General features: G+C 34.4%; 58 protein-coding genes, 1 pseudogene and 1 other annotated feature (2 of these 60 cut by a window edge). Of the genes and pseudogenes, 46 read left to right on the top strand and 13 right to left on the bottom strand.

Annotation, left to right across the window (positions count from 1 at the left end; translation table 11 throughout):
* Positions 1 to 128, bottom strand: the start of a protein-coding gene (locus KFD70_RS15465) for an alpha/beta fold hydrolase (RefSeq protein ID WP_336453568.1). 637 nt of this gene lie to the left of the window's left edge; only the first 128 of its 765 coding nucleotides appear in the window; the start codon lies at positions 126 to 128; the stop codon falls past the left edge of the window.
* 303 nt (positions 129 to 431) lie between these two features.
* On the opposite strand from KFD70_RS15465, the gene KFD70_RS15460 reads away from it, so the two are divergent.
* From KFD70_RS15460 to KFD70_RS15450, 3 genes are all read left to right on the top strand, one after another.
* Entirely contained in the window at positions 432 to 2,189 is a 1,758-nt protein-coding gene (locus KFD70_RS15460) for an ABC transporter ATP-binding protein (RefSeq protein WP_336453567.1), read from the top strand.
* A 255-nt stretch (positions 2,190 to 2,444) separates the two neighbouring features.
* Positions 2,445 to 3,122 (top strand): envelope stress response regulator transcription factor HitR, encoded by a 678-nt coding sequence (gene hitR / locus KFD70_RS15455; RefSeq protein WP_336453566.1) that lies wholly within the window; start codon positions 2,445 to 2,447, stop codon positions 3,120 to 3,122.
* On the top strand, positions 3,104 to 4,177 hold the full coding sequence (locus tag KFD70_RS15450; RefSeq protein ID WP_336453620.1) for a sensor histidine kinase: 1,074 nt from the start codon (positions 3,104 to 3,106) through the stop codon (positions 4,175 to 4,177). Before hitR ends, KFD70_RS15450 begins: the two co-directional genes overlap by 19 nt.
* 66 nt (positions 4,178 to 4,243) lie before the next feature.
* Here the strand turns inward: KFD70_RS15450 and KFD70_RS15445 are convergent, their stop codons facing one another.
* Positions 4,244 to 4,807, bottom strand: coding sequence for a hypothetical protein (locus KFD70_RS15445; protein WP_336453565.1), 564 nt, complete (start codon positions 4,805 to 4,807; stop codon positions 4,244 to 4,246).
* Between the two features lie 212 nt (positions 4,808 to 5,019).
* Here KFD70_RS15445 and KFD70_RS15440 point away from each other — a divergent pair, with 212 nt between their 5' ends.
* The 5 genes from KFD70_RS15440 (at position 5,020) to KFD70_RS15420 (ending at position 9,050) form a co-directional block, all read left to right on the top strand.
* Positions 5,020 to 5,739, top strand: coding sequence for a 3-ketoacyl-ACP reductase (locus tag KFD70_RS15440; RefSeq protein WP_336453564.1), 720 nt, complete (start codon positions 5,020 to 5,022; stop codon positions 5,737 to 5,739).
* A gap of 121 nt (positions 5,740 to 5,860) precedes the next feature.
* Positions 5,861 to 6,532, top strand: coding sequence for an O-methyltransferase (locus KFD70_RS15435; protein ID WP_336453563.1), 672 nt, complete (start codon positions 5,861 to 5,863; stop codon positions 6,530 to 6,532).
* A gap of 161 nt (positions 6,533 to 6,693) precedes the next feature.
* Complete coding sequence (locus KFD70_RS15430; protein ID WP_336453562.1) at positions 6,694 to 7,566, top strand: aminoglycoside 6-adenylyltransferase; 873 nt, start codon at positions 6,694 to 6,696, stop codon at positions 7,564 to 7,566.
* 121 nt (positions 7,567 to 7,687) lie between these two features.
* Positions 7,688 to 8,533 (top strand): peptidoglycan-N-acetylglucosamine deacetylase, encoded by an 846-nt coding sequence (locus KFD70_RS15425; RefSeq protein ID WP_336453561.1) that lies wholly within the window; start codon positions 7,688 to 7,690, stop codon positions 8,531 to 8,533.
* A 175-nt stretch (positions 8,534 to 8,708) separates the two neighbouring features.
* Entirely contained in the window at positions 8,709 to 9,050 is a 342-nt protein-coding gene (locus KFD70_RS15420) for an SdpI family protein (protein WP_336453560.1), read from the top strand.
* A 162-nt stretch (positions 9,051 to 9,212) separates the two neighbouring features.
* On the opposite strand, the gene KFD70_RS15415 is transcribed toward KFD70_RS15420, so the two are convergent.
* Positions 9,213 to 9,818: an NUDIX hydrolase gene (locus KFD70_RS15415; protein ID WP_336453559.1), complete on the bottom strand. Its 606-nt coding sequence runs from the start codon at positions 9,816 to 9,818 to the stop codon at positions 9,213 to 9,215.
* Between the two features lie 85 nt (positions 9,819 to 9,903).
* On the opposite strand from KFD70_RS15415, the gene KFD70_RS15410 reads away from it, so the two are divergent.
* The 13 genes from KFD70_RS15410 to KFD70_RS15350 all read left to right on the top strand — a co-directional run bounded on the left by KFD70_RS15410 (position 9,904) and on the right by KFD70_RS15350 (position 26,894).
* Positions 9,904 to 10,542 carry a pyridoxamine 5'-phosphate oxidase family protein gene (locus KFD70_RS15410; protein WP_336453558.1) on the top strand — a complete coding sequence of 213 codons (639 nt, stop codon included), beginning with the start codon at positions 9,904 to 9,906 and terminating at the stop codon, positions 10,540 to 10,542.
* A gap of 325 nt (positions 10,543 to 10,867) precedes the next feature.
* Positions 10,868 to 11,101 (top strand) — a binding site (T-box leader).
* A gap of 506 nt (positions 11,102 to 11,607) precedes the next feature.
* Positions 11,608 to 12,903 (top strand): homoserine dehydrogenase, encoded by a 1,296-nt coding sequence (locus KFD70_RS15405; RefSeq protein WP_336453557.1) that lies wholly within the window; start codon positions 11,608 to 11,610, stop codon positions 12,901 to 12,903.
* Positions 12,896 to 13,954, top strand: a complete 1,059-nt coding sequence (gene thrC / locus KFD70_RS15400; RefSeq protein ID WP_336453556.1) for a threonine synthase — start codon at positions 12,896 to 12,898, stop codon at positions 13,952 to 13,954. The genes KFD70_RS15405 and thrC overlap by 8 nt, the downstream gene beginning before the upstream one ends.
* Positions 13,951 to 14,856, top strand: a complete 906-nt coding sequence (thrB, locus tag KFD70_RS15395; protein ID WP_336453555.1) for a homoserine kinase — start codon at positions 13,951 to 13,953, stop codon at positions 14,854 to 14,856. The genes thrC and thrB overlap by 4 nt, the downstream gene beginning before the upstream one ends.
* A 166-nt stretch (positions 14,857 to 15,022) precedes the next feature.
* A complete protein-coding gene (locus KFD70_RS15390; protein WP_336453554.1) occupies positions 15,023 to 17,332 on the top strand; it encodes a glycoside hydrolase in 2,310 nt (769 codons plus the stop codon).
* A 278-nt stretch (positions 17,333 to 17,610) separates the two neighbouring features.
* On the top strand, positions 17,611 to 18,609 hold the full coding sequence (locus KFD70_RS15385) for an LCP family protein (RefSeq protein WP_336453553.1): 999 nt from the start codon (positions 17,611 to 17,613) through the stop codon (positions 18,607 to 18,609).
* A gap of 171 nt (positions 18,610 to 18,780) precedes the next feature.
* The gene (locus KFD70_RS15380) at positions 18,781 to 19,602 is read left to right on the top strand and encodes a peptidoglycan-N-acetylglucosamine deacetylase (RefSeq protein ID WP_336453552.1); all 822 of its coding nucleotides are present in this window, start codon (positions 18,781 to 18,783) and stop codon (positions 19,600 to 19,602) included.
* A gap of 17 nt (positions 19,603 to 19,619) precedes the next feature.
* Positions 19,620 to 20,276, top strand: coding sequence for a YkyA family protein (locus KFD70_RS15375; RefSeq protein ID WP_336453551.1), 657 nt, complete (start codon positions 19,620 to 19,622; stop codon positions 20,274 to 20,276).
* A 262-nt stretch (positions 20,277 to 20,538) separates the two neighbouring features.
* Positions 20,539 to 21,216 carry an MgtC/SapB family protein gene (locus tag KFD70_RS15370; RefSeq protein ID WP_336453550.1) on the top strand — a complete coding sequence of 226 codons (678 nt, stop codon included), beginning with the start codon at positions 20,539 to 20,541 and terminating at the stop codon, positions 21,214 to 21,216.
* A 182-nt stretch (positions 21,217 to 21,398) separates the two neighbouring features.
* Positions 21,399 to 22,772 carry a sigma-54 interaction domain-containing protein gene (locus tag KFD70_RS15365; RefSeq protein ID WP_336453549.1) on the top strand — a complete coding sequence of 458 codons (1,374 nt, stop codon included), beginning with the start codon at positions 21,399 to 21,401 and terminating at the stop codon, positions 22,770 to 22,772.
* Between the two features lie 325 nt (positions 22,773 to 23,097).
* Complete coding sequence (speB, locus tag KFD70_RS15360) at positions 23,098 to 24,054, top strand: agmatinase (RefSeq protein WP_336453548.1); 957 nt, start codon at positions 23,098 to 23,100, stop codon at positions 24,052 to 24,054.
* Between the two features lie 23 nt (positions 24,055 to 24,077).
* Positions 24,078 to 25,502, top strand: a complete 1,425-nt coding sequence (locus KFD70_RS15355) for a sodium:solute symporter family protein (RefSeq protein WP_336453547.1) — start codon at positions 24,078 to 24,080, stop codon at positions 25,500 to 25,502.
* Between the two features lie 66 nt (positions 25,503 to 25,568).
* Complete coding sequence (locus KFD70_RS15350; protein WP_336453546.1) at positions 25,569 to 26,894, top strand: aspartate aminotransferase family protein; 1,326 nt, start codon at positions 25,569 to 25,571, stop codon at positions 26,892 to 26,894.
* Between the two features lie 78 nt (positions 26,895 to 26,972).
* Here the strand turns inward: KFD70_RS15350 and KFD70_RS15345 are convergent, their stop codons facing one another.
* A complete protein-coding gene (locus KFD70_RS15345; protein ID WP_336453545.1) occupies positions 26,973 to 27,962 on the bottom strand; it encodes a Gfo/Idh/MocA family protein in 990 nt (329 codons plus the stop codon).
* 152 nt (positions 27,963 to 28,114) lie between these two features.
* Between KFD70_RS15345 and KFD70_RS15340 the strand changes: the two genes are divergently transcribed.
* From KFD70_RS15340 to KFD70_RS15325, 4 genes are all read left to right on the top strand, one after another.
* Positions 28,115 to 28,651: a GNAT family N-acetyltransferase gene (locus tag KFD70_RS15340; RefSeq protein ID WP_336453544.1), complete on the top strand. Its 537-nt coding sequence runs from the start codon at positions 28,115 to 28,117 to the stop codon at positions 28,649 to 28,651.
* Between the two features lie 433 nt (positions 28,652 to 29,084).
* Positions 29,085 to 29,552 (top strand): DUF2975 domain-containing protein, encoded by a 468-nt coding sequence (locus KFD70_RS15335; RefSeq protein ID WP_336453543.1) that lies wholly within the window; start codon positions 29,085 to 29,087, stop codon positions 29,550 to 29,552.
* A gap of 10 nt (positions 29,553 to 29,562) precedes the next feature.
* Complete coding sequence (locus KFD70_RS15330) at positions 29,563 to 29,784, top strand: helix-turn-helix domain-containing protein (protein WP_336453542.1); 222 nt, start codon at positions 29,563 to 29,565, stop codon at positions 29,782 to 29,784.
* A 209-nt stretch (positions 29,785 to 29,993) separates the two neighbouring features.
* Positions 29,994 to 30,470 carry a DinB family protein gene (locus tag KFD70_RS15325; RefSeq protein WP_336453541.1) on the top strand — a complete coding sequence of 159 codons (477 nt, stop codon included), beginning with the start codon at positions 29,994 to 29,996 and terminating at the stop codon, positions 30,468 to 30,470.
* A 130-nt stretch (positions 30,471 to 30,600) separates the two neighbouring features.
* Here KFD70_RS15325 and KFD70_RS15320 read toward each other — a convergent pair whose 3' ends face one another.
* On the bottom strand, positions 30,601 to 31,047 hold the full coding sequence (locus KFD70_RS15320; RefSeq protein ID WP_336453540.1) for a GNAT family N-acetyltransferase: 447 nt from the start codon (positions 31,045 to 31,047) through the stop codon (positions 30,601 to 30,603).
* A 634-nt stretch (positions 31,048 to 31,681) separates the two neighbouring features.
* Here KFD70_RS15320 and KFD70_RS15315 point away from each other — a divergent pair.
* The 8 genes from KFD70_RS15315 to KFD70_RS15280 all read left to right on the top strand — a co-directional run bounded on the left by KFD70_RS15315 (position 31,682) and on the right by KFD70_RS15280 (position 40,740).
* Entirely contained in the window at positions 31,682 to 33,517 is a 1,836-nt protein-coding gene (locus KFD70_RS15315; protein WP_336453539.1) for an IucA/IucC family protein, read from the top strand.
* A gap of 66 nt (positions 33,518 to 33,583) precedes the next feature.
* The gene (locus KFD70_RS15310) at positions 33,584 to 35,431 is read left to right on the top strand and encodes an IucA/IucC family protein (protein WP_336453538.1); all 1,848 of its coding nucleotides are present in this window, start codon (positions 33,584 to 33,586) and stop codon (positions 35,429 to 35,431) included.
* Complete coding sequence (locus tag KFD70_RS15305) at positions 35,418 to 36,656, top strand: AMP-binding protein (RefSeq protein WP_336453537.1); 1,239 nt, start codon at positions 35,418 to 35,420, stop codon at positions 36,654 to 36,656. The genes KFD70_RS15310 and KFD70_RS15305 overlap by 14 nt, the downstream gene beginning before the upstream one ends.
* The gene (gene asbD / locus KFD70_RS15300) at positions 36,653 to 36,925 is read left to right on the top strand and encodes a petrobactin biosynthesis protein AsbD (RefSeq protein WP_336453536.1); all 273 of its coding nucleotides are present in this window, start codon (positions 36,653 to 36,655) and stop codon (positions 36,923 to 36,925) included. The genes KFD70_RS15305 and asbD overlap by 4 nt, the downstream gene beginning before the upstream one ends.
* A 23-nt stretch (positions 36,926 to 36,948) precedes the next feature.
* Positions 36,949 to 37,929, top strand: a complete 981-nt coding sequence (locus tag KFD70_RS15295) for a DUF6005 family protein (RefSeq protein WP_336453535.1) — start codon at positions 36,949 to 36,951, stop codon at positions 37,927 to 37,929.
* Positions 37,930 to 37,968: 39 nt separating this feature from the next.
* Entirely contained in the window at positions 37,969 to 38,811 is an 843-nt protein-coding gene (locus KFD70_RS15290; protein WP_336453534.1) for a sugar phosphate isomerase/epimerase family protein, read from the top strand.
* Between the two features lie 227 nt (positions 38,812 to 39,038).
* Positions 39,039 to 39,245 (top strand): alpha/beta-type small acid-soluble spore protein, encoded by a 207-nt coding sequence (locus tag KFD70_RS15285; protein ID WP_174102517.1) that lies wholly within the window; start codon positions 39,039 to 39,041, stop codon positions 39,243 to 39,245.
* A 241-nt stretch (positions 39,246 to 39,486) separates the two neighbouring features.
* Entirely contained in the window at positions 39,487 to 40,740 is a 1,254-nt protein-coding gene (locus KFD70_RS15280; RefSeq protein WP_336453533.1) for an MFS transporter, read from the top strand.
* Positions 40,741 to 40,820: 80 nt separating this feature from the next.
* On the opposite strand, the gene KFD70_RS15275 is transcribed toward KFD70_RS15280, so the two are convergent.
* Together KFD70_RS15275 and KFD70_RS15270 are read right to left on the bottom strand one after the other, a co-directional pair.
* Complete coding sequence (locus KFD70_RS15275) at positions 40,821 to 41,672, bottom strand: MBL fold metallo-hydrolase (protein WP_336453532.1); 852 nt, start codon at positions 41,670 to 41,672, stop codon at positions 40,821 to 40,823.
* A 98-nt stretch (positions 41,673 to 41,770) separates the two neighbouring features.
* Complete coding sequence (locus KFD70_RS15270; protein ID WP_336453531.1) at positions 41,771 to 42,382, bottom strand: LysE/ArgO family amino acid transporter; 612 nt, start codon at positions 42,380 to 42,382, stop codon at positions 41,771 to 41,773.
* 121 nt (positions 42,383 to 42,503) lie between these two features.
* Here KFD70_RS15270 and KFD70_RS15265 point away from each other — a divergent pair, with 121 nt between their 5' ends.
* The 5 genes from KFD70_RS15265 (at position 42,504) to KFD70_RS15245 (ending at position 46,197) form a co-directional block, all read left to right on the top strand.
* Positions 42,504 to 43,955: an aminotransferase-like domain-containing protein gene (locus KFD70_RS15265; protein ID WP_336453530.1), complete on the top strand. Its 1,452-nt coding sequence runs from the start codon at positions 42,504 to 42,506 to the stop codon at positions 43,953 to 43,955.
* 67 nt (positions 43,956 to 44,022) lie between these two features.
* The gene (locus tag KFD70_RS15260) at positions 44,023 to 44,190 is read left to right on the top strand and encodes a DUF3933 family protein (protein ID WP_336453529.1); all 168 of its coding nucleotides are present in this window, start codon (positions 44,023 to 44,025) and stop codon (positions 44,188 to 44,190) included.
* 201 nt (positions 44,191 to 44,391) lie between these two features.
* Entirely contained in the window at positions 44,392 to 44,892 is a 501-nt protein-coding gene (locus KFD70_RS15255; protein WP_336453528.1) for a sigma-70 family RNA polymerase sigma factor, read from the top strand.
* Positions 44,882 to 45,904, top strand: a complete 1,023-nt coding sequence (locus tag KFD70_RS15250; RefSeq protein WP_336453527.1) for an anti-sigma factor — start codon at positions 44,882 to 44,884, stop codon at positions 45,902 to 45,904. Before KFD70_RS15255 ends, KFD70_RS15250 begins: the two co-directional genes overlap by 11 nt.
* The gene (locus KFD70_RS15245) at positions 45,886 to 46,197 is read left to right on the top strand and encodes a hypothetical protein (RefSeq protein ID WP_336453526.1); all 312 of its coding nucleotides are present in this window, start codon (positions 45,886 to 45,888) and stop codon (positions 46,195 to 46,197) included. Before KFD70_RS15250 ends, KFD70_RS15245 begins: the two co-directional genes overlap by 19 nt.
* 299 nt (positions 46,198 to 46,496) lie before the next feature.
* Here KFD70_RS15245 and KFD70_RS15240 read toward each other — a convergent pair whose 3' ends face one another.
* Both KFD70_RS15240 and KFD70_RS15235 read right to left on the bottom strand, forming a co-directional pair.
* Positions 46,497 to 47,462 carry a patatin-like phospholipase family protein gene (locus tag KFD70_RS15240; protein WP_336453525.1) on the bottom strand — a complete coding sequence of 322 codons (966 nt, stop codon included), beginning with the start codon at positions 47,460 to 47,462 and terminating at the stop codon, positions 46,497 to 46,499.
* 88 nt (positions 47,463 to 47,550) lie between these two features.
* Positions 47,551 to 47,685, bottom strand: a complete 135-nt coding sequence (locus tag KFD70_RS15235; protein WP_336453524.1) for a YjcZ family sporulation protein — start codon at positions 47,683 to 47,685, stop codon at positions 47,551 to 47,553.
* A gap of 236 nt (positions 47,686 to 47,921) precedes the next feature.
* Between KFD70_RS15235 and KFD70_RS15230 the strand changes: the two genes are divergently transcribed.
* The 4 genes from KFD70_RS15230 to KFD70_RS15215 all read left to right on the top strand — a co-directional run bounded on the left by KFD70_RS15230 (position 47,922) and on the right by KFD70_RS15215 (position 50,857).
* Entirely contained in the window at positions 47,922 to 48,674 is a 753-nt protein-coding gene (locus KFD70_RS15230) for a YwqG family protein (protein WP_336453523.1), read from the top strand.
* A gap of 209 nt (positions 48,675 to 48,883) precedes the next feature.
* A complete protein-coding gene (locus tag KFD70_RS15225) occupies positions 48,884 to 50,044 on the top strand; it encodes a transglutaminase domain-containing protein (protein ID WP_336453522.1) in 1,161 nt (386 codons plus the stop codon).
* A gap of 127 nt (positions 50,045 to 50,171) precedes the next feature.
* The gene (locus tag KFD70_RS15220) at positions 50,172 to 50,375 is read left to right on the top strand and encodes a DUF4083 domain-containing protein (RefSeq protein ID WP_336453521.1); all 204 of its coding nucleotides are present in this window, start codon (positions 50,172 to 50,174) and stop codon (positions 50,373 to 50,375) included.
* A gap of 20 nt (positions 50,376 to 50,395) precedes the next feature.
* Complete coding sequence (locus KFD70_RS15215) at positions 50,396 to 50,857, top strand: NUDIX hydrolase (protein ID WP_336453520.1); 462 nt, start codon at positions 50,396 to 50,398, stop codon at positions 50,855 to 50,857.
* A 269-nt stretch (positions 50,858 to 51,126) separates the two neighbouring features.
* Here the strand turns inward: KFD70_RS15215 and nadE are convergent, their stop codons facing one another.
* Positions 51,127 to 51,945, bottom strand: a complete 819-nt coding sequence (gene nadE / locus KFD70_RS15210) for an NAD(+) synthase (RefSeq protein ID WP_336453519.1) — start codon at positions 51,943 to 51,945, stop codon at positions 51,127 to 51,129.
* A 270-nt stretch (positions 51,946 to 52,215) separates the two neighbouring features.
* Between nadE and KFD70_RS15205 the strand changes: the two genes are divergently transcribed.
* Together KFD70_RS15205 and KFD70_RS15200 are read left to right on the top strand one after the other, a co-directional pair.
* Positions 52,216 to 54,096, top strand: a complete 1,881-nt coding sequence (locus tag KFD70_RS15205) for an FtsX-like permease family protein (RefSeq protein WP_336453518.1) — start codon at positions 52,216 to 52,218, stop codon at positions 54,094 to 54,096.
* Between the two features lie 205 nt (positions 54,097 to 54,301).
* A complete protein-coding gene (locus KFD70_RS15200; RefSeq protein ID WP_336453517.1) occupies positions 54,302 to 55,252 on the top strand; it encodes a S8 family peptidase in 951 nt (316 codons plus the stop codon).
* A 40-nt stretch (positions 55,253 to 55,292) separates the two neighbouring features.
* Here KFD70_RS15200 and KFD70_RS15195 read toward each other — a convergent pair.
* From KFD70_RS15195 to KFD70_RS15185, 3 genes and pseudogenes are all read right to left on the bottom strand, one after another.
* Positions 55,293 to 55,493 (bottom strand): annotated as a pseudogene (locus KFD70_RS15195) (ArsR/SmtB family transcription factor); the annotation flags it as partial.
* Between the two features lie 118 nt (positions 55,494 to 55,611).
* Positions 55,612 to 55,836: a hypothetical protein gene (locus KFD70_RS15190; RefSeq protein ID WP_336453516.1), complete on the bottom strand. Its 225-nt coding sequence runs from the start codon at positions 55,834 to 55,836 to the stop codon at positions 55,612 to 55,614.
* 84 nt (positions 55,837 to 55,920) lie between these two features.
* On the bottom strand, positions 55,921 to 56,268 hold the full coding sequence (locus KFD70_RS15185; protein WP_336453515.1) for a DUF4257 domain-containing protein: 348 nt from the start codon (positions 56,266 to 56,268) through the stop codon (positions 55,921 to 55,923).
* Positions 56,269 to 56,467: 199 nt separating this feature from the next.
* Here KFD70_RS15185 and KFD70_RS15180 point away from each other — a divergent pair, with 199 nt between their 5' ends.
* Together KFD70_RS15180 and rsgA are read left to right on the top strand one after the other, a co-directional pair.
* Positions 56,468 to 56,995 (top strand): DinB family protein, encoded by a 528-nt coding sequence (locus KFD70_RS15180; protein ID WP_336453514.1) that lies wholly within the window; start codon positions 56,468 to 56,470, stop codon positions 56,993 to 56,995.
* Positions 56,996 to 57,178: 183 nt separating this feature from the next.
* On the top strand, positions 57,179 to 57,671 hold the 5' portion of the coding sequence (gene rsgA, locus KFD70_RS15175; protein WP_336453513.1) for a ribosome small subunit-dependent GTPase A. Its footprint extends 557 nt past the window's final position; the window shows 493 of its 1,050 coding nt (coding positions 1-493); its start codon is at positions 57,179 to 57,181; its stop codon lies beyond the right edge, outside the window.

The raw sequence follows: 57,671 nt of genomic DNA, 5'->3' as shown, positions 1-57,671 counted from the left end.
AAGTCATACGTTATTATATTGTAGGAAGAAGAAAAACGTTTATATTCCTTTTTAAAGGCACGACGATTTCCAACTAATCCATGAATGAATATAATGGTTTTTTTTTCGGGATTCTTGTTTGTTTGCAAAGGGATACTCCTCTCAATCAATGAAGATTAGTAAGGTTTATGTGATATTCCTACAATAGTAGGTTGTAAAAATACAGTTTATATATATTTGAATCATTATTGTATGATTCCTTTTTTTGAAACGTAAGAATGCTCATTTGTATAAGTACCAGGTAATAATATCAGATAATTATGCCTGTTGTAAAGATGAGATTTGATGTGTTTTATTACCAAATAAGTGGACCGTTTACATTCAGTTTACATTCATACCGTATTCTAGTTTTAGAAATAACCGCTTGGTTTGAAATAAGGAGATGACCAGAAATGGAACAAAATACAGAGAAGAAAAAGGGAAGTTGGAGGAAGTTTTTACGGCTTATTCAAGATACAAATCCTCCGAACAGTATTCTTATATTTGCATTAGTAATGAGTTTGTTGTCAACAGGGGCAAGTTTGTTTATTCCAATACTTACAAAAGGATTAGTTGATAATTTTTCGATTTCCTCAATCAGTACAATGCAAATTGTTGGCTTAGTTACATTTTTTGTTGTTCAAACAATCGCGTCAGGATTATCCATTTATTTACTCAATTATATTGGGCAAAAAATTGTAGCAGGAATTAGAGAACGACTATGGAAAAAAGTTTTGATTTTACCGGTTTCTTACTATGATCAAAACAAAACGGGTGACACAATTAGTCGCATGACAAACGATACAGGTGTTGTAAGAACGTTAATATCAGAGCACCTGTCTAGCTTATTAACGGGTGGTATTTCTATTGTTGGATCGTTAATTGTATTATTTGTTTTAGATTGGAAAATGACAGTTCTACTATTAACTGTTATTCCGTTATCTGTATTGATTTTAGTGCCCCTTGGAAGAATGATGTATAAAATTTCTAAAACGTTGCAAGATGAGACAGCTTCTTTTACGAGTGTGTTAAACCAAGTGTTATCAGAAATACGCTTGGTGAAATCTTCAAATACAGAATCTAGAGAATATGAAAATGGTAACAAAGGAATTCAGAAGTTATTACAATTTGGTTTGAAAGAAGGAAAAGTTCAGGCTCTCATTACGCCAGTTATGTCATTTGTTTTAATGGCGCTACTTGTTATTATTGTAGGATACGGCGGAATGCGTGTTTCTAGTGGTGCATTAACAACTGGGGAACTTGTGGCATTTATTCTATATTTAGTGCAAATTGTTATGCCAATGAGTCAACTTTCTATGTTTTTTACACAATTCCAAAAGGCAATTGGTGCAACAGAACGTATTCATACTATTTTAGAATATGAAGTTGAAAATCATATAGATGGTATTCAGGTAACGAATGCAAAGCAATCTATTTTGATTGAAAATGTAGATTTTGAGTATAACGAAGAAGAAAAGGTACTACAAAATATTCATTTTACAATTGAATCAGGAAAAGTAACTGCCATAGTAGGACCTAGTGGTAGTGGGAAAACAACCTTATTTTCTTTATTAGAACGCTTTTATGAACCAAAGAGTGGTGTAATAAAGTTAGGAAAAGACCCTATTTCAACATACTCATTACAATCATGGCGACGTCAAATTGGATATGTATCACAAGATAGCCCGTTAATTGATGGAACAATCCGAGATAATATTTGTTATGGGGTAGAAGGGGAAGTAAGTGAAGAAGAAATAAAACGAGTGGCAGCGATGGCTTATGTTGATGCATTTATTGATGATTTACCGAAAGGATACGATACAGAAGTTGGCGAACGTGGTGTGAAATTATCTGGGGGCCAAAGACAACGCATTGCAATTGCTCGTGCGTTGCTCCGAAATCCTCAAATTTTAATGTTAGATGAAGCGACGTCCAGTCTTGATAGTAAATCGGAATCTGTTGTTCAAAAAGCGTTAAATAACCTAATGAAAGGCAGAACAACTTTAGTGATTGCACACCGACTTTCTACTGTTGTAGATGCAGACAAAATTATCTTTATTGAAAAAGGAAAAATTACAGGAAGTGGCTCTCACGATGAATTGTTACGTTCTCATGATATGTACCGAGAATTTGCAACGCAGCAATTGAAAATTAAAGAGGGAGCGCTATAAAGTGAAACTTTAATCAGTGGGGGTTTTCTTCATACCCAACTGATTATCAGACCTCACCAATCAGGCTTTTACGGGCAGTGGATCCCCCACCTATCTCCCTCGTTTCTCTCTGAATCTTGAGGTGGAGTTCTTACTGCCCGCAAATAGCGGGATAAAACGATTGTAGTATTGGATTTTGAAGCAGTAGAGATTTTTTTTAACTTCACTGCTTATTCATCATTATAACTGGCATGATGAAAGAGGAGAGGTGATGATTTGATGCCGAGAATTTTAGTAGTAGATGATGATCCACACATTAGAGAGTTAGTTTCTGTGTTTTTGGAGCGAGAAGGTTTTCAAACATACGAGGCGATTGATGGGATGGATGCTCTCCGGAAAATAGAAGAAGTGAAAATGGATATGGTTATACTCGATATCATGATGCCAAATATGGATGGCTGGGAACTATGCTATGAATTAAGAAAATATTACGACATCCCTCTTCTAATGCTTACAGCAAAAGGAGAAACTTCGCAAAAGGTGAAAGGGTTCCAGTTGGGGACGGATGATTATCTCGTAAAACCTTTTGATCCATTAGAATTAGTTGTACGAGTAAAAGCGTTACTGAAGCGATATCAGATCACTGTGTCACAGTCTATTCAAGTCGGAAATGTGTTGTTAAATCATAAAACATTTGAAGTTACCATCGGAGAAAAAGCGATAACATTACCTTTAAAAGAATTCGAGCTATTGTTTATGATAGGCTCAAAAGTAGGTAGAACATGTTCAAGGGAACAATTGATTGAAGAAGTGTGGGGTTATGATTTTGAAGGGAATGAACGGACATTAGATGTTCATATTAATCGTTTACGTGAGAAGTTTCAGGAAGAACAATCAGGTTTTACAATAAAGACAATTCGAGGGCTAGGTTATCGATTAGAGGTAAGGAAATGAGCAGGCGAAAGTTTTGGAAGGTAACGGGGAGTATTGTAGGAGTGTTTTCCACTCTCATTGCTATGTGGTCAATTGCATTTTTTGTATCGTCGAATGTGTTACGTGTTCTTAAAATCGAAGTATCACCTTTTGTCACGTTTCTTATTAGTGATATACTTGGATTTTTATTTGTTGTTCTTATTAGTATGTTAATTGGTATTTTGATGAGACCAAAGCGAGAAGCAATGGTTTGGTCCATTATTGAGCCGATACAGAAAATTACAAAAGGTGATTTTTCCGTAAAAATAAGGAATGAAGAGCAGTATGATGGAGAAATAGGTGTTCTTGTGAAAAGTATTAATGAAATGGCGGATGAATTGAATGTAATGGAAAGAATGAGACAAGAATTTGTATCTAATGTTTCGCATGAAATTCAATCACCGTTAACATCGATTAAAGGGTTTGCGCGCGCACTCCAAGATGATTACTTACCAGATGAAAAGAGAAAACATTATCTTACTATTATTGAAACAGAGACAACAAGACTATCTAAGCTTAGCCATAATTTGCTTAAATTAACATTGTTAGAATCTGAAGAGTATGTACCAGAGCGAGTAACATATCGATTAGATCAACAATTAAAACAAATTGTGCTAAATTGTGAGCCATTGTGGAGTGAAAAGGAAATTGAGCTAGAATTATCTTTAGAGAAAATGTATATCACTGCAGATGAAGAAAGTATGAGCCAAGTATGGATAAACTTACTTCACAATAGTATAAAATTTACTCCAAATGGCGGAGCAATTACAATTCAATTAATACAAAATGACGAACAGGCTGAAGTTCATATTCGTGATACAGGAATTGGAATTTCAGAAGAACAAAGAGAGCATATTTTTGAACGCTTTTATAAAGCTGATTCATCACGAAATCGTGCGTATGGAGGCAGTGGTTTAGGATTGGCAATTGTGAAGAAAGTGATTGATCTTCATCGGGGGAAAATACAGGTAGCAAGTGTGGTTGGAAATGGAACTGAGTTTATCATCTCAATCCCTGATAGTAAATTTATAAATTAAACAATGATGGTTAAATCTAGGGAAAACAATCTTTTATAAATAGGGCATGTCCTATTTATAAAAGATTTATTCTTTAAAAGAACATTTCCCATATTCACACCTATGTTGATAAGCTAGTCCTTCGCTGTTGATGCGATATACATAATGGGATTCTTTATCTTTCTTAAAATCTACAAAGGCTTCTGCTCCATTTTTATCATCATCCACATCAATGAATTGAACATGACGTATGGAATAATCTTTATCTTTTTTTAGACCTCTTTTTGCTAAGTTTTTGTGAATACCTGTTGTTAATTGATCAAAGAGGCTCCAGTTTAGATTTTTGTTTTCAAATAGTTCAGTATGCCTTCCTAAAATCCCGTTTTCCTGTATTATTTTCTTGTTAGTATCATATTGATAAACATATGTAAAATAAGGTTCATCCGTAAATACTACATGTGCGTAAGATCCCATTATACTTTTTATATGTTCTTTTTTGTATCCTTTATTAGTTTGAAGATAATGATATGTATCATTTTCAATTTTTTTATAGTTTATAGGATTTCCGTACCAAGAGTATAATCCTAATATAACTATGATCAATCCAGCTAGTATAATTCCTCCTAATCGTTTTTTTCTCCTCATTTTCATCCCTCCTATTTATAAGTTGATTATATATTAAAAATAAGAAGGATACGTTATCTAAAACTGGTTACATATGTAATTTGTGAATCGTACATTGAACACAATAGTTACTTATAAGTAACCTACGCACATAAAAGTGCATAATTGCATTTTAAATTAGATGCAGATAGAATTCATGATAGGAAAAAGCAATTTAGAATCATTGAGGAGTGTTATATTTGGCAGAATTATTACAAGGGAAAAATGCATTAATTACAGGAGCGGGAAGAGGAATTGGTCGTGCTGTAGCGATTGCTTTAGCAAAAGAAGGCGTAAATGTTGGTCTTTTAGCGCGCTCTGAAGAGAACTTAAAAGCAGTTGCGAAAGAAGTGGAGGCAGAAGGTGTCAATGCTGTAATTGCTACTGCGGATGTATCTTCATATGAAGAAGTGACTACTGCTATTGAAACATTAAAAAGTGGATTAGGTTCTATTGATATTTTAATTAATAATGCGGGTATTTCTAAGTTTGGTAAATTTTTAGAACTAGATGTTGCTGATTGGGAAAAAATTATCCAGGTCAACTTAATGGGTGTATACTATGCAACTCGCGCAGCATTACCAAGTATGATTGAACAACAGTCTGGTGACATCATTAACATCTCATCTACGGCAGGACAAAAAGGTGCACCAGTAACAAGTGCATACAGTGCTTCTAAATTTGGTGTTCTTGGTTTAACAGAATCGTTAGCGATGGAAGTACGTAAACATAACATTCGTGTAACGGCTTTAACACCGAGTACAGTTGCGACGGATATGGCAGTAGATCTAGGATTAACAGATGGTAATCCAGATAGAGTTATGCAAGCAGAAGATATTGCAGAGTTTATCGTAGCCCAGCTGAAATTAAATAAACGTACATTTATTAAATCGGCTGGACTTTGGTCTACTAATCCGTAAAAATAAATAAAAAAGATTTGGCTTAGGGCCAAATCTTTTTTATTTATTTTTCAGTCTGAATTTTTCGTCTATAATGATATTGAAGGGTTATCTTACATAATTAGAAGGGAATGGTATTGGCATGAATCATATCGATAAATGGAAGGTTTTCGATGATTATATTACGGACTTGCTTGTGCCAACTGATCCTATTTTGAATGAGGTACTTCAAGCGAATGCTAAAGCTGATCTACCAGCACATGATGTTTCGATAGCTCAAGGAAAGTTCTTGCAATTGTTAGTGCAAATTCATGGAGTACAAAATATTTTAGAGATTGGAACATTAGGAGGGTATAGTACAATATGGCTTGCAAGAGCTTTACCAACAGGTGGTCGTCTTATTACGCTTGAGACAAGTGAAAAGCACGCTGAAATTGCTCGTGCTAATTTTGAAAAAGCTAAATTGAGTGATGTGGTTCATGTACGAACAGGGATGGCAGTAGACTCGTTACAACAAATAGCTAATGAAAACCATGAACCATTTGATTTTATTTTTATTGATGCAGATAAACAAAACAATCCTGCATATTTTGAATGGGCTCTTAAACTGTCAAAGCCTGGTAGCTTAATAATAGGGGATAATGTAGTGCGCGAAGGGGAAGTGATTAATGCTTCAAGTGATGACCCGCGCGTGCAAGGAATACGTCGTTTTTATGAGTTAATAGCTAATGAACCACGTGTTACTGCCACAGCAATTCAAACAGTAGGGAGTAAAGGATATGATGGATTTGTAATGGCGCTTGTAACAGAGTGATAAAATTTAAATGGGGCTATAGATCTAGTAGACTAGGAGGAGAAAAAATGAAGAAACTATTTGATATGTTATAACGTGTATGGAATACAGGAAATCCTTCTCGTGCTCCTCCGAAACGAATAGAGTACAGTGGAATAATAAAATTTGGAGGTTATAAAAATATGAGAAGCGAAAAAGAAATGATGGATTTAATATTAAATACAGCGAGAGAAGATGAACGGATTCGTGCAGTTATTATGAATGGCTCTCGTGTGAATCCAAATGTGAAGAAAGATTGTTTTCAAGATTACGATATTATATATGTGGTGAAAGGTATAAGGTTATTCACATCTGATCACAGCTGGATTAATAAATTTGGAGAAAGAATGATTGTACAAATGCCAGAAGAAAGCACTTTAATTCCACCCGAAGAGGATGGAAGATTTCCTTATTTGATGCAGTTTATAGACGGGAATCGAATCGATTTGACTTTAATTCCAGTAGAATTAGTAAAGGAACTTCTTGATAGAGATAGCTTAAGTGTACTTCTTCTGGATAAAGATAGCTGTATTGAACCGTTCCCACCAGCAAGTGATTCAGATTATCTTATAACTAGGCTAAGTGAAAAAGAATTTACAGATTGCTGTAATGAGTTTTGGTGGTGTAGTACCAATGTTGCTAAGGGGCTGTGGAGAGAAGAACTACCTTATGTAAAAGAGATGCTTGAAGGTCCTGTGCGAGATATGCTGGTGCAGATGCTAGAGTGGCATATTGGGATGAAGACAAATTTTACAGTAAGCGCTGGAAAGTTTGGGAAGTATTTTGAAAAATACCTTGAGCAGGACGTGTGGAAACAATATGTGGAGACTTTTTCAAATGCGGAGTATGAAAACATTTGGAAGTCTGTCTTTATAATGGGGAATTTATTTAGAGAAACTGCAATCGGGATTGCTAGCTATTTTAGTTACAAATATCCACAAACTGATGATGATAGAGTGACAAACTATTTAGAGCATGTGAAGTCTTTACCGAGAGATAGTCAAGAAATTTATTAAGTAGATAGAAGGGAAGTAAGATCGTTCCAAAGGTGGGACGGTCTTATTTCTGTTTGTGAATATGGACCTTTCTAACAAAATTCGAATGAACGACATATAAAATATAAGGGAGGTTTTTATCATGTACTATTTTTATCCATCCGAAATGTTTAGTCCTTTTCAGTGGAATCTAGAACGTAATATTCCTTTTTATACTCCGTATTCTTATATACCGTATTCAGATCCTTTTTATTATCAAAATTATCCTAGTTCGATTCATAATTTATCAAATGTTGATTTAGGTAACGAAGTGCAAAGTGAGGAGGAGGTTCGAGGCTCTTGGACTCCGTTTTCATGGGTTGAAAAATATGCTTATGCGTTTTCAGGACCATTTAATAAAGCTGAGGTTGCTCTTACATTTGATGATGGGCCAGATCTTGTATTTACCCCGCAAATATTAGATAAGCTAAAAAGTTATGGTGTGAAAGGTACTTTTTTTCTTCTAGGTGAAAATGCAGAAAGGTATCCTAATGTAGTAAAGCGAATTGCGAATGAGGGTCATATTATTGGGAATCATTCGTACAATCATCCCAATTTAGCTAAAGTGAGTGATGAAGAATACCGGAATCAAATTGTAAAAACAGAAGAGACATTGAAGAGGTTGGTGGGGTATGCGCCAAAGTTTATACGTCCACCTTATGGTGAAATACTTGAAAAACAGTTGGGATGGGCGACAGAGCAAAACTTTATGATTGTACAGTGGAGTGTAGATACAGTTGATTGGAAAGGTGTAAGTGCAGAGCAGATTACAAATACTGTATTAGGAAATGCGTTTCCGGGAAGTGTTATATTACAACACTCTACCCCAGGAGCGAACTTGCAAGGATCCGTAGACTCATTAGATCGAATTATTCCTCAACTGAAAGCAAAAGGATCACGATTTGTGACGCTTCCTAGCATGTTTCAAACGTCGAAACAGAGAAAGTAAATATAAAACAATGAGGTTGGGGAATGGACATAAAATACTGTATTCAGTTTGTACATCATTTAAACAAGAGTGGTGTATTTTTTTGTTATGGAAAATATAGGTTGTGATTAATTTTTATTGTATAATAAAGATGTGTATTGAAAAATAGGTGTGTGGATGTGAGAGGGAGGATAAGATGACATATGCACTTGTAAATATAGGGATGAGCATGTTAATCGGTATTATATTTATACTAACTGCACTCATATTGCAAAAAAATCCACCAACAGATATTAACGCAGTATACGGGTATCGAACAAAGCGTTCAATGAAAAATAAAGATCTATGGAATGCTGGAAATCGATATAGTGCTGAAGTTATGAAACAAAATGGTGTTTTTATGATTTTAGTAGGGAGCGCAATTGGATTGCTATTTAAATATACGCATACAACGATTGTGATCTTAAGTCTTATGATTATATTAATCATTCGTATGTTTGTAAAGGTAGAGAAGAAATTAAAGACACTAGAGGAATAATGAATTGTATTTGCCCCGCATTAACGGGCAGTAAGAATCCCACCTCAAAGTTCAGCAAAAGCAAAGAAGTTAGGGGGGAATCAACTGCTCGTACAAACCCGACTGGTGAGGGCTGATTAAAGTTTCACTTTACCAATCCTTGATGATGCAAACTTTAAAAAACTATTTTTTTAGCATAGCTTGTCCTTTTTCCACAACAAATTCATAATATTCGAGTTCATATGGATAGATATCTTCAAATGTTATTGTAATAGGTTTAGCGTTTTTGTTTACAACTGGAATACCTGTTGTAGAGGAAATTGCCCCTTTTAACAGTTGTAAGAAAGAAGCCGCATTTACTTTCATTACATCTTCAACTTCATCACCTGGTGCAAACGGAAGTGATTTTGTAACAGCGTGAAAATACATATGACACATTTCACGATCAATGAAGTGCGGGATTTCATGATTGATTTTAAAAATGCCTTTGTATTCTAAATCAGTAGCTTGAAAGGAGAGGCCTAATTCCTCTTCTACTTCACGAAGACCACCTATTCGTGCATCTTCACCATCCATAATATGTCCAGCAGATGTAATATCCCATTTTCCTGGGAAATCTTTCTTGTTTTTAGCTCGTAATTGGAAGTATAACAACATGTCTTCATTTTCTTTTTCCACAAACCAGCAATGGAATGTTTCGTGCCAATCACCGTCACGATGTACATCATCACGTAGTTTTTTTCCAATTTTGTTTCCTTCTGCATCAAATATCGTTAACCATTCTGTCATTTATATTCCCCTTTCTATATAGTTTAGTATACAATAATTGTATGTAATTTTGGGAAAATAAAGAAAAATCAAGGGGGTATATTGAATGGGACTGGAGGAAACAAAAATCAACTCTTTCATTTCAACGGAAGAAGAATTACGTCTTATTTTAGGGTATCCAAGTGAGCGTGCGGTGAAGAAAGTGATTCCATCTCTTGATCATCATTGTCGTGATTTTCTATCTAAATCTCCGTTTCTTGTAATGTCTACTTCAGATAAGTTTGGGTATTGTGATGCTTCGCCAAGAGGAGATGCACCTGGATTTGTACATGTTTTAAATGAAAATCAAATTGTAATTCCAGAAAGGCCGGGGAATCGCCGAGTAGATTCGATTCTTAATATTTTATCTAACCCAAAGGTGGGGCTTATCTTTCTTATTCCAGGGCTTGGAGAATCATTACGAATAAATGGGCGTGCAGCTATTACAAACGATGAAGAGATTTTAGAGAAGATGCAAGTAAATGGTCGCAGTCCGCTATTGGGAATTGTTGTGGAAGTAGAAGAATGTTTTATTCATTGTGCAAAAGCATTTATACGTTCTGAATTATGGAATCCAGATTCTTGGTTAGAAAAAAAAGCATTACCATCAGCGGCAAAAATACTTGTTGATCATGCCAAAGTGAATGTAAATGAAGAAGAAGTGGCACGATCGTTAGAAGAAAGTTATACGAAAAGGTTATATTAAAAAATTGTATTGTGTATGGTTTGAGGAAGTATATAAATATAATGAATATATAAAAACTAGAAAGATATTTGCTTCAATGGTAGCCAGTATGTAGTAAAGGTTAATAAAAAAGATTTATAAGTGTTTGTTATCTTAACTCCGCATTTTTTGATGAAGAGTTTATAGGTTTCTGTATGAGTGAAATTGTTATTTTAAGATATAAAATGTAACGTTAATCATGTTTTAGGATAAAAGCTATACGAAAAGTAAAAGGAATATTTCTTTGAAAATAGGCTTGCTTTTTTGAATTATCGTAATTATAATAATTTAACAAGTAGCCATGAACGAAAAAGTAATGATAAGGACACGAGATTATTTTTACGGTTTGCAGAGAGGGAGGCCATAGGCTGTGAGCTTCCTAACACAAAAAATAATCTTACCACCTTTGAACTCTGGTAGTGAACGAGTAATCTAGTAATTATTGGCGGTCTCAGCCGTTATCTGAACTTGAGCAATTCAAAATGGAAGTATATTTGGATTGGAACAAGGGTGGAACCACGAAAGCACATTCGTCCCTTTTATAGGGAGAGTGTGTTTTTTTTATAGAATAAATATTTAAAAATTAAAAAAAATAAAAACTTTTCTTGCTTTTTTGTAATATGTACGTATAATGAATTAACAAATAGAACCGAACGAAAAGTAATGATAAGGACACGAGGTCATTTTCACGGTTTGCAGAGAGGGAAGCCATAGGCTGCGAGCTTCCTAACACGAGAAATAATCTTACCACCTTTGAACTCTGGTAGTGAACGAGTAATCTAGTAATTATTGGCGGTCTCAGCCGTTATCTGAACTTGAGCAATTCAAAATAGAAGTATATTTGGATTGGAACAAGGGTGGAACCACGAAAGCACACTCGTCCCTTTTATAGGGATGAGTGTTTTTTTTTTTTTTTTTATGTATTGCTGAATTGAAAGGAGGTGCAGTTGGAGTGAAACAATTGGTCCGAACGAGAACCACCATTGACTGCGCAAATAGGAAGAAGTTAATCATCCAGTATTTTGAAAAATAGGAGGAGATTTAAAAATGAAGAATGTAGTACACGTTGGAGTATTAGGGCTTGGAACTGTAGGGAGCGGTGTCGTTCATATTTTGGAAGATCACAAGGAGAAAATTAGCCTTGATACAGGATATGAAGTGAAGGTAAAGGCCGTGGCAGTACGTGATGTGGAAAAAGAACGTGATGTTTCAATTGATGGAATCCTGATAACAAATGATGCAAATGAAATTTTAGAAGACTCTAATATTGATATCGTAGTAGAAGTGATGGGCGGAATTCTAGAAGCAAAACAGGCTATTGTAAGAGCGTTACGCAATAAAAAACATGTCGTAACTGCAAACAAAGATTTAATGGCTGTATATGGTAATGAATTATTAAAGTTAGCAAATGAAAATGGCTGTCAGTTGTATTATGAAGCAAGTGTAGCTGGAGGGATTCCAATTTTAAGAGGATTAGTAGATGGCTTAGCTTCTGATCATATTGAAAAAATTATGGGAATTGTAAATGGTACAACAAATTATATATTAACAAAAATGAGTCAAAATGGTTGGTCATATGAACAAGCGTTGCAAGAAGCACAAAAGCTAGGGTTTGCAGAATCAGATCCGTCAGCAGATGTAGATGGACTAGATGCTGCGCGAAAAGTGGCTATTCTTGCAAATTTAGGATTTTCGATGAATGTTTCTTTAGATGATGTACGTGTTCGAGGGATTCGAAATGTCGAAAAAGAAGATTTAGAAATGGCTAGGAAACTAGGTTATACTATGAAACTGGTTGGGAAAGCGGAGAAGCAAGGTTCGGCTATTAACTTAAGCGTAGCGCCTACTTTATTACCGAGCCATCATCCACTATCTAATGTGAACAACGAATTTAACGCTGTATATGTACACGGTCATGCTGTTGGGGAAGTTATGTTTTATGGGCCAGGGGCTGGAAAATTACCAACAGGATCTGCTGTAGTGAGTGATATTATTTCAATCGTTAAAAATATGAATCAAGTAATGAAAAGTCAAGATGTGCTAAAAAAGTCAGTGCCTTATAAATTAAAACGGGATGAAGAAGTTGTTTCGAAATACTTTTTACGTATCTTATTGCGAGATGAACCAGGAATGTTTCAAAAAATAACAGAATGTTTCGTTAATGGGTTGATTAGCTTAGAAGAAATTATACAATTGCCATTCAATCAAGAGCTGGCGGAAATTGTGATTGTGACGCATCAAACTTCAAAATATCAGTTTGAAAAAGTTTTAGCATCAATAGAGAGTGTAGCGAATGAAATAAAGAGTTATTACGCTATTGAGGAGGAGAAACAATATGTATAAAGGATTATTAAAGCAATATGCTTCTTATTTACCAGTGAATGATCATACACCAGATGTAAGCTTAATGGAAGGAAATACACCACTTATTCCACTTCTGAATATTTCTAAAGAATTAGGGATTCATTTATATGGGAAATATGAAGGTGCTAATCCAACAGGATCTTTTAAAGATAGAGGAATGGTAATGGCCGTAGCGAAAGCAAAAGAAGAAGGGTCACAAGCAATCATTTGTGCTTCAACAGGCAATACATCCGCATCGGCAGCGGCATATGCTGCTCGCCTTGGGATGAAGTGCATTATTGTTATACCAGAAGGGAAAATTGCTCATGGAAAGTTAGCACAAGCAATCGCATATGGAGCAGAGATTATTTCGATAGAAGGAAACTTTGATGATGCGCTTCGAGCTGTACGCCAAATTGCGGCAGAAGAGCCGATTACATTAGTAAACTCGGTGAATCCATATCGAATTGAAGGTCAAAAAACAGCTGCGTTTGAAATTTGTGATCAGTTGCAAAAAGCACCAGATGTTCTTGCTATTCCAGTTGGAAATGCTGGGAATATTACGGCGTATTGGAAAGGTTTCTGTGAGTATGAAAAAGAGAAGGGATTTAAAAAGCCAAAAATTCATGGTTTTGAAGCAGAAGGAGCAGCTGCAATTGTTAAAGGTCATGTCATTGATTCACCAGAAACAGTCGCAACTGCGATTCGCATTGGTAATCCAGCAAGCTGGTCCTACGCTGTAGAAGCAGCGGAACAATCAAATGGTGAGATTGATATGGTGACAGATGAAGAAATCTTACATGCTTATCGATTGTTAGCGAAAACAGAGGGAGTTTTTGCAGAACCAGGGTCAAATGCTTCTCTGGCGGGTGTAATCAAACATGTTCAAGCAGGGAAAATTCAAAAGGGAGAGACAGTTGTTGCTGTGTTAACAGGAAATGGTTTAAAAGACCCTGACATTGCTATTGCTTCTAATCATTTGGAAATTGCAAGTGTTTCAAATGATATGGAACAAATAAAAGAACATATTAAAGGAGTGATTGTTTCGTGATTCCATTTAAAGTTCGTGTTCCAGCTAGTACAGCAAATGTAGGGCCTGGTTTTGACTCTGTTGGAATAGCGTTATCATTATATTTGGAAGTAGCTGTGAAAGAAAAGTCAACTCATTGGTATGTTGCACATTCATTTGATTCTTCAATTCCCAGTGATGAAAGAAATTTAATTGTAAGTACGGCACTTAAAGTATGTCCTTCTTTATCTCCACATACAATAGAAGCTACTAGTAATATTCCGCTCGCGCGAGGGTTAGGAAGTAGTGCATCAGCCATTGTAGCGGGAATAGAACTTGCAAATCAACTTGGGGAATTACATTTAACAACAGACGAAAAAATTCACCTCGCTACGAATTTTGAGGGACACCCTGATAATGTAGCTGCTTCTATTTTAGGAGGTACTGTTATTGGGGCGATGGATGGGGGGCATGTATCTGTTGTTAGAATAGAGAGTAAAGAATTAGGGGTAATCTCTCTTATTCCTGATGAAGAATTAAATACAAATAAAAGTCGTTCTGTATTACCAGAGACATTTCACTTTCATGATGCAGTTCGTGCTAGCGCGGTAAGTAACGTATTAGTGGCAGCGTTATGCCAAAAGAAATGGGAAATTGTTGGTGAAATGATGGAAAGGGATCTGTTTCATGAACCATATCGTTCACAGCTTATTCCCTTATTACCAGAAATCCGCCAGTATGCAAAAAAAATTGGAGCATATGGAACTGCGCTTAGCGGTGCTGGACCAGCGGTTTTTATTCTGACCCCGTATGAAAAACGTCAGGAAATTGCGGTGCAATTAGCAAAAGTATTTCCGGCTATGCAAGCTTGTCAGTTAGAAATTGATCATGAAGGAACGGTTGTGAAAAGAGAGGAAAGCGCAGGTTTATCAGTAAGAAAATAAAGTACGAAAACAAAAGGGTACAGACTTAATCTAAAAAGATTAAGTCTGTACCCTTTTGCTATGCTCATTGGAATATTGGAGCTTTTTATAATGATTTCTTTATCATTTCGTATTGCCACATTCCTGTAACAAACCACCTGTATATTCAGTGGTGGAGGTGCAGAAGATGAAAAAAATGATGATACTATGTCTTCTTACAACAATGACAATTACGGCTTTGACTGGATGCGATTGGAAACAAAAAAATGTTTCACACGAATTCAAAACAAAAAAAGTAACATATAAAGATTTTACGTATGAGGTGAATCCAGAAACGTTTGCTTTAACAGTGGAGCATGATGGGGTGAAGGAACAAGTATCACAGCCTTTGCCGAAAATGAAAGTATCAAAATTGAAAAAGGATGGTACACACACATCGTGGGAATATCCAGATCAGAAGATGAAAGTGAATTTAGAAAAGAAAAAAGATCATGTAAATATTGAGATTAAATCTACGGGTGCAGAAAGCTTTACTTGGCCAAAAGTACAAGCTGAGAATTATACACTTCCTTTATGGGAAGGGAAATATATTCCGAGCAATGATGAGAATTGGAAGGGATTTTTAAAGGATGAAACATATTCATTTGCGGAGTCATTTTCAATGAAATTCTTTGCGTTAAATGGTTCGAAATATTCCACGGTATTTGTTGCAAACAATATGTTTAATAACGAAGTGAAATTCCATTCTGATCCGAAAATTGGATTTGATTTTACTCATGAATTTCCGAATATCAACAAAAATAAATCGTACGGTTTTCAAGTGTATGTGACGGATAATGATGCAGTAAATATTGCGAAATTATATAAGAAGAATATTGTAGAGAAAGGTGAATTTAAAACATTACAAGAGAAAGCAAAACAAAATAAAGAGGTTGAAAAATTATACGGCGCAGCGCATTTTTATTTTTGGAATCAAAATGCTTTAGCCCAAAGTAATGTAGATTGGCCAAAATTAAGACAACAAATCAATAGTCCTATATTTGGATGGATAAAAGAACTAATTCAAAAATATAGTAAAGAGCCTGGCGAATTACATGTATTTGATCAAATTCATAAGCAGGATTTTATTGATAAGTATCAAAAAAATGTTGTTTTGCGTTATATAAATGAAGTGTTAGGGATGAAGGAGTTTTATAAAGAAGATATTTTTCCAAAAATTGATGATGAAACAAATCGATTATTGAAAAAAGGCGTAGATCACTTAACTGAAACGGAATTATATAGCTTAAATAAACATTTATTAAAATCGGCACTTGGTGACGCAGTTGAGGATGTTGAGAAATGGGGGAGTGCAGATGGTACGGATGTTTTAAAAGAGATGAATGAAGCTGGTATTGATCATGCGTGGATTGGACTGCCAAATTGGAAGCAAGGATTCATTCAACCAGAATTTGTGAAGCAAGCTGAGAAAATGGGATACTTAGTTGGTCCATATGATTCTTATCATTCGATTCATGAAAAAGGCGATAAAAATTGGAATACAGCTTCTTTTAAAGACCCTTCACTATTTGAAGATGCAACAGTTGCAAAAAAAAATGGTGAGAAAATACAAGGGTTTTTAGGGAGAGGTCGTAAATTAAATCCGACATTATCCTTACCTAGTGTGAAAGAACGTGTCAATGGTATATTAAATAATGGTACCTCATTTAATTCATGGTTTATTGATTGTGATGCCACAGGGGAAATTTACGACGATTATTCTCCAAAACATATCACAACACAAGAAGAAGATTTAAAAGCACGTTTAGCACGGATGGATTATATTGCGAAAGAAAAAGGCATGGTCGTTGGTTCTGAAGGTGGAAATGATTTTGCGAGTCAAGTGATTGCTTTTGCACATGGTATTGAAACGCCTGTTATTAAATGGGCCGATGAGGATATGAGAAAGAATAAGACAAGCACATATTATGTTGGAGGTTACTGGTCACCCAATCAAAACGTTCCAGAAAAGTACGCAAAACAAGTACCAGTGAAAGAAGAATATAAGCAAGTATATTTAAATCCCATGTATTCACTACCTTTATATAAATTAGTGTACAATGACTCTGTCATTACAACTCATCATTGGGAATGGGGTAGCTTGAAGGTAAAAGATGAAGTCGGAAATCGTATGTTATATGAACTATTATATAACGTTCCGCCTTTATATCACTTAGATGAAGTCGAATGGAAGAAGCATAAAAATAAAATTACGCATCATTTAAAAATATGGGAAGCATTCCATAAAAAAGCAGTAAAAGAAGAGATGACGAACTTTGCATATCTTTCAAAAGACAAGCTTGTGCAAACAGCTTCCTATGGAAAGGACATAAAAGTAATTGTAAACTTCTCTGATCAAGATGTGAAAACAGAAGATACAAAAGTACCAGCAAAATCGGCTGTTATTTTTGATGAAGGTAAGAAAATGATTTATAAACCTGAAGTGAATGAAAAGTAAAATATAAATGTAGAAAAATTCCGCTCGTTATGTAATGAAAGTTCTAACTGGCGGTCTTTTTGGACAGGTGTTGAAAACGTAATTGTAAATTTTTTGAAAATGTTATTTGACATCTTGTTAAAATAAAACACGAGAGTATAATGTGAAATGAAATACATATTGATTTTACTTCTTTACAACGAAACCTTACAAAAATGTAAGGTGAATGAAATGAAATTCAATATGAAGATTGATAAACATGGAGTATACTAGGAAAAGAGAAAGAGAGGAGAATAAACATGGGCTCTGAACTAGAACAAAACACAAGAAGTAAAAAGAAACGTTCTAAAAGAAAATCTGTGAAATGGTTCATTTTGATTCCATTTTTACTGCTCATCTTTGGAGGAGTAGGATATGGTTCGTTGTTATATAATAAAGCAAAAGCGGTTGTAAGTGATGCATATGCACAAATCGAAAAATCGACTAAACGTGATAAAGAGGTTGAACCGTTAAAAGATAATATTTCGGTTTTAATTATGGGTGTTGATGGAAGTGATATTCGAAAAGGGCAATATGGAGAAGCTGTTCGTACGGATGCACTACTATTAGCGACAATTAATAAAGATGATAAATCAGTAAAATTAGTAAGTATTCCGCGTGATTCACGCGTGTATATTCCATCAAAAAAGAAACAGGATAAGATTACACATGCCCACGTATTCGGCGGAGTTGAAAGTACACGGAACACAGTAGAAAGATTTTTAAATGTTCCAGTGGACTACTATGTGAAATTTAACTTTGATTCTTTCGTGAAAATTGTAGATTCACTTGGTGGCATTGATATTGATGTACCAGTTACATTCACAGAACAAGATAGTAAAGACCAAGCAGGTATGATTCATTTAGAAAAAGGTTATCAACATCTAAATGGAGAGCAAGCTCTAGCGTTGGCGAGAACACGTAAGATTGATAGCGATGCAATGCGTGGTCAAAGACAACAGCTTGTTATTGAAGCGATTGCGAAAAAAGCAATGTCTGTTCAATCGATTAGTAAATTAGGTTCTCTGTTAGATGCAGTTGATCGCAATATGAAAACAAACTTAACATTTGATGATATGCTGTCCATTACAAGAAATATGGCCGGAACTGATTTGCAAATGGAGAAAATTCAAGTAGAAGGTACGGATAAACGTATGGGTGGGATTTATTACTACATTCCAAATGAAAAAAATGTGCAAGATATCTCTAAAAAGTTGAATGAACATCTAGGTATTACGCCAAAAGCGGTTCGAAACTAATTGTAAAAGGTTGGCGCCTAGCCAACCTTTTTTGATTCGTAATATATGTATTAAATAGATTAAAATACCATTGTAGTTATTTAAAAATGTTTACATATATAATAAAATAGATATATATGCTATGCATGGAAGACTTATATAAGAATAATAGAAAGAAAGGAATTTCATAGAATGGGGAATGTATTTAATGTAAAAAGCATAATAGTTACAATCGTGGCTATTATTGCAATCGCAGTTGGGTATTTTATGTTTCAATCCATTACGTCACCAGCTAGAGCAGTAGCAAATCAAGTGAATGCAGTACAACTTACAAGCGAGCAGCCACAAGTGGAGATGAATAAAACAGTACCAACTCAATTTAATGGTCAAGTGAGAAAAGTGGCGTATCTTACATTTGATGATGGGCCAGGGAAATATACGGCTGAACTGCTAGATATATTAAAACAAAATGATGCGAAAGCAACATTTTTCTTAATTGGTGCAAATGTAAAACAGTTTTCAGATTTAGTAAAACGTGAGAAAGCAGAAGGTCATTATGTAGGTATGCATAGTATGACACATGATTTTAAAAAATTGTATACAAGTGGCGAGTATGTGAATGAGATGAAAGAGGATCAAGGATTAATAGCAAATATTATTGGAGAATCTCCGAAATTAACACGTCCTCCATACGGTTCTATGCCTGGTTTAAATGAAGCGCTTCGTAATAAAGTAGTAGAAGGTGGCTTTAAAGTTTGGGATTGGACGATTGACTCTTTAGATTGGAAATACAATAAAATGCCTGTTGATGCTGCTTCAGCAAAAATTGTTCAAAATGTACTGACAGGTGCAACGAATCCTAAAGAAGTTATCTTAATGCATGATATTCATCCGCAATCTGTTGCAGCAGTACCAGCAATTATAAAAGGGTTAAAAGAAAAAGGTTATGAGTTTGAAGCGTATCATGAAGGGGATCACTTCCCATTGAATTTTTGGCATGATAAACGTATGTAACATAGGGGGAAAAGAAGTTGAATTATAAAAAAGTAGCATTAGTTGGAGCAATATCAGTAGGACTATTATCAGGCTGTTTTGGTGAAAAACCAGAAGAAAATTTATTTGTTGCATTTGAAAATGCAGCTAAACAAGAGAAGTCGTTGTTTGAAGATGCGAAAAAATTAGAGGTGTTGGAAAAACAGGGCCAAGAACTATATACTCAAATTATAACAGAAGGAAAAGAGCATAATGAGGCGGTTGCACAAAAACTAGATCAAGCAGTTTCAAATGTGGATGAGCGTGAAAAATTATTAAAAAATGAAAAAGAGGCATTAGAAAAAGCACAAAAAGAAACGAAATCAGTTCAAAGTAATGTAGAGAAAATTGAAGATAAAAAAATACAAAAACAAGCGAAAAAAGTAGAAGAAGCTTATAAAAATCGTTATGATGCTTTTCAAAAAATGAACGAAAGTTATGTGAAATCAATGGCGATTGAAAAAGAGCTTTATGCGAAATTAAAAGTAAAAGAAACAAAGTTAAAAGAAATTAGTGAGAAAGTGAAAGAAGTAAATAAATTAACAGAAGAAATGAAAAAAGAAAAAGAGAAGTTTAATGGATATACAAAGGAGTATAACGAAGGAAAACTAGCATTCTATAAAGAAGCAAAAATTAAGGTTAAGGAACAAAAATAAAGTACATTATATTTTCTAATATAAGTAATACGTCACTTTAAGCAAGTTTGGTTGTAAAAAAAGTGTTAGATTGAAAAGATTTAAGTAAAATAAGACTAAAAAAGTCGAAAAACATTTATTTCTATGTTTTTCGACTTTTTGACTTCTGGGATAGAAAAGACTGGAATTGAAGTGCTAAAAGAGTTATAGTTTAATATTTAAAGGAAAAAATGATGTTTAAGAACAGAAATGTTGAACATCATATAAGTAAGGAGAATGAAAAATGACATATGAATTTTTACTCAAATTAGGTTTGGCACTCTTTCTAGGTTTATTTATAGGAATAGATAGGCAGCTAAAGAATAAACCACTTGGTGTGAAAACAAGTATGGTCATTTCTGTAGCGAGTTGTTTAATTACAATGGTTTCAATTGAATCGGTGAATGTTTACTCTTCACCCGGACATACAAATATGGACCCGATGCGTTTAGCAGCTCAAATTGTGAGTGGCGTTGGTTTCCTTGGAGCGGGTGTAATTTTAAGAAGAAATAATGATGTGATTTCAGGATTAACAACGGCATCGATGGTTTGGGCAGCATCTGCTTTAGGGATTGCAATTGGGGCAGGTTTTTATATTCAAGCAACAGTTGCGATGATTTTAATTATATTGGCTATTAATGTACTGCCACATCTTGTTAAGATTGCTGGCCCTTATTCTCTAAGACAAAAGGATTTGGCAATTAAAATTATCGTAAAAGAGCATCGAGAATTAGATGGTATTTTTAAACAAATTAAAAACTTAAACATGCAAGTGAAGCGCGTGAAAATTAAAGACATTGACAGTGAATCTCAGCAATTAGAAATGGTTATATTGGCACCTGAAGATTTATATACAACTGAATTATATAGTTCATTAAAAGAAATTGATCATATTGTTTCGGTTGAAGTTGAAAGTAGATAAAGTACGCATTATAAAAAATCCTCCAGTTATGTAATTGAAATTGGAGGGTTTTTCTTGTTGTATGAAGTCATAGAAAAAATAATGAGAGGCATATTTTATGCTTTACATCTCTATACAAAATCAAATAAACTATTCATTAATAAATAGACGGAATTTTCTATGTTTATAGGATGGTGAAAGATTTGTTATATACAGAATTTATTTCTGAAACAGAAACGATATTGGAATCTTTAATGGATGATCTGATTATAACAGATGTAAATGGTACGATTTTAAAAGCGACACAATTTACTGCTGATAGATATGGAATTGAGTATGAAAGTTTAATTGGTGCTTCTATTTATGAATTGGAACGAACGGGTATCATTACGCCTATTGTAACGCCATTAATTATACAAAAAAAAGAGAAAATTACAGTTGTTCAGCTTACAAAGACAGGAAATAAATTGTTAGTAACAGGTATACCTTTATTTGACGAGGAAGGAGAAGTGTATCGGGTTGTAAGTTATTCTTATGATGTTTCGGATTTGATAGAAATTCAAAAATATTTAGATCATATGCAAGAGGAACTGGAGCGTGTGAAAGAGGAAGCTCAACTAGCATTGCGTGAAAAAATTACATCAGTAGGGTTAATTGCTGATGACCCTGCAATGTATAAAGCAATGGGGACAGTACATCAAGTTTCAGAAGTGGATGTAAATACAGTTCTGCTTGGAGAATCAGGAGTAGGAAAAACGGCTATTGCTCGTTATATTCATGATAAGAGCCCAAGAAAATATGGACCTTTTATTGAAGTAAATTGTGGTGCTATACCTGAGTCTTTATTTGAGGCTGAATTCTTTGGGTATGAAGCAGGATCTTTTACAGGAGCAAAAAAAAATGGGAAACTTGGATTTGCAGAACTAGCTCACGGGGGAACTTTGTTTCTTGATGAAGTAGGGGAGCTTTCACTTGACCAACAAGTAAAACTTCTTAAGTTAATTGAAGAAAGACAATTTTATCGAGTTGGTGGAACAAAGCTTAAAAAGGCGGATTTTCGTCTTATTGTCGCGACAAATCGTGATTTAGAAGAGTTGGTAGTGAATAAAGAATTTAGACAAGATTTATACTTTCGTTTAGTTGTTGTGCCAATTTTGATTCCTCCACTACGTGAGCGACCTAAAGATATTATGAATTTGATATATTTATTTTTGAATAAATTCTGTACCCAATATAAAAGAGAGAGGGAATTAGATCAAGCAGTTATACAAATTTTATTACAACAAAAGTGGAAAGGTAATATAAGAGAGTTAATGAATATAATAGAACGGCTCGTAATTACATCGCATTCCAAGTTAATTACCATTGAAAATATACCAGATTACTATAAATCTAATTCTAGTGATGAATTCGTTATAAACTCGTCTCAAACTCTTACGGAAATACTAGAAATGGTAGAGAAACAGGTGTTACTGGATGCTAAGAAAAAATATAAGACGACTGTGAAAATAGCAGAAAACCTAGCGATAAGTCAGCCTTCTGTAGTAAGAAAGCTGAAGAAGTATAGAATAAAGTGAAACTTTAATCAGTGGGGCTTACTGCCCGTTAATGCGGGGGAAATTGACGATATAAATTGTGAGAAGATGGATGAAGTATTTTCCTCCATCTTTTTCTTGTTTTTGAACTTGGCATGATAGTTGCATTAATAAACGATATAAAGGAGGAGGGAACATTGCCTTCTATATAAATACTTATTTTCAATGCTTTAAGATTTAGCAAAAGAAAAATAAGTAGGGGATAAATTGATAAGTACCCTTTATTAGTATGAGGTAAAGAATATCCCATTAATGTAAGAATTATTTTATTTAAAGTGACAGAAAAATAGTTTATAGGAGTGAGAAGATGTATAAACCAAAAGATTCTGCTATGTCGCCTCGTTTTTGTGGAGTGAAAACGTTTATGAGATTAGAACAAAAAAATACGACTGAAAATGTAGATTTTGCAGTATTGGGAATCCCTTTTGATACTGCGCAGTCGTATCGTGTAGGAGCTCGTTTAGGACCGAATCATATCCGGAATTTTTCAAGTTTATTACGCCCATATAATCCAGATCAAGCGATTGATATTTTTGAGTATTGTTCAGGTGTAGATTATGGGGATTTAGATATTGTACCTGGTAATATCCATCGTACATATGACAATATTGTGGAAGGCTTAACACCTGTATTAGAAAAAGGGATTGTACCTATTATATTAGGTGGGGATCATTCTATTTCATTAGGAAATTTAAGAGCGTTCGCAAAACAATTTGGGCCCATAGCTCTTGTTCATTTTGATTCTCATAGTGATACGTGGGATCATTATTACGGAGAAAAATATATGCATGGAACTCCATTTCGACGGGCGGTCGAAGAAGGGCTCATTAACGTCGATCATTCTATTCAAATAGGAATGCGTGGTCCTTTGTATGGGCCAAATGATATAGAAGATGCAAGAAGCTTGGGTTTTGAAGTTATTCCAATGAGAGAAGTGCGGAAAATAGGATATGCAGAAGTGTTACGGAGAATCCATGAACGAGTAAAGGATGCAGTAACTTTTGTTTCATTTGATATTGATTTTATAGATCCTGCATATGCACCTGGAACGGGAACGCCTGAAATTGGAGGGCCTACAACGATTGAAGCAGTTGAACTTATGCAAGGGTTAGATGGATTACATATCGTTGGTTTTGATTTAGTAGAAGTGTTGCCTGCGTATGATAGTGGAGAAATTACGGCAATTGCTGCATCAAGTATTGCATATGAAATGATTACTCTTGTAGCGATGCAAAAACGGCGTAATGTAGTAAGACTAAAATAATATGAATTGAAAAGGAGGATGTTATGAATACAGTAGATATATTGCTAATGGTGGGTTATTTTATAATTATTATCAGTATTGGTTTCGTAGGGGCAAGGAAAGCAAAAACATCTGAAGATTTTATGGTTGCTGGTCGTAGTCTAGGCTTAGTAATGTATCTTGCTTGTTTAGCAGCAGTAATTCTTGGCGGGGCATCTACAATCGGAACAGCAAGGTTAGGATATGAATTTGGTATTTCAGGGATATGGCTTGTTACGATGATTGGTATCGGAATTATTTTATTAGGAATATTTTTAGTGAAAAAAGTATCGAGATTTAAAATTATTACAATCAGTGAATTACTAGGGTTACGTTTTAATTCGCAAACAAGATTGATTACTTCATTGATTACTTTTATATACGTAACGATGATCACTGTCACGCAAGTAATTGGAATGGGAACGATATTGAATGTACTACTGGAATGGGATATTAAATTTTGTATGTTATTAGGGGGTAGTGTGGTTGTTATGTATACACTACTTGGCGGAATGTGGTCTGTAACGATGACTGATATATTTCAGTTTCTTGTAATGACAATTGGAGTATTTGCAATTATGTTGCCGCTTAGTTTACAGAAGGCCGGAGGATGGGCTGTTCTTCAAGAAAAATTACCACATGGATATTTTGAAATCGCTAATATTGGCGGAGATAAGATTTTTTCGTACTTTCTTTTATATTGTTTGGGAGTACTAATTGGGCAAGACATATGGCAACGAATTTTCACGGCAAAGACTGTCGGAATTGCGAAAAAAGGAACGATTGGTGCTGGGGTATATTGTCTTTTGTATGCGGTTGCAATCAGTGTAATTGGTATGTGTGCGGCTGTAGTTTTCCCGAATTTAAGTGATCCACAAAGTGCGTTTATAACAATGGCAATTACAATTTTGCCAGCAGGCTTATTAGGGATTGTCGTTGCAAGTGTTGTTTCAGCTCTAATGTCGACAGCTTCGGCGACATTATTAGCATCTTCAACATTGATAGTAAATGACATCATAAAAGGCACTTCATCTAAGGAATTGAGTGAAAAAGCGATGATTCGAATGTCGAGAATCGTGACTTTAATTATCGGAATATTTGTGATAGTTAGTGCTATTTGGATTCAGGACGTTATTGTAGCATTAGATGTTGCATATGCAATTTTATCTGGTTCAGTATTCTTTCCGATTATTTTAGGATTGTTTTGGAAACGTGTAACAGATAAAGCTGCCTTTTATTCGATTATTTTAAGTGCAACCGTAACAGTAGGGGGCTTAATTGTACAAGGACTTTCAGCTACAGATCCAATTTTATATGGAATGACGTGTAGTATCTTATCAATTGTCATCATTTCATATTTAACGTCTCCGGAATTTGAAAAGTATGAGGAGTGGAAAGAACAGCATACCAATGTAGATATAGATGCATAAACAAATGAATCAATGATTTTTATACAAGATGCGAAAATGATGCACAATTATAAGGAGGAATTCAAAATGACTACAAACTGGAACCATTTAATTGAAAGAATGCCACAATTACTAGCACCAAGTATGGCAAAAGATCATCCCAATTTACCGGTTGTGAAAGAAGAGGGATGTTACTATTTTGGACTAGATGGAAAGAAATATCTTGATTTCACATCAGGTATTGCAACGACGAATGTTGGACATCGTCATCCAAAAGTTGTACAAGCAATTAAGGATAGTGCTGATAATCTGACTCATGGTCCATCCGGAGTGATTATGTATGAATCAATTTTACGTCTTGCGGAAGAACTCAGTACGGTATTACCACCTAAGCTAGATTGTTTCTTCTTTGCCAATAGTGGTACAGAAGCGATTGAAGGAGCAATTAAGTTAGCAAAATATGTGACGAAAAGACCTTATGTTGTTTCTTTTTTAGGATGTTTTCATGGGAGATCAATGGGATCATTAAGTGTAACAACTTCAAAAAGTAAATATCGTAAGTTTATGCAACCTAATGGGCTAACGTATCAAATTCCATATGCGAATATAAAAAATTGTCCAGAAGGGGTTGATCCAGAGCAACATTGTGTGGAAAAACTAGAAAAGGACTTTGAAATGTTGTTTAACCATCAAGTTACACCAGAAGAAGTTGCATGTGTGATTGTAGAACCTGTATTAGGAGAAGGCGGATATGTTGTTCCGCCAACAGGATGGTTAAAGAAAATTCGTGAAATTTGTAATCAGCATGGTATTCTATTAATCTTTGATGAAGTACAAACAGGTTTTGGTCGTACAGGGGAATGGTTTGCGGCACAAACATTTGGAGTAACACCGGATATTATGGCAATCGCAAAAGGAATTGCGTCAGGATTACCTCTGAGTGCGACAGTTGCTTCAAAAGAGTTGATGCAACAGTGGCCTTTAGGAACGCATGGTACGACTTTTGGAGGAAATCCAATTGCATGTGCAGCGGCATTAGCAACGCTTGAAGTAATGAAAGAGGAACAGTTGATTGAAAATGCCAAAGAAATGGGGGGGTATGCAGTTCAGAAGTTGTATGACTTAAAACAAAAACATTCTATGATTGGAAGTATTCGAGCAGTTGGGTTAATGATTGGAATTGAAATTATCAATCCAGAAACAGGTACACCTAATGGTGAAGGATTGTTTAAAATATTAGATATCGCATTGAAAAAAGGCGTATTGTTTTATTTCTGTGGAAATGCAAGTGAAGTAATTCGAATGATTCCACCGCTTTCTATAAATAGAGATCAGATTGATGATGGGTTAGCAATTTTAGATGAGGCACTTTCAGAATATGAGGAAGAGTTGAAGGTTTTGGTGAAGAACTAAAAACTATTGGATGAAAGTTAATCTCATAATTAAAATGAAGAGGGGGGATGAAAAATCCCCCCTTTTTAAGTATATGTACTATTTTCTTAAATCAGCTGGAAATACAAGGCCAATCTGTTTTCTAGCTTCTTCCATAATCTTCATTGTAATCATAGAAGCAGTATGAGAGTTTACAGTGGATTCTAATTGATTTTGCTGAATCAATCTAATAAATTCTTGTGTTTCATAGGACATTGTATTATTTGATTGCAATTTTGTAATATCTTCAACACGACCGTCTCTATAACGAATTTCAACTTTTGTAGGTGAGCTAATTTTATCGATAATTATGCTACCGTTCTCACCTTGAATTTCAGAAGGCACGTATGAATTTGTTATTTTTGAGTACATAATGACCGCATCCATCTCAGCATATTTTAATAAAAGGCTACCTTCTCCATCTACACCAGAATCTAGAAGGTAGGCATTTGCTTGTACATGAGATGGTGCTCCAAATAATACAACCATTGGATAAATGCAATACACTCCAATATCCATCAATGCGCCGTTTGAAAAGGAAGGATTAAAAGCATTTAGAATCTTTCCTTCCTTATAAGCATCATAACGAGAAGAATATTGGCAGAAACTCGCAAAATAACGTCTAACTTTTCCGATCTTATGTATATTATCTTGAATGGTTTGGAAGTTTGGAACAAGCGTGGATTTTAACGCTTCCATTAAAACGACATTATGCTTTTTAGCAGTTTGAATCATTTTTTCTACTTCTTTTGTATGAGAAGCGATTGGTTTTTCGCATAATACATGTTTGCCATGTTTCATAAAGAGAACGGCCTGCTCCGCATGCAATGAGTTTGGACTTGCGATATAAACTGCATCAATTACATCACTTTTTGCCATGCATTCTAAGTCTGTAAAAGTAGTATCTACATTGTATTTGCTTGCAAATTCTGTTGCTCTGTCTTTTGTTCTTGAATATATCGCTGTAAGTGAAAAATTTGGTAATGTACGTGAATCTTCAATAAACCTAGTGGTAATTGTATTGGTTCCAATAATTCCAAATCGCACCATCTTATTTTCTCCTTCTTTCAAATGATTTTGATATGAATTGCCGTAGGAGATTAATTATATAGGGAAGAAAGAAAAATACGAAATGATTTGCTTAATTGATATAGTTGGTATGTTTTCCTTTGATATAATGAGGAACAAGAGGGGGAGAAAAGATGGGAATAAAAATTAGAAAGGCAACAGAAAACGATATAAAAGGAATCACGAAAGTGCATGTTGATAGCTGGAAAACAACCTATAAAGGAATACTATCTGATGAAATGATAGAGGCTACAACGTATGAGAGTCGGGAAAAACAATGGAAAAACATTTTTAAACAAGCGGTAGGAAATCAATATAGGTATGTGGCAGAAACGTTAGATGGAGAAATTATAGGATTTATTGACGGTGGGCTCGAAAGAACAGGAAAATATGACTGTGATGGAGAATTATACGCAATTTATCTTTTGGAAGAATACCAAGGATATAAAGTCGGAAAACAATTATTTCAAACGCTTGTGTCAGAATTTATGAAAAATGATATTTGTTCTGTATTAGTCTGGGTTATATCCAATAATCCTTCAATAGGTTTTTATGAAAAGTTTTCTCCAGAGCGGGTCCATACAAAGTTTTTAGAGAGATTGAATGTTCAAGAGACAGCTTACGGTTGGAGAGATATGGATAACCTTTATAAATTATTAATACATGATTGAAAGAAGTTAAATAATATAATTATGTAAACAATAAATAGATTTTAAAAGGAGATATACAACTTATTATGTATATCTCCTTTTTATTACGCTATTTACTAGGAGTATGCCCCATGCCTATCAAGTTAAGGTTTTGAATTGCCCCCAAAACAAATTTTTTATCTCTCTACAGTTATTTATGATAACCTAGTTCCGTTTTTCATTTGGAAGAAAAATCAATTTTTAACTTGATGACGATGTGATGAAATTCCATAATAGGATTATTTAATGGATTAATTGAGATAAAAATTAGGATAGTTAGAGGAATGCTTTTTATCTTTATCTAAAATAAAAGGAATTATCAATAAAAAAATAATGAAATATGATAATAATTTATTGAGAAACGATAATATGCATGTTAATATCAAATTGAAAATAAAGAGGAGAGGTGCTTTTTATGAAATCTAAACAAGGTTCAACAATTTTCTTAAAAGTCGTTATTTTTCTTATTAGCATTGCAGTACTTAAGGTAGCAAGTAGAGATGCAGCAGCACATCCCGAGACGGATTACTTGCAGTATCCTTTTTTAGTATATGCGTATGTACTGCGTATTCCATTTTATGTTGCCTTGTATCAAGCATTTAAACTTTTAGCCTACATTGATAAAAACATGGCTTTCTCGGAATTATCTGTTAGAGCTTTGAAGTATATAAAGTACTGTGCAATCATAATTAGTATCTTAATTGTAGTAGGAATAATAATATCCATAGCTATATTTTATGGCAGTGAAGATATAACAAGTATTATAATGCTAGCACTAATAAGCATGTTTGCTTCAAGTGTAATTGCAACCTTTGCGGCTGTTCTTCAAAGGCTCTTACAAGAAGCTATTGATATAAAGTCAGAAAATGATTTAACGGTCTGAGGTGAAAAACATGGCAATTATAATCAATATTGATGTAATGCTGGTTAAAAAGAAAATGAGCGTTACAGAACTTTCGGAGAGGGTTGGAATAACGATGGCTAATCTGTCTATATTGAAAAATGGGAAGGCAAAAGCGATTCGATTATCAACTTTAGATGCGATTTGTAAGGCTTTAGAATGTCAACCTGGAGATATTTTAGAATACAAAAGTGACAAATACACTCAAGGGTAATAAAGTATAGAAAACAAATTTATTCAACAATCGAGCATTTTTCTGAAGTAAATAAAGCTTAATTTCTCATTTATAGGAGTACCGTCACATATCCATCAAGTTAAGAAATTGATGGATCTCGCTATTTAATTTTATGTAAACAAAGGATTTTGATTAACTTTCTATTGAATAAGAAAGAATTGAATGAAAAGTGAAGGGAGAGTGTTTTATTGCGAACGAAAGATGAGATTTTAGTCCAATATGCTTCTATTGACAATATATTGCAGTCATTATTAAATCTTAACGATCAAATTTGGTTTATTCCTATTCAATTAGATAAATGGTCGACGTCCGAAATTGTAGCGCATATTTTGTTTTGGGATCGCTTCATCCTTGAACGACTTTTATTACTACAATCACAAAAATGCTTAACAAAGGCAAATATCAATGTAGATGCATTCAATAGAAAATCCGCAAATTATGCTAAATCAGGAGTTGTAAAAGATGAACTCATCCAGCAATTTAAAGAAGCTCGTTTTAACCTTATTCACTTTCTAGAAGCATTTTCGGAAGAGGATTTCAGCAAAATATATATGATTCAAGATAAAAATCAGTCTTTACAAGATTACATGAATGCAATGGTAGATCATGACAATTTCCATTTCAATCAAATCACTACATTTTTGATTGAAAAGGGACATTACTGATGTAATACCTAATTTGCCTCACCATACATGCCTATTTTTAAGGATAAATAGTATTTTAAGAGTTTTTTAGTTTATTTGAACGAGAGTTCATTGTGTTTCCGTTTTTAAGTTGATAGGCATGTATAGTGTTCTATAAGGTGAACTTCGCCAATTGTTCACCCCAAGATGATAATTCAGTTTCAACAAATCCAGCTTTCCTATAAGCAATTTTTGCTGAAAGATTTTTAGGATTATATCCAATCATAATTAGAGGAATATTTTTATTATTAATACTTCTTATTTTTTTAATAATGAGAAATATAGCCTGTATACCTAAACCTTTTCCTTGGTATTCTTTATCAATCATTAGTCTATAAATCCAATAATTATTATCATCAGAGTCTATTCCAAACATTGCAAATCCTATTAGCTTGTTATCAAGATATATACCATTTGCATAGAAATTATCTAAAAATTGAACCTCTGCAATAGAATAAAGATTGGAGGCAATAAATATACGTTGTTCTTCTTTTACTGATAATTTTATAGCCTCCTCCCAGTTACTTTTGTCAATGGGTTTTAAAGATAGTTTGTTCAATAGAGATACTCCTTTCGAATATAGAAGGGAACCACGCAGTTTTTGGGCTATTAAAACGTTATCCCCTCATATTTACAACCTAAAAATACTATTTCCTTTTGCATAGACAACACCTCCTTAGCATCAGGATTTAAACTTCTAAATAATATATTTGACATTTTTAAATACTTTCTAATTTTATCAAAATTTAATTGATTCTGGTGCAAATATAGTCTGTTAGATTCTTGCTAACAAAACGCGAATTTCGTACGTTAAGTGATTATTCTACATAGGGATACGAATCGTTTTCGTACCCAATCGTTATCAAGTTAATGTGAATTTGTATCCATGCTACAGAAAAAGCGTTATTCTTTTTGTAGAAATATACAGAAAGGATGGCGCTTTTTGCGTAACTTAAGATTTTTCCTGTACCGTCTCTATAGCCTACTGAGAGATTATAATTGAGTTGAAAATTATAGAAGAAATATGACCGAAAAGATGGAAATTTAATTATGATAAAAAAATTCTGAAAGATACACTTGAATTGATAATGATAATCAATTAGAATCATATTTGATAATGATAATCATTTTTTTGTTAGTTATTATTAAAAATAAAAATTTCCGATAGCTTTATTGTAAAGAGGAGGACAAGTATGCAGCATGCGAAACAAATCGCGGAACATGCAACAATGCAAAGTTTTTTAAATTGTTATTTACGTGAAACAGGAAGTGGGGAATGGATTACAGAAGATGAGAATATAAGTACCATCTTTAGTGATACAAAGACGATGAGCACTGTTTCAACATATTTATGCTGTCGGTTATCGGCACAAAACATTACTTTGTATGCAGAAGTTATATATAAATCACCAACAGATCGTCATCTGTTTGGAAAACATTTCTATTATCAAATTGGAACAGATTTTCATGTTGTGAAAGCTGATTATGTAACGGTTATTACATTACTAATAAAAGAGATGTCCATGAACTATGGAGAGGGGACAAACCCGGACGAACTTCTACTTCGAGTTATTCAAAGTTGTCAAAATATGAAGGAGTTTATTGGAGAGAGAGAGCAAGATGTTGCAAAATTATATGGGTTCCATACGACTTTTATAGAAGCAGAGCAATCTTTACTTTTTGGTCATTTAAACCATCCTACCCCAAAGAGTAGACAAGGAATATTAAATTGGAAAAGTTCAATGTATTCGCCTGAATTACAGGGTGAGTGTCAACTTCATTATTTTCGAGCGCATAAGGATTTAGTAAAGGAAAAATCCGTTCTTATGGAACAGGCAACAGAAATTATAAAAGGGGAGTTAAGGAAAGACCCGTCTGTCAGTACGGAATTTATTGAACGTTATTGTGAAGAAGATGAATATTCTTTAATTCCAATTCATCCACTTCAAGCAGAATGGTTATTGCATCAGCCACATGTGAAAAATTGGATGGATAATGGTGTTCTTACGTATTTCGGACCAGTTGGAAAACCATATATGGCAACATCTTCACTTAGAACAATGTATCATCCAGAATCAAACTATATGTTTAAATTTTCTTTTCCTGTGAAAGTTACAAATTCAATGCGTGTGAATAAATTGAAAGAGCTTGAAAGTGGAATCGAAGGAAAAGAAATATTGAATACAAAAATTGGAGAAGTACGAGATAAATTCCCAGGATTTGATTTTATATGTGATCCAGCCTATATTACGCTAGGACTTGAAGGGCAAGAATCAGGATTTGAAGTAATTATTCGTGAAAATGCTTTCTATGGTGAGAATGCAAACAATGCAACCCTTATTGCAGGACTTACCCAAGATGCGCTTCCAGGTGAAAAAACGAGATTAGCAAATATTATTCATCATCTTGCAGAAGAAGAAGGAAGAAGTTGTGAAGAGGTAAGTTTAGAATGGTTCAGGCGGTATCTGAATATTTCCTTAAAACCAATGGTATGGATGTATTTAAAATATGGAGTTGCATTAGAGGCACATCAACAAAACAGTGTTATTCATCTGCAAGATGGTTATCCAGTAAAGTTTTATTTTCGTGATAATCAAGGATTTTATTTTTGTAGCTCAATGAAACATATTTTGGATACTGAATTGCCTGGTATTGGTGAAGAGAGTGGTAATTTATATGATGATAGTATTGCAGATGAACGATTCCGTTATTACTTAATATTTAACCATATGTTTGGGTTAATAAATGGATTTGGTACATCGAGGTTAATAGATGAGGAAGTTCTCCTTTCCGAATTAAGGACGGTATTGGAGTCATTCCTTCCATATAATCGTGAACCATCTACATTTTTAGAGGAATTATTGAAACATAAAGAATTACCGTGTAAAGCAAATTTATTAACAAGGTTTTTTGATGTTGATGAATTAACAAGCCCTCTTGAGCAAGCTATTTATGTCCGAGTTGACAATCCCCTCTTTCAAGAAGTGGCAGAAGAGTGTAATCAAAAAGAAAATGTTGTTCGTTCATAAATAGTTTTAAAATTTCACGTAATACAAAAAATGGTATTTTTAATACTTTCTATCATGGAGGAAACGATGAAGGAAGAGATTTATCATACGAAAGTAATGAAAGCGGTTCAATCGGATCGTTATATTGTTGTTAGACGAAGAGTTTTTCGTCAATTAATAGAGTCGTTAATATACGAGGAAATTATTTCTCCAATTCGCATACAAGAGGAAAAAAATATAATTTTTATAATTTCAGGGCTTGATGAAAGTGGAAATAGCGTCACATACAGATGCTGTGGTCAAGAGCGAATGACATTTGGCCGTATTCGCTTAACTGAAGAACCACTCGTAAGAATTCAAAATGATAGGGAAGAAGAAGGAACATCAATCGCACAATTTTTAAATGAAGTTTTTAAAATGATTCAGATAGATGAAACGAAAGTACGTTCCTTTATTCAAGAGTTAGAACAAACGATCTTTAAAGATACAATTGCTCAATATGAAAGATACGAAACAAAAGAGAAGCTTATAGAGAGAACATACGATGAACTGGAAAATCGTTTAATGGATGGACATCCATATCATCCAAGCTATAAGGCACGAATTGGCTTTCATTATCGTGATAATTACCAATATGGTTTTGAATTTAAACAGTCGATGAAACTTATTTGGATTGCCATTCATGATAAACATACTCATATAGGATCTCTGTCCAAGGAAGATTTCAATCATGTTGTGAGAGAAGAAGTAGGAGAGAAGAAACGAATTGAATTTTATTCTACTGTTCGAAATATAGGGTGTAATCCAAATGATTATACATTCATGCCCGTTCATCCGTGGCAATGGGAGAATTATATTATTCCGAACTATGCTGAGCATATACACAATAAGGACATTATTTTTATCGAACAATCAGAAGATGAATATTTTGCACAGCAATCGATGCGTACTTTACAAAATGCTACCAATTGTATGAAACCGTATGTGAAGCTTTCTATGAACTTATTAAATACATCAACTGTTCGGACATTAAAGCCACACTCAGTTGTTAGTGCACCTATTATTTCAAAATGGTTAACAGATTTGGTAAGCGATGACTCATATTTACGGGATGAGGTACGTGTTATTTTATTACAAGAATTTGCTGGTGTAACGTACGACCCACCAGGTCAATCTACGTACGGTTCATTAGGATGTATTTGGCGTGAAAGTATTCATACGTATTTAGAAGAAGCGGAAGAGGCCGTGCCATTTAATGCATTATATGCAAAAGATCAAGACGGAAAGCCTATTATTGAGCCGTGGCTAAAGAAAAGTGGCATTGAAATTTGGCTTCGGGAGCTTATACAAAAAGCGGTGTTACCAGTTGTACACTTATTAGTGGAACATGGCATTGCGTTAGAATCACATGGACAAAATATGATTTTGATTCATAAACAAGGAGTGCCAGTCCGGATTGCGCTAAAAGATTTTCATGAAGGGGTTGAATTTTATCGTCCATATTTAAAAGTTCCAGAAAAGTGTCCCGATTTTACAAAAGTACACAACATGTATGCAAAGGGACAGCTTAATGACTTTTTTGAAATGGATAGTATGCGTTGTTTACAAGAAATGGTCTTAGATGCGCTTTTCTTATTTAATTTAGGTGAACTAGCTTTACTGCTTGCTGATGAATATCAATTTAATGAAGAGAGATTTTGGATACTTGTTGTAGAAGAATTGGAGAGTCACTTTACAGGTTCTCAGTATTTATATGGACGTTTTGAAGAGTTGCAGTTATATACCCCTACATTTCGAGCGGAGCAATTAACAAAACGTCGCTTATATAAAGATGTAGAATCACTTGTACATGAAGTGCCGAATCCATTATATCATGCACTGCAACTTATAAAGAGTAAGATTTTTGTTAGGGAGGTAAATCATGCTAATCGTTAACAAACAAGAATATAGCAAGAATGATTTTGAATTAAGACTACAAATGTATGAAAATATGGAACATTTTCAAGAGGTGGATGGAAAGAGATTTGCTCTTTGTATAACAGATCCTTTTGATATTACTACGCTTATCCTTTTCTTAAAACAAAAAAGGGCATCTGTACTACTTATTCATGGAGAGACACCAAAAGCTACAGCTATTGAAATGGCAAAACGTGCCGAATGTTTTGGACTTTTGTATGGAGATTTTAAACAATTCATAATACTGAATAGTGAGTACCAAATAAAAAAAGAACCATCCTTACTGCAATATAGTTCAGGAACAACTGGTGAACCGAAACTCATTGAAAGGCCATGGAAAGAAATTGAAAGAGAAATTGATGCTTATAATCAAGCTTTGCAGTGTGAAGTTGATGAAGTCCCAATTGTATTGGCTCCTGTTTCCCATTCATATGGGTTAATTTGTGGGACGTTATCTGCGATAATGCGAGGCAGTAAGCCGATTGTTATTACAAATAAAAATCCGAAATTTGCGTTAAATATCATTCGTAATACACCAAAACATATCGTATATGCGGTACCACTTATGCTGCATATTATGGGAAGTTTTCCACAAGGAATTTTTCAGTTTCATAAAGTGATGACGTCAGGTTCACCGTTACCAGAATCATTATTTTATAAACTTAAAGGGATGACAAAGTATATGATGCAGCAGTACGGATGCTCGGAAGCGGGTTGCATTAGTATTTGTCACAATATGAACACACATTTAGATTTAGGAGAACCACTTCCTCATGCGTCTGTTCGTATTAGTGGTAATCAAAACCAGCCTGAAGAAATAGTAGTAACAATTGGAGAGAAAGTGATTTATACAAAAGATTTAGGATATAGATCAGAACGTGGGCTACATTTTGTAGGGCGTATGGATGATGTAATTAACGTGTCTGGTTTGAAAGTGTTCCCAATAGAAGTCGAGGAGACAATGCTCCGTTTAGATGGTATTCAGGAGGCAATTGTGTATCGCGGAAAACATCCTGTAATGGGTGAGATTGTAAAAGCAAAAGTAATTTCTAGTATTGAGCCTGTTCAAATACGAGAATGGTGTATACAACATTTACCGTCCTATAAAGTCCCTCATGAAATTGAAAATGTAACGGAAATTCCTAAAAATGCAACTGGGAAGGTAAGTCGTAAACTATTAGAAATGGAGGAAATGACAACGTGAATCGTAAAATGTTAAAGGCAGCTTTATTAGAAATTATGATAGAAAAAATGGAATTAAAAAATGTTACTTATTTAGAAGATACAATGCGTTTAAATCAAGATTTATATATTGACTCTGTCATGATGCTTCAGCTTATTGTTTACATCGAAATGGATTTACAATTATGTGTTCCTGAGGATGAAGTGGATCCGAAAGCTTTTTCTACTATAGGTTCTTTACTGGACTTTATGGAAGAACTACAACCGTTACAGGTGGATGTGAATAACTAATATTTTAGAAAAAGGGTGAGAAAATGACTTCAATTAAAGTGCACTGTTTAGTGAGTTGTTTTTGTGAAATTATTAAAAGACGTAGTGATATAGATTTTCGACCTTTTTACTTTGGTTTATGGGATGGGGATTTTGATATAACAGAGGAAGGGGTCATTTCTTATCATTCTGAAAATATTAGCCATGACAGTTACTTACATTGGTATGAAAAACTATACGGAATAAAAGTAAACGAATGGTACGATCATTCAAAAGAGAAGCAAACGAATGTAGAGACCTTTTTAGAGTTAGTAGAAACAAAGCCAGAAAATCGATATGTCATTGTAATGGTAGATATGTCATTATTGCCAGAGAGGGAAAATAAATTCCATCAAAAACCATTCCCACACTATTTAATGATATCAAAAACAAATCAAGAAGATGAATGGTTTATGCTGGATCCGGATTTTCGCTGGGAAGGAAATATGGCAAAGGATAAAGTGATTCATTCTATTGAAAATAATCCGTTCGGTGGCGGATATTTCATTGATGTACAGGCTGTTCGCGAGCCCTCTCAGGAAGCGATAGAAAGTTATTTTGTTGAGACATTCAAAAGGGATTACAATGAATTAACGATGAAATTAAAAGACTTGGTCATAAGAATGGTAAATGGTGAAGGTGGAACGGAGCTTTCTAAACTAATACCAGCAGTGAAGCAAATACCTGTATTGGCCATCCGTAAATATAGTTATGAACATGCATTTGCATATTTTCGTGAAACATTACAATACTCTGAAACAGAATTTGATTATTGGTGTGATCGAGTAGAAGATATCGTGCAAGGATTTACAAATGTACAGTATAAAGTAATAAAATTGGCAATGACAAAAAATAAAGAGATGTTATCATCAATTGTTGAAAAATTAAATGAGATGAATGAGATTGAATTTGCAATTAAACAGGAGTTAGAGAGACAGTTTGTAGCATGGAAAAAGATAAAAATAAATCAGGCTGTCACTTTATAAACAATTATCATTGAATTTGAGATAAAGGGGTGTGAATTTATGAAGTATTCATTATGTACGATTTCGTTTCGCCATCAGCTAATTTCATTTACTGATATTGTTCAATTTGCATATGAGAACGGATTTGAAGGGATTGAATTATGGGGAATCCATGCACAAAATCTATATGGGCAAGAGCGTAAAGTGACAGAAGAACAACTAGATTTTTTGAAAAATAAAAATCTAGAAATTACAATGATAAGTGATTATTTAGATATTTCATTGTCAGCAGATTTTGAGAAAACAATGGGAAAATCAGAGCGATTAGCATCGCTAGCGAATTGGTGTAATACAAATAAGATTCGTACATTTGCTGGACAAAAACGAAGCAACAGTTTTACAAAAGAAGAACGTCAGGAATATGTGAAACGAATTCGTATGATTTGTGACTTATTTGCACATCACAATATGTATGTGCTATTGGAAACACATCCGAATACATTAACAGATTGTTTAGATTCAACTCTAAAATTATTAGAAGAAGTAAATCATCCATATTTAAAAATTAATCTCGATTTTCTCCATATGTGGGAATCTGGTGCAGATCCAGTAGAAAGTTATCGCCAGCTAAAACCGTGGGTACAGCACTACCATATGAAAAATATAGCTTCGGCTGCTCATTTAGATGTCTTTGAGCCGAATAATGTATACGCTTCAGCTGGTAATCGAAAAGGAATGGTTCCGTTGTTTGAAGGGGTTGTAAACTACGAAGAAATCATAAGAGAAATTCAAGATACGGAACACTTTGCTTCACTAGAATGGTTTGGATATGATGCAAAAGAGGTATTACGAGAAGAAATCATTCAGTTGAGAAGAAAACAATTGACAGTACTGACTCCATAAAGTGAAACATTTTCTATCGCTGGCGTGATGAAATACAATGCTTTCGTTTTTGAACAAAGATAATAGTAGAATGGATATAAAAAAGAGTCTCGTTTTTCGAGGCTCTTTTTTCAGGAGTTCAAAATGTAAGTTTGCTAAAAAATAGTCTGAAATAACAAAAACCATAATTTACCATGTATTTTTTTTTGAAATCTATACATTTTAATATGTAAAGGAGGTGAACGGAAATGGCTAGAAATCGTAATTCTAATCAGTTAGTATCACAAGGAGCACAAGCAGCTCTTGATCAAATGAAGTATGAAATTGCTCAAGAATTTGGTGTGCAACTTGGTGCTGACACTTCTTCTCGTGCAAATGGTTCTGTAGGCGGTGAAATCACAAAACGCCTTGTAGCTATGGCAGAACAACAGCTTGGTGGCGGGTATACTCGTTAATGTAAGCTGTATGAAAGAAGGGAAGACTTCTTCCTTTCTTTTTTATTGCTTTCCTAAAGTGAAAATGAATTTTTCCATTTAATAGCATGGATATACTGTTGTAAGGATTGAAAGAATAGAAGTAATGCTATGTTATACTCCAATTTCTTTTGTTATATAAGTTAAAAAGCAGATGAAATATAGTAGCCCTGATGAAATTTATAATTGAATTTCATCAGGGCTACTACATGAAAAGAAATAAATGATGAAAGGTTTCGAAATCAACATGTTAAAAAAAGAGAACTGTTGTTTAATTGCACTTACATCTGTTCCACTTGTTATGACATTAGGAAATTCAATGCTCATTCCAATCCTTCCAACAATCGAAAAGAAACTACATATTTCTTCTTTTCAAGTATCTATGATAATTACCATATATTCTATTTTAGCAATTTTATTAATTCCTATTGCTGGTTATTTATCAGACCGATGGGGACGTAAAATGGTCATGGTCCCAAGTTTATTAATTGCAGCTATCGGTGGCGCAATAACAGGGTGGGTATCATGGAAAGTTGAAAATCCCTATGTATGGATTTTGATTGGAAGAGCAATTCAAGGAATAGGTGCTGCTGGAGCAATGCCAGTCGTTATTCCATGTGTTGGTGATTTGTATAAAGATGAAAAACAAGTAAGTACTGGTTTAGGGATTATTGAAACGTCAAACACGTTTGGGAAAGTTCTTAGTCCAATATTAGGGTCTGCCCTTGCAGCAGTTGTATGGTTTTTGCCGTTTTGGGCCATCCCAATTCTATGTGCTGTGGCTATCGCCTTATTATTACTATTAGTAAAAGCAAAAAAACAAGAAAAACAAGCGCCGCCTTTCAAAGAATTCATCCAATCAATTGGTTTGACTTTCCGAGAAAAGGGAAGGTGGTTAGTCGCAATCTTTATATTAGGTGCCATTATAATGCTTATTTTATTTGGGATTCTTTTTTATTTGTCCACCATATTAGAATCAAAATACAACATTCATGGAATATGGAAAGGATGTATAATCGCGATTCCATTACTTGTATTATCAATAAGTTCATACATGGCAGGGAAGAAAATTGGTGATGATCAAGGTGTTATGAAGAAATGTATATATGTCGGATTTATACTAGCAGCTGCGTCTGTTATATTTCCGTTATTTTTAAAAGGAATTTATTTGTTAATTCTTTGTCTTGTTGTTATGGGAATGGGAATTGGTATTTCTTTACCGTGTTTAGATGCACTTATTACACAAGGGATTGAAAAGGAACAGAGAGGGACGGTTACTTCTTTCTATAGTTCGATGCGTTTTATCGGTGTGGCAGCAGGACCGCCTCTCTATTCTTACTTTATGAAGGGAACAGATCATGAAGTGTTTTACTTAACCTGCATATTTGCAATTGCTGGGGCTATGATTACAATTATATGGATTAAGCCTAAAAAGAATAATGAATCTTTACATTCAGTTCCGGAACCTACATCTTAACTTGAAATTTTATAAGAGATACTAAAAAATCCATTTGTAAATCATTACAAATGGATTTTTTAGTATCTCATTTTAACTAGTTAGTTCTCTTCCTTATTATCAACATACCGACCATAATCGGGTATTGCCAGCTGATCAAAATTTTCAGCAAGTTCATTTAGCCCTGTTGTTAATGACTCACCAGATACCGGAGTTCCATGACCTGTAATTGCAATAGAAGGTTGTAAATTCGCTAATTGTTTAACTGAATGCCAAGCTTTTTGCCAGTCGGTTGTAAAGTAGCGTGGAGGGCCATTTATTTCTTGCTGTTGCGTGAAAACCTTATAGAGTGAATCCTGTCTTACGGTAATAAAAGCATCACCGGCAATTAGTACACGATCTTTTTGTCGGAATAAAGAAATATGCCCAGGTGAATGGCCTGGTGTATGTATCCATTTCCAATCTGGTAGCTCCGGAATAATACCATCAGCAGGTAATAATTTGACATGATGGTCTAGGTTTATTGGCTCATTTGGAAAAAAAGAAGATATTTTCGCGATTAAACCGCCTTCAACCCTAGAGTCAGGTTCTGGATAACTCATTTTACCAGTTAGATAAGGAAGCTCTAGTTCGTGGGCATAAACAGTGACATCCCATTTTTTTATGAGTTCAATGACAGCACCGATATGATCAAAATGTCCGTGTGTTAAAATAATTGCCTTTACTTGAATATCTGGACCAAATCGATTGGTTAATGCAGAAATAATTTGATCCGCAGATTTAGGCATACCTGTATCGATGAGTACACATTCGTTTGTTTCTTGTGGGTTTCCAATGAAACAAACATTAACTATTTGAATAGGTAAACAGTGAATATCAGGAGTAACATCTATTCCTAATCCACTTTTGATGGATGTCATAGGGATAAATTTGTAATCTTTACTATATTCCATATAAGTAACGGCTCCTTTTGTGAACAGTATAAATCAAATACAACTTCAATTATTGTTTAACAATTACCCATAAATATACTGAAACGTTATACTTTTTTCTAAAAAATAACTTGTTTCAACATATAAAGAGCAACTCCCCAAATAATAACTCCTGAAATTTTATTTAGAATTGTAATTGCTTTTCCTGATGAATCAACTTTTCCAAGTATTCGGCCTGCAAAGGCTAAGCCAATAAACCAAATCCAAGAAACCGTAATTGTTGTGAAAGTAAAAGCCCATTTTTCGCTGCCTACATATTGAATAGAGTTTGTGCCAATGACGCCAATTGTATCTAGAATTGCATGTGGATTCAATAAAGAAACGGAGGCGGCAAAGGTAATTTGCTTTTTGATGGTCATTGCTTTTGCTTCAATCGTCTCTTTGGTAGCATCACTTCTCCAAATCATCCATCCCATATAAATTAGAAAGAAAAATCCAATTCCATAAAGTGTGGTTGTTAGCCATGAAAAGGTCAAAAGCATCAGTGATACACCTTGTACTGCAAGCAAGATTAGAATTGTATCACAAATAGATGCTGTTAGAATAACGGGGGCAGCTCGCAAAATATTTGGTTGACTAGCACCTTGATTAAAGACAAAGACATTTTGCACACCTAATGGAATAATGAGTCCGAATGCAAGAATCATTCCGTGAAGAATCGCTTCAATCATATTATTTCCTCCTATATAAATTACTGAAATATGATAGTGTATATTGTATAAAAGAAAATCGAAATTGTATCCATCCATATGGTTGGATAACAAACCAACCAAAACGAAGTGTGGTGATAGCATGGAACGATTTGACTGGAAGCCAAATGAATCATCTTCAGTTCCCTTATATAAACAAATTGAGGGATATATAAAAGAGAAGATTATAAATGGAGAATGGACCATTGGTACAAAGTTACCGTCACAGCGAGCTTTCTCTCATGCATTCGAAGTGAATCGAAGTACAGTTGTAATGGCTTTAGATGAATTAGCAGCGCAAGGATTAATTGAGGGAAACGGTAGAAGAGGAACGATTGTGAGAAACGACACATGGAGTGTATCAACTTTGGTGTCACCTCCTAACTGGAATGCTTATGTAGAAACAGGTATTTATTATCCGAATCTCCCGACCATTCAAGAAATTAATCAAGCCGAATTTTATCCCAATATCATCCGACTAGGTACTGGGGAACTTTCACCAGATCTTTTACCTGAGAAGAAAATGAAGCAAATCATGAAGGAACTTTCTCATAGGGAAATCCCTTTAGGATACGAGGAACCAAGAGGAGACTTCAAATTAAGGGAGCAAATAGCGAAGTATTTACAAAAATATGATATTCTTACCTCACCAGCATCTATATTAATTGTTTCGGGAGCAATTCAAGCGCTACAGCTTATTTCGATGGGCCTTCTATGCAAAGGGTCGTCCATTTTACTTGAAAAGCCATCATATTTGTACTCTCTCAATGTTTTTCAGTCTGCAGGGATGCGTTTGTTTGGTATTCCAATGGATGAACATGGGATTCAGCCATCACTTATATCAAAATATAAAAGACAATTCAATGGTTCCATTTTATATACCATCCCATCTTTTCATAACCCAACAAGTCTTGTCATGAATGAACAAAGAAGGCAAGAAGTTATGAAAGTATGTAATGAAATTGGATTACCTATCATTGAAGATGCTGTGTATCAAGATTTATGGCTTGATTCGCCTTCACCTAAACCATTGAAGGCATATGATACAAATGGGATCGTATTACATATTGGAAGTATGTCAAAAGTGATTAGTCCTGGTTTGAGAATCGGCTGGGTTGTTGGACCAGAACCTGTTATTAAAAGATTAGCAGATATAAAGATGCAAATGGATTACGGCTCGAGTTCGTTATCACAACGAGCTGCTGCAGAATGGTTTGCAAGTGAGTTATATGAGAAACATATACAGCAAACACGAATTGAGTTAAAAAAACGGAGAGACTTTATGCTAGAAATGCTAGAGAAATACTGTAATGATGTGGCAAATTGGCAAATACCAACAGGTGGATTTTATATTTGGCTGTATATTAAACCGAATATTTCTATGCGGGAGTTGTTTGAAAAAGCATTGGAAGAAAAAATTTTACTCAATCCTGGAAATGTGTATGATAGAAATGCAAGCCAATATTTACGCCTTTCTTATTCATATGCCTCAATGCATGATATAGAGAAAGGGATTCAAGTGATTGCCAGATTGATAAAGAATCTTTCGGTGTAATAAACATGTTTTTTAGAAAAGAAAGATACTATCATAAATACGAGTAATAAAAAAAGGGGAAAGAAAAATGAAACAATATGTCATTTGTCAGGTTATTGATGGAATTAAGTATTTAGCTGCCTATGCGGAAACGAGACAAGAAGCGATTGAAAAAGCTGAATTATTAGGATTAAGAACAGGAGGACGCTACGTTGTTATTACTGCTGAAGAAGCGGTGGGGTTACAGTATCCTTAAAAAAGCTACCATTTTGGTAGCTTTTTTAAGAGGTTTAAAGTTAGTCCTAATATCTTAAGTTTTATTTATAATTAAAACTTATTATTTAAATATATGGTTGTTGATACTTTCTTAATGACCGAGAAATAAAAATATAAAAAAGGAAAAATAATGCAACTTTTTAGCACCTTCACTCGTGTTATATATGAAAGGAGGAGGGGGATGGAAATTGAGGAAATATATAAGGTTTATATAAACGATGTGTACCGGTATTTATTTTCCCTTTCTCGTAGCCATCATGTAGCAGAGGACTTGGTGCAGGAGACTTTTTATCGGGCGTATCTTTATCTAGAAGATTATGAAAATCAACAGGTAAAATCCTGGCTTTTTAAAGTGGCATATCATACGTTTATTGATTTTATGAGGAAGGAGAAAAAAATAGCTTTTGTAGAAACGAAGGAGTTAGAAACAATACAAGCAAGTGAATCTACAGAAGAATATGTAGTTGCAAAAAATAGCTATGAAAAATTAATTCAGATTATTCATACATTACCCATAATGGAGGCACAAGCTATTTTATTATGCGACGTACATCAATTAACGTACGAAGAGGGTGCCTCTGTATTAGATTTAAAGTTAAACACATATAAAAGTCACATATTTCGCGGAAGAAAGAGATTACAACAATTGTTAAAGGAGGAAAAGAGTCAAGATGACAAATGATAAACCTCATTTTGAAAAAGAAGGTTATAAAGATTTGTTACAAGAAGCTCTTCAGCAAAAACCAGCTTCTCTTCCTGATGGGAAACAGGAACAAGTATTGAAAAAAGGAAGAAATCGAGCTCGCCTTACAAACGTTCTTATTGTGCTTACTTTTTTATTAATTATTCAGCCTATTTTATACGTATCCACATTAGCATATTATGCATTGGCGCCAACAAACGCAATGGAGCTACGAAATGTAGTAAAACAAACGTTAAGTGTAACGGAGCCCAATGTATTTATGAAAGAAAGAGATATGAAACAAACATTGTTACCACTTAGTTTGCAATTGCATTTTGATTTGTATAAAAGGATAGGGAAGAACGATATTCGGATTGGGGAAGAGAAAACAAGTTATTTATTAAGTAATGCAACGAAAGTAAGCCGTGAATATACAATAGATGAAAAAATTCCGGAAATCCCATATATAGATAATGAAGTATTGTCTCATCCAAATAATTATAATGTGTCTTATAATAGCAGCGAAGAAGTGCAGATATTAAAAGGTCTTCCACAAGAATCTGTTGTAGAAGTGTATGTATCTTTTAGAGAATTATTAAGTATACAAGAGGCAGAGCGAATGTTCCCTAATATAGACATTGTTTGGTATGCCGTGAATACAGGGCTAGAGGAGAAACAAAAGAATGACGAGGGTATGTATGTTGCGCCAATTGGTTTTCCGGCAGACACGATTTCAAGCCTAGGTGGTCCATTTTTAAGTGAAACACCTCATGAGAAACAATTTATTGATGTGTTAAAGTCATTACGGAAGCATGAAAATTTAGCGACGAAACTATCTAGAGCAAAAACATTAGAGTTGTCAAAGCGTATTTCTTTCCTTGAAAAAAACGGGATTAAAACATATGGGGCAGTCGTAACTGGACCTAAAGTAGAAGTTGAAAAGTTGATGACTCATGAAAAAGTTAGAAGAGTGAAAGTAGGTGAAGCAAGACTATGGAATTGGCATTCTTAAAGAAAAGAAAGAGTCATATTTTTAAACAAGAAACGTGGATGGGGATTATATCATTAGTAATAGCCTTTCTAGCATTATTGTACTTGAACATTACATTGCTTATCCAGGAAACATTTTTAGGTGAAGCTTTTCTTCAAATAGTTGGAATTGGATTGCTGTTTTCGGTCATAGGCATGTTTACAAAGAACAAAAGTCGAAAATATGCATTGTGGGCATTTAGTTTATTTGTTTTTATGTTATTGTTTTCTGGACTAGGATTTATACTAGGGTGGATGATAAGCTTTGCACCGTAAACATGGAGAAAAGAGCGAATCTAAAATTCGCTCTTTTTATTTCGCAATAATACAAAAAGTAAAGGGAAAAGGTAAGGGAAGAATCTATCCCGCTTTAACGGGCTGTAATACTCCCACCTCAAAATTCGGCGAGAGCAACGTCCTGCGATTCTGAGCGAGCCGCTTCCGCTTTTCTAAAGAAGTTAGGTGGGAGATAAACAGCCCATAAAAGCCTGATTGGTGAGGGCTAACAATCAGTGAGGGATGGAGAAAACCCCCACTGATTGAAGTTTCACTTTATGAAATTTGGATGGGTAGCATTAGGAATCTAGATGGTGGTTTTGTTGAATTGTTTTTCGAACCTGATTTTTACTCCGATATTGATTCACATATCTTTTGAAATTCCAAGACTGTAAAAACTTTTCAGCGGCATGAAAACCAGACTCATAAAGCCATTCTTTTTCAGCGACAGTTAATTGGAATTTTGTGCTTGTGATTGTTCCGGTTGGAATTGTAATGGTTCGTGCTTTTGTTTCTTTGTCTAGATGACGTAAGTCGTGTGCTTGCATCATTGTTTTAAATAAACCTTTGAACATAGAAATAGGTTCTTCATAAGGGACAGGTTCAGCTTGAATTTTATCTTTTACAAAATGAAATCCAAAAGTAGGCCAACGCGGGATGGGAGTGCAATCAAAGATCCATATTGGATAATTGCTCAAAATACCTCCATCAACCATATAGCAAGGTTTTTTCCATTTAGGTGTTTTCCATTTTACTGGTTCAAAATAAAACGGAATGGTACTGCTCATTTTGACTGCTTTTGCAATAGAGAAATTTTGATTGGTAAATCCGTATTTAGGTAAATCATCTGGGAAAATAACCATTCTTCCATTGCTAATATCTGAGGCGATGATTTTTAAGTTTTGTGGATGAGATAAATCACTAAAATGATGAATACCTTTTTTCTGTAGAAGGTGTTCTAACCATTCTTCTAAAAAATCATTCGAATAAATCCCGAGTTTTGTCCATGCGCTTAAGCCTTTTCCTATAAAAGGGATTTTATCAAGTAAAGTTGTTTTTCTGAATTGATGGTAATCGATGTTACTTATAATGTCCTTTAGTTCTGCACATGAGTAACCAGCTGCTAGAAGAGATGCGATAATGGCACCAGCTGATGTGCCGGCTACACGTTCCCATTTATAGCCTTGTTTTTCTAAGGCACAAATCGCCCCAACATGTGCAATTCCACGAACACCGCCGCCTTCAAAAACTCCATCAATTTTCATAAGAAAATTCCTTTCAAGGATTAGATTTGTTATGTAGGAAAAAAGCACGTCATTCACGTGCTTTTTTACAATAGTTGTTCAAGTTTACTTAGCAACCGATGAAGCCGCCCCAGCAGCTAGCACCAATGATGATTAGAAGGATAAATAAAACGATTAATAAAGCGAAGCCACCGTAACCGCAACCACCGCCGCCATAACCACCACAACCGTACCCGTAACCCATGTGGAATGCCTCCTTATAATAAAAGTTGGAATGAAGCAGAATGAACAATGTGAGGATCTACTAGAAGAAATGATGAAATATCTTGTTTGTAGGAACACTGTATACTATGCTGTTTTAAACTTATTCGCGTCCTAGGGATAAGCCCATTTTTGATTTATTTGTTTTCATTTTACATGATGAATGTTGTACAATGTTTGTGCGAAGATACGAATAAGTACATGATGTAAGGAGAATTTATGAAAAAACAAATTGAGTCGTTAATTGATAAATATGAGTTGACACATTTAAAACAGGAACTAATAGATACTATATTTCCTTGTATAAAAGTGGTTCCTAAGCAGATGGATACACTTCCAATTGGTAGCTCTAAAATGGGTGGAGTTCCTGATGTGCCGGTTTCATTCGAATATCCAACCTATGAAGGGAATCCATTAGATTTTATTGCACAATTTAATTTAACTGATTTACAAGATATAGGTATGAATCACAATTTTCCTGACAAGGGGATGTTATATTTCTTTTATTGTGGCAATCATTTTGAAGAAGAGATAAATCACCATGAGGCTGGATGTGTTCTTTATTGTGATGTTTCAATTGAACAATTACAAAGAATGGATGAAAATCTAGCGAAATTTACCCAATGTGAAATTTCATTTGAACTCACATATAAGTTGCCAGAGCTCTTTATTGAAGACGAAGAAGATTCGGATCGTTTTCTGCAGTTACTTGAGGAATTAATCCCAGATCATTATGATAACCATCAGTTATTGGGTGAACCTTTCTCCGTTCAAGAAGAAGTGTTTCAAGAAGCTGGAGAATGCATGGGTACGAATGTTAACGATATAACACTCTTATTCCAAATAGATTCTGATTATCAAAACTGTAATATGATGTGGGGAGATTTAGGGATGTTATATTTCTGTATTGATAATGATGATTTGAAACATCATCGGTTTGAAAATACATACGTTTTATTACAGACTTGTTAGAATAAAATCAGTAGTTACTTCTAATGGAAGAACTACTGGTTTTTTTATATTTTCTGAAATATTATCGGGATTTCCTTTGATAATAGTAAAATAGCAATAAATAAATATGTAGGATTTCATATTTTCTTTTTGAAAAAGTATTGTATACTTTAAAGATATATGGACATTTCTTTCATATGATTTTAAATAGAAGGATGTGACTAGATGGGATGAAAAAACAAAACAAATATATAACAACTGTTGCACTATGTTCAACGATTCTGGTTGGTGGTTTACAAGTTCCAGCGGTATCTTATGCGGCTACAAACTCAAAAGTTGCTGTTGCGCAAACAGATGTTAAACTGTTAGAAGGCTTCCGCAAAGAATTAAAAAAGCATGTGGATAATCGCGAAGAAAATATTACAATTACGTATAAAGCAAAAACTAAAAATGGTAGGGAAGTACTGGATACGCTCTATAAAGAGTATACGAAGATAGTAGATAAAGATGAATACTTAAAATATAATGTAGCGGGCACAAAGTATTCCATACGAGGGATACCAGGAAATTATACATTTACATTAAAAATTACATATCGTGAATCAAAGGAACAAACTCAATATGTGAAAAAACAAGTTAAGTCAATTATAAATTCTGCCTTGAAGCCTGGTATGGATGAGCATGAAAAGGTGAAAGCCATACATGATTACGTTGTGAAACATGTTTCATATGATACGTCTTATAAGGCTTATACGGCATATGAAGCGTTAGTAAATCGTTCAGCTGTTTGTCAAGGGTATACATTATTAACCTATCAATTATTACAAGAAGCGGGTATTCAATCGCATATTGTAACAGGGAAAGGGAATGGGCAGGCACATGCATGGAACTTAGTGAAGATTGAGAATAAGTGGTATCATATGGATACCACATTCGATGATCCAGTTCCAGATAAAGCAGGGCGTGTTACGTATTCGTATTATAATATGTCTGACGAGCAGTTAGGCAAGGATCATGAATGGGATCGAAGTAAGTATCCAAAAGCATCAACTAATTACTATAACGAATTAACAAATAAAATAAAAACAGGCACTCCTAAAGCAGTAGTATACAAAAAAATGCTAAAGGATACGAACTTAATTTATTTGTCCTCGCAATACGGAGCTGAAAATTATAATGAATTTAAAGTGAAATTGCAGAAGCAATTTACCGCAAAGCCTACAAAAGTAGAAATGCGCTATAAACAGTCGATGGATGGAACGATGCAAGATATTAAAAAAATATTAAATGAAGTTTCTTGGCCAATAGGGGCGAAGCGAGTTTCATATCAAGTTGCGCCGTACAGCGCGATGGCAGGTTATTCATTAGCAACAATCACATTTACGTATTAATGAAAAAGAGCATCTATAACAGGTGCTCTTTTTGTATTTGTGTGTGGATTGTTCGTGATGATTAGAAAGGAATCAGTTATAGTTAAAATATGGTGAAATTATCAAAAACAAAAGGTGGGAGTGTTGAATGTCTTTGTTTGAAAATGATATATTTGCAATCGCTTACCTATGTGTGATAATTGGACTCATTGTTTTGTTTTGTATCTCATTGACTTTGTTTATAAAAAGGTTATTTTTAAACACGTCTATAAACAAAGATTGTTCTAGAAATATAGAAGAAAAGCTTGATAAAATTATTGAATTACTTGAAAGAGACAAAGAACAACCATAACTAAGTTGGGGAGGGAGAAGATGGCTAATTATATTAAAGAAATACGAAAAAAGGTAGGACATGACTATATCATTTTAAATTTTGCAGGGGGATGCGTCTTTAATGAGGAGGGGAAAGTACTTTTGCAAAAAAGAGGAGATAATGAAGCTTGGGGATTTCCAGGCGGGGCAATGGAAATCGGTGAATCAGCAGAAGAAACGGCAATTCGAGAAATAAATGAAGAGACAGGATATATTGTGGAAGTAGATGGGCTTATTGGTGTATATACAAAGTACTTTCAAACGTATCCAAATGGAGATCAAGCACAGACAATTTGTATCTTCTTTAAATGCTCTATAATTGGTGGAAGTAAAAAGATAGATGGAGAAGAGACTTTGGATTTGAAGTTCTTTGCGTTAGATCAAATGCCAACTCTATTCAATGAACAACATCGGAATTGTTTAGATGATATTTTAAAGGGAAGAGTGGCTGTATATCGTTAACGAAGTGTAAAAGGATATCGTACATTTTTTATTTCGTTTATAGTTAACTGGCTTCATGTGATAATAGATTTTAAAGATAAGAGGAAAATATATATAAATGTTTCAAGTATGTATGATTACAATGTTATTGTTCATAATACGTTAGACCTGCCATTTGTAGTGTGGGTGGCAATTTTTAAAGGGGTAGTTTTATTAATGAGACATTAAGGTTTTAGGGAGATTCGATAAAAAAGAAGCTAACTGATATTAGCTTCTTTTTTATCGGACTCTTATTTCCACCAATCATCAAACATCGATGCTGGAACATGTCTTTTATGTTCGCTTACTGTATAACGTTTTTCAATTTTTTCTGCAACGTCTCCAGGAACTGTTTTTCCTTCTAAGTAATCATCTAGTTGATCGTATGTAATACCTAATTCTGTTTCGTCAGCTTGACCTGGTTTTTCATCTAATAAATCAGCTGTGGGCATTTTTAAGTAGAGACGTTCTTCAGCACCTAATTCTTGTAATAAAGCTCTTCCTTGACGTTTTGTTAAGCCTGTAAGCGGTAGAAGATCGGCACCGCCATCTCCGAATTTTGTAAAGAATCCTGTTACAGCTTCGGCAGCGTGATCTGTTCCGATAACAAGTAAGCCTTGTTGACCTCCAATTGCATATTGTGTGACCATACGAATGCGAGCTTTTACGTTTCCTTTATTAAAGTCTGTCAAAGATTCTCCTAATAAGTCTGTATATTGATTTGAAAAAGCATCGACTGTTGATGCGATATCAAAAGCGACAGATTGATCTGGTTTAATAAATTGCAGTGCTAATTGTGCATCCTCTTCATCTTTTTGTACTTTATATGGAAGACGTACAGCAATAAATGTTGCGTTGCCCCCTTCATTACGAACTTCTTCCACTGCAAGTTGTGCTAAGCGACCTGCTAGTGTAGAATCTTGCCCACCACTAATTCCGAGTACAAATCCTTTTGCACCTGTTTTTCTTAAATAGTCTTTTAAGAAATCAATTCGTTTACGAATTTCTGTCTTCGGATCAATTACAGGTTGAACATGTAGTGCTTTCATAATTTGTTCTTGTAATGTCATTATGTTTTCCTCCTATTCATATAGAACGAACGATAAGTATATATGTACTGATTCATACATCTCCACTCTTATTATTTCGCAAAATTAACGAATATACAATAGGTTGAAGGTATGAATATGAATGTAGTTATTATAATGAAACTGTTTCGTTTAATCAATTTTTCTGTAACCTTTCAAAAATGTAAGGTTTTTGTCATTTGAATCGATGGCATATATTTCCGTGCTTGATTATGATGGCGATATAGTGATTGAAGGAGCGGAGGGTACAACATGAATATTAGAGAATTAGCATTTCGTAATGTCACGCGAAATAGACGAACTTATTCGGCCTATTTTTTAAGTAGTGCATTTGCCATTATGGCGTTTTTTGTTTATTCATTTTTTGCGTTTCATCCAGCATTAAGTGCTAGTCAGCTAGGTCAATATGTATTTGTCAGTATGTCGTTTGCACAAGTTATTATTTACCTCTTTACTTTTTTCTTCATCTTATATTCAATGGGAATGTTTTTGAAAACAAGAAAGCGTGAATTAGGAATTTTAATGATGCTAGGCATGACGAAATTTCAATTAAAACGTCTTATCTTTTTTGAAAATGTCATGATTGGAATTGCGGCCATTATTACGGGTATTATTTGTGGAATGATATTTTCAGGGATATTGATTGTGGTGGCACCATTATTGTTAAAGTTAGATTTACCTTTATCATACTATGTACCAACGACAGCAATGGCTGTAACGAGCGTTATGTTTTTTATCTTATTTATTATCATATCTTTCTTTAGTGCAGGAATGATTCGTAAAAATCAAATTATGAAACTATTTAGAGGTTCAGTCAAAGCAAAGCCTGAACCCAAGGCGTCTATTATTTCCTCAGTTTTAGCTGTATTGTTGCTTAGTGCAGGATATGTAGGTGCTTTAACTTCACATGGTGTAATGGTTTTTATCATGTTGATTCCTGTAACGACTGTTGTCATTATTGGCACATATTTATTGTATAAGCAGCTCAGCGTATTTATTGTTCGAGCATGCAAGAAGAGTAAACGTTTCTATTGGACAAGAACAAATATTATTACTCTCTCAGATTTAGCGTACCGTATGAGAGATAATGCGCGAATGTTCTTTATTGTGACGATTATTTCGACTGTAGCCTTCGCAGCTATTGGTACATTAGTTGGCTTTGCTTCTATGACAAAGGGAATCATGAATCAACCAATTTCCTTTCAATATCACTCTAAACAAGGGAATGAAAATGAATTACAGCATGTACAATCTATTGAGCAAACATTGAAGAAACATCATATATCTACTGAAAAAATAGATATGGTATCAAAGCAAACTGAAAATAAACCACTAAGAGATGCTACGTTTATAAGAGAATCGGATTATAAAAAGTATGCAAAGTTAACGGGAGAGCCAGTTGATGTATTAACTGAAAATGCAGTACTATTTTTATCAATAGAAATACCCGGTCCACCGAAAAAAGAGAGAACAACAATTGAATTACCGAATGATAACAAATCGTTGCAAGTGAAAAAAGTAGATACATCTTCTCTAGGTAAAGTACTTACTGGGAATATATATGTAGTTTCAGAAGCTCAATATAATGTATTGCAAGATGGATTTAAAGAAGTAAAAAATTACATGTATAAAACAAAGGAAACAAAAAATGAAATAGAAGCCGGAAAAGAACTTACAAATCAAATAAAACCTGAGCAAGAACATTCAAGATTTAGTGCGGCAGAATATGATGAAAATCAGGCTTTACAATTTGCTGGACCTATCTTTTTTGTAGGATTCTTTATTGGTATTGTATTCTTTGTTTGTGCAGGTAGTTTTCTATACTTCCGTCTATTCTCTGATTTAGAAGATGATCATCGTTTATTTGATTCCGTTCGAAAAGTAGGTTTAACAAGTGGGGAGTTATCAAAAGTAGTAACAGTTCGATTGGCGTTATTATTCTTTGTTCCAATCGGTGTTGCGACATTACATGGTGCAGTTGCGTTAACAGCCTTAGGACAAATGTTTGAGTATTCGCTTGTGAAAGAAAATGCCATCGTATTAAGTATCTTTGTAGGGATTCAAATTGTGTACTTCATCTTGATTCGGTCCCGTTATTTAAAGCAATTGAAAGAAAGATTACGAATGAATTAATATGTAGTAGCTCATAAAAAATCTCCTAATACATGATGTTAGGAGATTTTTGTTTTTGTGAGAACACGTGAAAGGCGGTTTTTATATTGAGAAAAAATTATGAAGCAGGAAAATAGGAGCGGGAAAACGAATGTTATCAAAATGTTATCAATAAGTGTAAGCGTATTCAAAAGGAGAGATTAATATATTTTTAGGAGGGATTAAGATGAATAGTAGTACGGCCAATAAACAAAAAGGTATTCAATTAATTCCGTTTACGGTAGATAAAGTAGTTGAGCAAGTAAACGAAATTCCACCAGGTGTACAACTGATTCATGCTCCTGAGGTTTGGGAAAAGAGTGTAAAAGGACAAGATATTGTCGTGGCAGTATTAGATACAGGCTGTGATATAAATCATGTAGATATAAAAAATCGAATTATTGGTGGGAGAAACTTCACTGAGGATTATGAAGGCAACCCCAATATTTATCTTGATAATAATGGGCATGGTACTCACGTTGCAGGAACAATTGCAGCAACAGAAAATGGGGTTGGTGTTCTAGGTGTTGCACCGCTTGCTAAATTACTAGTATTAAAAGTGTTGTCTGGGGACGGTTCTGGGAACTATCAGCATATTATTGAGGCGATTGATTATGCAGTGCGCTGGAGAGGACCTAACCAAGAACGAGTACGAATTATTTCGATGTCACTTGGAGGACCACAAGATGTTCCAGAGTTACATGAAGTCATCCAACATGCAGTGAAACAAGATGTGCTTGTTGTATGCGCTGCAGGAAACAATGGGGATTGCAGTGATAAAACGGAAGAATTAGACTTTCCAGGTGCTTATTCAGAAGTAATTGAAGTAGGAGCTGTAAATTTAGAAAGAAAACTCGCTTGCTTTAGTAATTCAAATCAAGAAATTGATTTAGTAGCACCGGGGGAAGGGATCCTCTCTACTTATCCAAAAGGAAAATATGCGGTATTAAGCGGAACATCAATGGCTACGCCACACATTGCCGGAGCATTAGCACTTCTTATTAAGCAATGTGAGAGAGAGTATGGTAGAAAGTTAACAGAGCCAGAAATTTATGCACAGCTTATTAAACGCACTGTACCTTTAGGGTATGAGCGAACATCAGAAGGAAATGGATTAATAGATTTGTTAAAAGAATAGTTGTTACTAAAAAACATCTCATATTGATATGAGATGTTTTTTAATACGGTTCTGTTGCCTGCAAGACAGTATCTAATAATCCGGGAAATCTAGTATTTAAATCTTCTGTTCGAATAGAAACAAAGCGTTGCGTACCTTCTAGACGAGTGTACATAACACCAGATTCACGTAAAACTTTAAAATGATGGGATAAGGTTGATTTTGCTACAGGAATATTTAGTGAACCACATGATTGTTCATTACTAGTGTTTAGAAAAAGTGAACGATATATAAAGAAAGGAGTAGGAGAAAGGCAGGGGGCTTTTTCTTAAAGATATAAAATTTGAAATAAACAAAAAAGCACTGTTTTAGACACATTACTAAAACAGTGCTTTCCGTTTAGCTTGAACAGTTGCAGCATTTTCATCCTTTATTCCTGCTTCTTCAATAATTCGTTTCTTCGCTTTATCTAATAGGTGATTCACAGATTCACCAAAATGGTTAGCTTCACGTTTTGTGCGGGCTGCTCGTAAACATTTATAGTTTTCTATCAGTTCCTCTTTTTCAGAGTCGGTTAAGAAATCTTCTATTTTCTTTTTTGGCATACGAAACACCCTTTCCTCTGACAAACGACGCAATTCAGAAATATTTTTATACATTATAACAATATTTTTAAAGGGAAGTACATATTAACGTCGTAATAATTTGTCAATTTCTTGAATTTTCTCATCCGCTTTTCCAATTTGAGCATTCTTTGCTTGTTCACCACCAAGAGCTTGGTGTAGTAAAAAGGTTTGACCAGAGATGGCAGTCACAATAGAAACTTTTATAATCTCTTTTACTGTTGTTGCATCGAATAAAACAAGTCCAAGAAGTGCAGCAAGACTACCAGTCAAAATATCAGTGAAAAAACCAAGGTGAAAAAATGTTTTTAAACGGCGTGGAAGCAATAACTTGCCTTGGTTATTGATAAGATGGGAAACGAAACCAGTAACGCCACCAATGAGAACAGCAGTTAGCCATTGATACATCTCCATCAAATCCACTCCTTTTAGTATATAAAATTCGGACTACGTTGTAAGTAATCCTTTTTCAATTTCATATACAAATATTGAGAAAATTTGGTTTGACTACATGCATGTTCAATTTCATTATAACAGAAAATTCTGGTATATTTCAGTCTATTATATGACGTTTTTTTTCATTATTATAAATTTAGAGAAGGAGGATGAGAAAATGCAAATAGATTACCGAATAAGAAGCGTAGAGGATTATACGCCCAATATCGGGCAACTTGTTAGTATGCTTGAACATACGAGAGCGGTTACATTACAAGAAATAAAAGATTTAACAGTAGAACAGTTAGATTTTTTCTTGGTCGATGGTGGCAATTCTATTGGTGCCTTATTAAAACATATTGCTGCAATAGAAAAAGTTCATCAGCTTATTTCTTTTCAAAATCGAGATTTTACAAAAGAGGAGTTGGAGGACTGGAATGACGCTCTTTTCTTAGGAGAAGAGGGAAGAAAAATTTATAAGAATGAAGTGCAATACTACATACAAATTTTAAATAAAGTAAGAGAAGACTCTTTGCAATATTTAAGAGAAAAAGATGATGCATGGTTAATGTCAGAAGGAAGATGGGAAAACGGAGTCGTATTTAATCAGTACTATTTATGGTTCCATGTATTAGAGGATGAGATTAGCCATCGTGGACAAATAAGAATGATAAAAAAACGTATATCTGAAAATTCCGTTAAATAAAGTGGCTTTTCAAAATAATATTACATATAATGAGATTAACTAAAAGAAGAACGGAGTGATGTATTATGGCGATGATTATTGATATGAATGTTAAAACGAATACAAAGGTGGACGGAAAGAGCGGGAATTTGTAAAGAACCGCGCTATCCTTCCACTGGGCTCAAAATAGGGAGGATATAAAATTTGAATCAAAATCGTTTAGAATCATTTGGATGGGATTCTTTTTTTGAAGAGGAATCTTTAGAGCAATTTGAAGTAGGGCGTATTTTATTAGAACATAAACATATGTATCGTATTATGTGTGAAGATGGTGAATATATCGCTGAGTTATCTGGAAAGTTTCGTCATGAAGCGCTAGCTAAAGGTGATTATCCAGCAGTTGGTGATTGGGTGCATATAAGGAAAATAGAAGAGGAAAGTAAAGCGATTATTCATGGTGTTTTTTCAAGAAGAAGCTCTTTTTCAAGACAAGCAGCCGGTGAAAGAACGGCTGAACAAATTATAGCAGCGAATGTTGATTATTTATTTTTAGTAAATGCGCTTAATCATGATTTTAATGTAAGAAGAATTGAACGTTATTTATTATTAGCTTATGAAAGTGGATCAATGCCTGTTATTGTTTTGACGAAAAGTGATCTGTGTGAAGATGTGGAGCAAAAAATATTGGAAACAGAAG

Origin of the sequence: Bacillus pfraonensis (assembly GCF_050768835.1) — a bacterium.
GTDB classification, from domain to species: Bacteria; Bacillota; Bacilli; order Bacillales; family Bacillaceae_G; genus Bacillus_A; species Bacillus_A pfraonensis.
Note: the sequence above shows the minus strand (reverse complement) of the source record. Positions and strands in the feature narration are given on the sequence as shown.

Coding starts and splice junctions, on each gene's coding strand:
- KFD70_RS15460 (WP_336453567.1), top strand. CDS start 432: ATGGAACAAAATACAGAGAAGAAAAAGGGAAGTTGGAGGAAGTTTTTA.
- KFD70_RS15445 (WP_336453565.1), bottom strand. CDS start 4,807: ATGAAAATGAGGAGAAAAAAACGATTAGGAGGAATTATACTAGCTGGA.
- KFD70_RS15435 (WP_336453563.1), top strand. CDS start 5,861: ATGAATCATATCGATAAATGGAAGGTTTTCGATGATTATATTACGGAC.
- KFD70_RS15430 (WP_336453562.1), top strand. CDS start 6,694: ATGAGAAGCGAAAAAGAAATGATGGATTTAATATTAAATACAGCGAGA.
- KFD70_RS15425 (WP_336453561.1), top strand. CDS start 7,688: ATGTACTATTTTTATCCATCCGAAATGTTTAGTCCTTTTCAGTGGAAT.
- KFD70_RS15420 (WP_336453560.1), top strand. CDS start 8,709: ATGACATATGCACTTGTAAATATAGGGATGAGCATGTTAATCGGTATT.
- KFD70_RS15415 (WP_336453559.1), bottom strand. CDS start 9,818: ATGACAGAATGGTTAACGATATTTGATGCAGAAGGAAACAAAATTGGA.
- KFD70_RS15410 (WP_336453558.1), top strand. CDS start 9,904: ATGGGACTGGAGGAAACAAAAATCAACTCTTTCATTTCAACGGAAGAA.
- KFD70_RS15405 (WP_336453557.1), top strand. CDS start 11,608: ATGAAGAATGTAGTACACGTTGGAGTATTAGGGCTTGGAACTGTAGGG.
- thrC (WP_336453556.1), top strand. CDS start 12,896: ATGTATAAAGGATTATTAAAGCAATATGCTTCTTATTTACCAGTGAAT.
- KFD70_RS15390 (WP_336453554.1), top strand. CDS start 15,023: ATGAAAAAAATGATGATACTATGTCTTCTTACAACAATGACAATTACG.
- KFD70_RS15385 (WP_336453553.1), top strand. CDS start 17,611: ATGGGCTCTGAACTAGAACAAAACACAAGAAGTAAAAAGAAACGTTCT.
- KFD70_RS15380 (WP_336453552.1), top strand. CDS start 18,781: ATGGGGAATGTATTTAATGTAAAAAGCATAATAGTTACAATCGTGGCT.
- KFD70_RS15370 (WP_336453550.1), top strand. CDS start 20,539: ATGACATATGAATTTTTACTCAAATTAGGTTTGGCACTCTTTCTAGGT.
- speB (WP_336453548.1), top strand. CDS start 23,098: ATGTATAAACCAAAAGATTCTGCTATGTCGCCTCGTTTTTGTGGAGTG.
- KFD70_RS15355 (WP_336453547.1), top strand. CDS start 24,078: ATGAATACAGTAGATATATTGCTAATGGTGGGTTATTTTATAATTATT.
- KFD70_RS15350 (WP_336453546.1), top strand. CDS start 25,569: ATGACTACAAACTGGAACCATTTAATTGAAAGAATGCCACAATTACTA.
- KFD70_RS15345 (WP_336453545.1), bottom strand. CDS start 27,962: ATGGTGCGATTTGGAATTATTGGAACCAATACAATTACCACTAGGTTT.
- KFD70_RS15340 (WP_336453544.1), top strand. CDS start 28,115: ATGGGAATAAAAATTAGAAAGGCAACAGAAAACGATATAAAAGGAATC.
- KFD70_RS15335 (WP_336453543.1), top strand. CDS start 29,085: ATGAAATCTAAACAAGGTTCAACAATTTTCTTAAAAGTCGTTATTTTT.
- KFD70_RS15330 (WP_336453542.1), top strand. CDS start 29,563: ATGGCAATTATAATCAATATTGATGTAATGCTGGTTAAAAAGAAAATG.
- KFD70_RS15315 (WP_336453539.1), top strand. CDS start 31,682: ATGCAGCATGCGAAACAAATCGCGGAACATGCAACAATGCAAAGTTTT.
- KFD70_RS15310 (WP_336453538.1), top strand. CDS start 33,584: ATGAAGGAAGAGATTTATCATACGAAAGTAATGAAAGCGGTTCAATCG.
- KFD70_RS15305 (WP_336453537.1), top strand. CDS start 35,418: ATGCTAATCGTTAACAAACAAGAATATAGCAAGAATGATTTTGAATTA.
- KFD70_RS15295 (WP_336453535.1), top strand. CDS start 36,949: ATGACTTCAATTAAAGTGCACTGTTTAGTGAGTTGTTTTTGTGAAATT.
- KFD70_RS15290 (WP_336453534.1), top strand. CDS start 37,969: ATGAAGTATTCATTATGTACGATTTCGTTTCGCCATCAGCTAATTTCA.
- KFD70_RS15285 (WP_174102517.1), top strand. CDS start 39,039: ATGGCTAGAAATCGTAATTCTAATCAGTTAGTATCACAAGGAGCACAA.
- KFD70_RS15280 (WP_336453533.1), top strand. CDS start 39,487: ATGATGAAAGGTTTCGAAATCAACATGTTAAAAAAAGAGAACTGTTGT.
- KFD70_RS15275 (WP_336453532.1), bottom strand. CDS start 41,672: ATGGAATATAGTAAAGATTACAAATTTATCCCTATGACATCCATCAAA.
- KFD70_RS15270 (WP_336453531.1), bottom strand. CDS start 42,382: ATGATTGAAGCGATTCTTCACGGAATGATTCTTGCATTCGGACTCATT.
- KFD70_RS15265 (WP_336453530.1), top strand. CDS start 42,504: ATGGAACGATTTGACTGGAAGCCAAATGAATCATCTTCAGTTCCCTTA.
- KFD70_RS15260 (WP_336453529.1), top strand. CDS start 44,023: ATGAAACAATATGTCATTTGTCAGGTTATTGATGGAATTAAGTATTTA.
- KFD70_RS15255 (WP_336453528.1), top strand. CDS start 44,392: ATGGAAATTGAGGAAATATATAAGGTTTATATAAACGATGTGTACCGG.
- KFD70_RS15250 (WP_336453527.1), top strand. CDS start 44,882: ATGACAAATGATAAACCTCATTTTGAAAAAGAAGGTTATAAAGATTTG.
- KFD70_RS15245 (WP_336453526.1), top strand. CDS start 45,886: ATGGAATTGGCATTCTTAAAGAAAAGAAAGAGTCATATTTTTAAACAA.
- KFD70_RS15240 (WP_336453525.1), bottom strand. CDS start 47,462: ATGAAAATTGATGGAGTTTTTGAAGGCGGCGGTGTTCGTGGAATTGCA.
- KFD70_RS15235 (WP_336453524.1), bottom strand. CDS start 47,685: ATGGGTTACGGGTACGGTTGTGGTGGTTATGGCGGCGGTGGTTGCGGT.
- KFD70_RS15230 (WP_336453523.1), top strand. CDS start 47,922: ATGAAAAAACAAATTGAGTCGTTAATTGATAAATATGAGTTGACACAT.
- KFD70_RS15225 (WP_336453522.1), top strand. CDS start 48,884: ATGAAAAAACAAAACAAATATATAACAACTGTTGCACTATGTTCAACG.
- KFD70_RS15220 (WP_336453521.1), top strand. CDS start 50,172: ATGTCTTTGTTTGAAAATGATATATTTGCAATCGCTTACCTATGTGTG.
- KFD70_RS15215 (WP_336453520.1), top strand. CDS start 50,396: ATGGCTAATTATATTAAAGAAATACGAAAAAAGGTAGGACATGACTAT.
- nadE (WP_336453519.1), bottom strand. CDS start 51,945: ATGACATTACAAGAACAAATTATGAAAGCACTACATGTTCAACCTGTA.
- KFD70_RS15205 (WP_336453518.1), top strand. CDS start 52,216: ATGAATATTAGAGAATTAGCATTTCGTAATGTCACGCGAAATAGACGA.
- KFD70_RS15200 (WP_336453517.1), top strand. CDS start 54,302: ATGAATAGTAGTACGGCCAATAAACAAAAAGGTATTCAATTAATTCCG.
- KFD70_RS15190 (WP_336453516.1), bottom strand. CDS start 55,836: ATGCCAAAAAAGAAAATAGAAGATTTCTTAACCGACTCTGAAAAAGAG.
- KFD70_RS15185 (WP_336453515.1), bottom strand. CDS start 56,268: ATGGAGATGTATCAATGGCTAACTGCTGTTCTCATTGGTGGCGTTACT.
- KFD70_RS15180 (WP_336453514.1), top strand. CDS start 56,468: ATGCAAATAGATTACCGAATAAGAAGCGTAGAGGATTATACGCCCAAT.